Origin of the sequence: Thermobacillus sp. ZCTH02-B1 (assembly GCF_002159085.1) — a bacterium.
Lineage (GTDB): Bacteria > Bacillota > Bacilli > Paenibacillales > Paenibacillaceae > Thermobacillus.
In genome coordinates this window covers 57672-115342 of the sequence record NZ_LZRU01000035.1, presented here as the reverse complement: position 1 = coordinate 115342, position 57671 = coordinate 57672, and the positions used below count along the sequence as shown (strand labels likewise).

Sequence of the window (57671 nt, the reverse complement as noted above, 5' to 3'; positions counted from 1 at the left end):
CCCGTCGACCGCGGCCGGCAAGTTCATGAACCAGCTCGTATACGAGCGCGGCTTCAACCAGATGCACATGGGCGAGGCTTCCGCGATCGCCTGGGTGCTCTTCCTGATCATTCTGGCGCTGACGCTGCTCGTGTTCCGCTCGTCCCCGGCGTGGGTGTACTACGAGACGGACATGAAGCGATAGGGGGGACTCACGGTCATGGCGAGAAGCTTCGCGGCTGCAAGAGTCGGACTGGGCGTCAGGCGACTGAACGCGATCAAGCGGGCGCTGATTTACATCATCGTCACGTTCCTGGCGGTCGTCATTCTCATCCCGTTCTTCTGGATGCTGTCGACCGCGCTGCAACAGGAGGGCGACATTTTCGCCTGGCCGCCGAAGTGGATTCCGGATCCGCCTCAGTGGCGCAACTTCGCGGACGCCTGGAACGCGATGCCGTTCAACCGCTACCTGTGGAACACGATATTCATCGTCGTCCTCGGCATCACGGCGGAGCTCGCGAGCGCCACGCTGGTGGCGTACGGGTTCGCGCGGTTCCGTTTTCCCGGCAGCGACTTCATCTTCCTCGTGCTGCTGGCGACGATGATGCTGCCGTTCCACGTGACGCTCATTCCGACGTTCCTGATCTGGCAGCATTTCGGACTGGTCGGCGAATTCGATCCGCTCGTGCTGCGGGCGTGGACGGCGTGGGGGCCGTTCTACATTTTCCTGTTGCGCCAGTTCTTCCTGACGATTCCGCGGGAACTGGACGACGCGGCCGAGATCGACGGCGCGAACACGTTCCAGACGTTCTTCCTGATCATGCTGCCGCAGATCCGGCCGGCGCTGCTCGCGGTCGCGATCTTCGCGTTCCGCGGCTACTGGAACGATTTCCTCGGACCGCTCATCTACCTGACCGACATGGAACTGTACACCATGAACGTCGGCATGTATTTCTTCATGGGCGGGGTCAACGAGGCGCCGCAATGGAATTATCTCATGGCGATGTCGATCCTCATCGCGCTGCCGGTCGTCCTGCTGTTCTTTGTTGCGCAGCGATATTTCATCGAAGGTATCACATTTACGGGACTCAAGGATTAAATAAATGAAAGTAGAAACGGTTTCATTTGGATGGAGGGAGAGACTGTGACGGTGCGACCGCAAATCGGCGTCCGGCGTTCACCGCTGAATCCGCTGGTTACGCCGGCCGATGTGAAGCCGTCCTTCCCGGATTGGGAAGTCCTCGGCGCCTTCAATGCAGGCGTGGCGGAATGCGATGGCGAGATCGTGTTGCTGCTCCGCGTGGCGGAACGGCCGCGCCAGACCGATCCCGGCAAGGTGTTGGTGCCGGTGATGCGCGCGGACGCGGACGGCTTCCATGATGCGGCGGTGCGCATCGTGGAGCTGGACCGCCGCGATCCGGATCTCGACTTCAGCGATCAGCGCGTCGTGAAGAACCGGCGGGGCGAGACGATCTGGCTGACCTCGATCTCGCATCTCCGCGTGGCGCGGAGCCGGGACGGCGAGCGGTTCACGATCGACGAGCGGCCGACCGTGGTGCCGGCGGGTCCGCTGGAAACCTGGGGCATCGAAGATCCGCGCATCACGAAAATCGACGGCCGTTATTACGTCACCTACAGCGCCGTGTCGGAGAAGGGCGTTGCCGTCGGGCTGTTGTCGACGGACGATTTCCGCTCGTTCCGGCGGGAAGGGACGATTCTCGCGCCGACGAACAAGGACGTCGTGCTGTTCCCCGAGAGAATCGGCGGCAAATACATGATGGTGCACCGGCCGGTTCCCGAAGGGATCGGCAAGCCCGAGATGTGGATCGCGGAGTCGCCGGACCTCATCCATTGGGGCAACCATCGCTTCCTGATGGGGCTGTCCGCAAGCGGATGGGAGAGCGCGCGGATCGGGGCGGGCTGCGTGCCGATCCGGACGGACGAGGGCTGGCTGCTCCTGTACCACGGGGCGGACCGCAGCCACCGCTACTGCATGGGCGCGGCGCTTCTCGCCCTGGACGATCCGGGCCGCGTCATCGCGCGCACGGCGGAACCGATCATGGTGCCGGAAGCGAAGTACGAAACCGACGGGTTCTTCGGCGGCGTCGTCTTCGCGTGCGGCGCGATCGTACGGGACGGCCTGGTCACGATGTACTACGGCGTGTCCGACGAATCGACGGCATCCGCAACTTTCCGACTTGACGATGTGTTTAATTTGTTAAAATAGAATTGATCCAAAGTAATAATCGCGATCATCACCCAATCCGACATCCTTACAAAACAAACAGCATGAACAGCGGAGAGGACATCTGTGATCATGGCACACTGGGAGAGCAGCGGGGTCAAATCCTGCGTCGAGTTGCTCGAGAGGTACCGTGCGAAGGGCAAGAAACCGTACTACGTGGAGAAGATTGTGTTCGAAGGGGTGGAAGGACGAGACGTCTACAACATTACGGCACCTTTCCTGATGGGCGGAGAACTCGTGATCGCCGGGAGGGTCGAAAACCGGGACAGCGAACAGTCGGAGATCCACTTTTTCAAGAGGAAGGAAGGCAAATGGGTGCTCCAACGCGATTTTCCGGTGCTGGCCCTGCAGGATCCCTTCTACACCGTCATATCGGGCGAGGTGATCATCGGCGGCGTGGAGACGTTTCCCCACCCCCAGAAACCGGGCAGTCTCGGCTGGCGGACGGTGTTCTTCAAGGAAGCGGACCTTGTCAACCGGAAGCCGTTCTTCCAGGGTCCTGATCACATGAAGGATCTGCGCCTGGTCCAGCTCAAGGACGGAAGCATCGGCGTCTTCACGCGCCCGCAGGGCGAGAAGGGCGGAAGGGGCAAGATCGGCTTCACCCGCGTCGGAAAGCTCGAGGAACTGTCGGTTGACATCATCCACGAGGCTCCGCTCCTCGAGGGACAGTTCCTCGACGAAGAGTGGGGCGGCTGCAACGAGATCCACGTGCTCCGGAACGGATTGCTCGGCGTGCTCGGGCACATCGCCCGGTTCGACGAGCAGGGCAACCGGCATTATTATCCGATGATTTTCGTATTCGATCCGAACACCGGAAAATTCTCCGACATGACGATCATCGCGGAGCGGGCCGATTTCCCCGAAGGGCCGGCGAAGCGCCCGGATCTCGTCGATGTCGTCTTCAGCGGCGGCCTGATCCGGCATTCGAACGGAACGGCCGACCTGTACGCCGGCATCAGCGACGCCGAGGCGCACCGGGTGACGATCCCCGATCCGTTCATCGCCTACGAGATATGATCGACGTCCGGAAAGCCATGAGGATCCGCACGATCAGCATCCGGGGAAGCGGCGAATGGAACGAAGACGCGCTCATCGTGCGGGAGCGGGACGGCCTGTTCGGCGTTGTGGACGGCGCCACGTCGCTGGTGCCGTTCCGCGCGCCTTCCGGTGAGACGGGCGGCGTGCTGGCGGCCCGGATCACGGCAGAGACCGTCATGGAATGGCCGCTCGGTCCGGACACGGGATGCGCGGAGCTGGCGGACATGCTCGCGGAAGCGAACCGGAGGCAGGCCGCCCGGATGGCGGCCGCCGGCATCGACCTGTCGCGCAAAGAGGCGCTGTGGAGCGCCGGCGCGCTCGTCGTGCGGGTCAGGCAGAACGCCGTCGACTTCGCCCAGGCGGGCGACTGCATGCTGGTCGCCGGCTACCGGGACGGCACGTATCGCGTGCTGACGCGGGACCAGCTGGCGGGCGTTGACCGCGAGACGCTGCGGAGATGGGCGGAAGCCGCGGCTTCCGGCGTTGCGGGCCGCGACCTCCTCTGGCAGGCGGTGCTGCCGACCATCGCGGCGGGCCGGCGGCTGGCGAACGACGGGGGACCGGGCGGCTATGCCCTGCTGAACGGCGATCCGGCGTTTGAACGGCATATCGAGTGCGGCACGATCAACCGGCTCGGGCTCCGTTTTCTGCTTCTGATGACGGACGGGCTGTACATCCCGAAGGCGGATCCGGCGAAGGCGTTCGATGCCGCGGAGACCGCAAGGATGGTGGACCGGATGGGGCTCGAAGCATATGCGGAATGGCTCGTGCAATACGAGCGGTCGGATGCCGCATGCGTGCGGTTTCCCCGGGTGAAAGTATCGGATGACAAGACGGCGGTCCTGCTGGCGTTTCCGGACGGCGGACGGTGAGCGGAACGGTGGTCCGTTCCGGTCCGGGGCGGACGTTCTGCCCGCTGCGGCAGGGCCGTGCAGGATGATACGGTTGGCGGAACAGCCGGAGGAGCGCGACAGGCGCGTTCCTCCGGCGTTTTGTTTTGCGCGCGTGTGCATGACGGAACGGAACCCGTCCCCCCATTCAGGGAACATCTTCCCTGTTGACAGATTTATTTTAATCCGATAGATTTACTGGTATTAAAACACTGTCAATTCCGAGGGGGAAACTGTGAAATGAAGAGCAGGGTCCGATTCCGCGGCGCGCTCGCGCTGATTCTCGCGGCCGTGCTGGCCGTGACGGGCTGCGGACAAGGCCAATCGGATGGCGGCAACGGCGCCGGCGGCAACGCCGGTGGCAACGCAGGCGGCAATGCCGGCAGCATTGCCGGAAACGGCGGCGCAAGCCAGGTCGGGTTGAACGTGCCGGCCAGGCTGGCCGAACGGGGCGACATCAAGATCAAAGTCATCCGCAAAATCGGGGGCGACGACCATACGGCGCAATTCCTGGCCGGCGCGAAGCAGGAAGGCGAAGCGCTCGGCTTCAAGGTCGACACGTTCTCGGCGAACGGCGATTCGGTGAAGTTCCTCGAAGCGCTCGAGCAGGCGGCGGCGGAAGACGTGGACGGCGTCATCGTCTCCCACGGCGACGACCCGGCTTCGGCCGAAGCGGTGAAGAAGCTGCGCGAGAAAGGCATTGAAGTCGTCACGTTTGACTCGATCGGCGATATGGCCGGGATCGGGGGTGTCACGATGACCGCGCAGGACGACCAGGCGCTGGCGCGCTTCGCTTTGGATCGCCTCGTGCAGGATACGGGCGGCAACGCGAACATCATCTACCTGTGGGTGGACGGTTTCCCGCCGATGGTGCGCCGCAACGCCGTCTATCAGGAAGTGCTGGCCGCAAATCCGGGCATCCAGGAACTGGAGCGGTTCGGCGTCGCGAACGAAAACACGTCGGTGGAGACGCAGAACGCGGTCGCGGCGATGCTCACGAAGTATCCGAAAGGCGAAATCGACGCCATCTTCGCGACGTGGGACGCTTTTGCGATCGGCGCCGCGCGGGCGCTGATCGAAGCCGGCCGGACGGAGATCAAGATCTACGGCATCGACGTCTCGAACGCCGACCTGCAGATCATGCAGCAGGAGGGCAGCCCGTGGGTGGCGACGGCCGCCGTCGATCCGAAGATGATCGGCGCCGTGAACATGCGGCTGCTCGCGAAGAAGCTGGCGGGCGAAGAAACGCCGGCCGAATACAACCTCGAGGCCGCGCTGATCGACCAGGAGATGCTGAAGCAGTCTTCGGGGACGGTCAACATGGAGACGCTGGCCGACATCATTCCGGGCTGGGGTCAGACGGACGCGTTCGAGGAAGACTGGATGAAGGCTCTCAAGGAAGCCAGCGGGAAGTAACGCACGGCAAAACCGGTTGAAGACAGCGCCCTTGTCCGGCCTCCGGACGGGGGCGTTTGATCTGTGCGCATCGGAGGTGGAGCGGATGGCGAGGACGGCGGAAGGGCTTCTCGAAATGCGCGGAATATCGATCGCGTTTCCGGGCGTGCAGGCGCTGGACGGCGCGGATTTCACCGCATCGGCGGGCCGGGCGCACGCGCTGATCGGGGCGAACGGCGCGGGCAAATCGACGCTGATGAAGGTGCTGGCGGGAGCGTACGGCCATTATGCCGGCGAGATCCGGATCGACGGCCGGACGGTGAACATCCGCACCCCGGGGGACGCGAAGGCGCACGGCATCCAGGTCGTCTACCAGGAGGTCGACACGGCGCTCGTCCCGAACCTCAGCGTGGGCGAGAACATCATGATGGAGAAGCTCGTTCACGAGATGAAGGGCCGGCATCTGGTCCGGTGGGGCGAAATGCACCGGGCGGCGGAAGACGTGCTCGGGCGGCTCGAAGTCCGCATCCCGACGCGCAAGCGCGCAGCGGAGCTCACGCTTGCGGAGAAGCAGATGGTGCTGATCGCCCGGGCGATGACGACGGATTGCCGCTTCCTCATCCTGGATGAGCCGACGGCGCCGCTCAGCCGGGCGGAGACGGAGCGGTTGTTCCGCCTCATCCGGCTGCTCAAGTCGCGGGGGACGGGGATCATTTTCATCTCGCACCGGCTGCCGGAGCTGTACGAAATTTGCGAAGACATCACGGTCATGCGGGACGGACGGGTGGTGGCGCGCGGCAGGCTTCCGGACATGACCCAGCAGCAAATCGTCGAGCACATGCTCGGCTCGAAATGGGAAGGACAGTTCCCGCGGCGGTCGAACAAGCCGGGCCGGGTCCTGTTCGAGGCGAAGGACATCCGCGACGGCGGCAAGGTGAAAGGCGTGAGCCTCTTCATCCGCGCCGGCGAGATCGTCGGCCTCGCCGGATTGGTCGGCGCGGGCAAATCCGAGCTGTGCCGGGCGCTGTTCGGCGCGTCCGGGACGGTCGCGGGCGAAATGACGCTGAACGGCCGGCGGCTTGCGATCGGATCGCCGCACGACGCGGTGCGCAGCGGCCTTGCGCTCGTACCCGAGGAGCGCCGGCGCGAAGGCGTCTTCGTGGACGAGACGGTCACCGCCAACCTGACGGTCGCGACGCTGTCGCGGTATACGCGCCTCGGCGCCTGGCTGAGCGCGGCGAAGGAACGGGAGGCGGCGGGCGGCATCATCAGCCGGCTCGGCGTGAAAACGCCGGGCGGCGGCGCCAGGGTTGCCAATCTGTCGGGCGGCAACCAGCAGAAGATCGCGATCGGCAAATGGCTGCTGGCCGACGCCGATGTGTACCTGTTCGACGAACCGACGAAGGGCGTCGACGTCGGGGCGAAGCGGGACATCTACGAGCTGGTGGCGGGCCTGGCGGAGCGGGGCAAAGGCGTGCTTTACGCCACCGGCGAATTGCCGGAGATCATGGGGCTGACGGACCGGGTGTACGTCATGTACGACGGCCGGATCGTCCGGGAACTGATAACGGCGCGCACGAGCGAAGATGAAATCATGCTCTACAGTACGGGGGGCACGGGAACATGAAGACGAAGAACGCGGCTGCATGGCCGGGGGGATTCAGGCTGTCCGACTGGCTGTACAAGTACGGAACGCTGCTGACCATCGTGCTCCTGGTTCTCATTTTCGGGGCGTCGACGGATCACTTCTTCAGCAACTCGAACCTGGTCAACATCCTGCGGTCGATTTCGATCGTGACGATCATCGCGACGGGGCTCACCGTGTCGCTGGCGGTCGGCGGCTTCGACCTGTCCGTCGGCTCGACGGCGTCGGTCGCCTGCGCGGTCTGCGTCTCGATGTTCGTCTGGTACGGCCAGCCGCTGTGGGCCGGCATCGCGGCGGCGCTTTTGGCCGGCCTCGTCGTCGGCCTCGTGAACGCGTTCCTCGTCACCCGGTTCAAAATCCAGGACATGCTCATGACGCTGGCGACGATGTTCGTCTTTCAGGGGCTCGCGCTCACGTATTCCCGCGGGGCGACGATTTCCGAGAACATGATTCTGCCGGGCGGAGACTTCGCGACCGGGCAGATTCCGGATGCGTTCCGCCTGCTGGGCCGGGTGCCGTGGATCATCATCATCATGCTGGTCGTCGTGCTCGCGGTGCATCTTTTCCTGAACTACACGAAATACGGGCGCTACATGTACATGATCGGCGGCAATCCGGAGGCGGCGAAGCTGTCGGGCATTCCGGTGAACCGGTACCGGCTGGCGGCTTACGTCATCTCGGCGCTGCTCGCGGGGCTCGGCGGCATCGTGCTCGGCGCGCGGGTCGGAAGCGCGGAGGTGAACGCCGGCTCCCCGTATCTGATGGAAGCCGTCGCGGCGGCGTTCATCGGCTTCTCCGTGTTCGGCGCCGGCAAACCGAACGCGCTCGGCACGTTCGCGGGCGCGGTGCTGATCGGCGTGCTGTCGAACGGGCTCATCATGCTGTCCGTGCCGTATTACGCGATGGACATCGTAAAGGGCGGCGTGCTGGCGGCCGCGCTGGCGATCACGTACATCCGCGGGCGGCATTGACGGGGACGGGCGAGGGGAAATCGGCGCCCTGCCCCCCGCGGCCGGCGGGCGGTATCACCGCACCAGGTCGCGCCGCAGCGCGACGAGCTCCCGGAGCTCTTCCGTCGAGAGCTCCGTGATCCAGTTCTCGGAGCCGGCCATCACCGTCTCGCTCAGCAGCCGCTTGCTTTCCAGCATTTCGTCGATCCGCTCCTCCAGCGTGCCGAGCGCGATGAACTTGTAGACGTACACGTTCCGCTTCTGCCCGATCCGGTAGGCCCGGTCGGTCGCCTGGTTCTCGACGGCCGGGTTCCACCAGCGGTCGTAGTGGAAGACGTGGCTGGCGGCCGTCAGGTTGAGGCCGACGCCCCCGGCCTTCAGCGACAGGACGAACACGTGCGGCCGGCTGCCGGCGGACGGGCCGCCGGACTGGAACCGTTCGATCATCCGCTCGCGCGCCGCCCTGGGCGTGCCGCCGTGCAGATAGAGCACCGGCTCGTCCAGCGTCTCCTGCAGCACCGCCTGGATCAGCCCGCCCATGCCGACATACTGGGTGAAAATGAGGCACCGCTCCCCCGCTTCCCGGAGCTCCTTCACCATCTCCACGAGCCGCTCCAGCTTCGCCGACCGGGAGATGAGCGACGCCGCGTCGACGGCGGGGCCGCCCGGGTCCCGCGGCGGCGCTTCGCCGTCCGGTCCGGCATACGGCTGCGCGGCGGGCAGCGGCTCCTTCGTCACGAGCGCCGGATGCGCGCACAGCTGCTTCAGCCGCGTGATCGCCGCCAGGACGGCGCCCTTCCGCTCGATTCCGGATAGTCTGTCCGACCGCTCGAGCAGTTCGCGCACCGTCCGCTCGTACCAGGCGGCCTGCTCGGCGGTCAGGTGCACGAAGGTCTTCATCTCGTTCTTCTCCGGCAGGTCGAGCTGCACGGCGGGATCCTGTTTCCTGCGCCGGAGCAGGAACGGCTTCACGAGCTTCCGGAGCTCGGCGAGGCGCGCGTCGCCGCCTTCCTTCAGCGCGGCGCTTCCATACCGCTCTCCGAACGCGCGCTGGCTGCCGAGATATCCCGGATTGAGAAAATCGAAGATCGACCACAGCTCGGCGAGCCGGTTCTCGATCGGCGTGCCGGTGAGCGCGATCCGGTGGCGCGCCGGGAACGAGCGCACGGCGGCGGCCTGCTTCGTCGCGTGGTTCTTGATGTTCTGCGCCTCGTCGAGGCAGACCGCGTCCCACGGGACGGCGGCGATCGTCTTCCGGTCGAGGGCCGCCGTCGTGTAGGTGGTCAGGACGACGTCCGCCGATTCGGCCGCCTCGCGGAAGGCCGACCCCGCCGGCCGTCCGCTGCCGTAGTGCAGCAGCACGCGCAGCGAGGGCGCGAAGCGGGCAAGTTCCTTCTGCCAGTTGCCGATGACCGACGTCGGGCAGACGATGAGCGACGGCATCGGCCGGCCGGCGGCCCGCAGTTCGTCCCGCGCGTGCAGCAGATAGGCGATGAGCTGCACCGTCTTGCCGAGCCCCATGTCGTCCGCGAGGCAGGCGCCGAGGCCGAAGCGGCGCAAATGCACGAGCCATGAGAAGCCGGTCTGCTGGTACGGGCGCAGCGCCGTCTTGAGCCCTTCGGGCGCCGGGAGAAGCGGCTGCTCCTCCGGGCGGCTCAGATGCCCGAACAGCCGGAGCAGCCGGCCGCCCAGCTCCACCTCGAGCGCGATGCGGTCTTCCCCGCCTTCGGCGCCGGACTCCTCTTCGTCATGCTCCGGATCGACGGTCTTTCCGCCCAGCAGGTGCAGCTGCAGCACGTCGCGGAGCGGCAGGCCGCGGGACGGGTCGTACCGGGCCATCGCCCTGCGGATGCGGGCGAGCATCGCCGGATCGAGCGCGATCCACTGGCCGCGGACGTGGACGAGCCGCTTTCCCCGCTCCGCCAGTTCGAGAAATTCACGCTCGTCCAGCTCGGCGTTCCCGACGGCGATGCGCCAGTCGAAATCGACGAGCGACTGCAGCCCGAACATCGCCGGGCCGTCGCCGCCGTCCGACCGGACGCGGGCGCGCAGGCGGGGCTTCAGCCGGCGGACCTCCTCCCACCATGCGGGCAAAAGCACCAGCCATCCGGCCGCGGACAGGCGGGCGCTGTCCGCCGTGAGGAAGCGCCAGGCCGCCTCGTCGTCCAGCGCCGCGCCTTCGGGCGTCCACCCCTCGGCCGGCGCCACGTCCGGCAGGGCGGCCTCCAGCCGCGCGCGCCAACCGGCGGCCCGCTGCCTCGCGTCCTCCGCCCATTCGGCCGGCAGGTCGCCGGATACGGATCCGTCCGGACCGAGCCGCACGGGCACGATGACGCCCGGACGATCCTTGTCCTGGAGCACGAGCCGGAGCCGCCATCCGTCCCCTTCCGGCCCGGGCTCGAGGAGTTGCAGCGCCGGGCGGAACGGCGCCGTATCCCGCCGCCAGCCGATGTGGACGAGCCATTCGTCGTCGTCCATGTTCCGCGCGGCCTCGCCGGCGTCTTCGTCGAAGAGCCGCGGATATTCCCGGCGCAGGTCGGCCGACCGTTCCCCGGTGCCGTAATGGAGGTCGAACACGGCCGCCGTGAAGGCGGCGCGCAGCCGCCGGCCGAAATCGTCGTCGGCTTCGCCCGACGCCGTGAGCGCACCGATCCTCCGATCGATCTCCGGATCTTCCCATTGCCAATGCAACCGGCCGGCGATCATCGCTTCCCGGCTCGGCTTGAACCGCTTCTCCGCCGCGCAGGCCATGAGCGCGGGGGCGAGCCGCCGGATGAGCTCGGCCTCGCCTCCCCACTCCCAGTCCACATGCCCGAGCAGCTCCGGCTTTGCGAAGAACGGCAGGACGAACTCCGCCGGGAGCTCGACGATCTCGATGTTCCGCAGGCTGCGGATCTCCAGTTCCGCTCCGTAGAACGACGGTTCATGCCAGGCGAAGAGCAGCTGCTTCAGCCGCATGCCGGGCACAAATCCGCCGGCTTCATCCAGTCCGTAGAGCAAGGCGTCGCCTTCAGCCGTCAGGCTGAGCCGGACGACGATTTTGCGCAAATCCGTTCTCATCGCCAGGTTCCTCTCTGCCTTCCGCGGTTGCCGGGCGCGGCCGGCCGCGGCGGTCGCGTAAGTGGGATAACTTTCATTATAACACAGTCTTGCGGCGAACCCGCCCTTCCTTGTCAAACTAGACGCTTGCAGGATATCCTGTGCGTCCATCCGGCCGGATTTCGTCCATTGATCCGGTCGTGGGCCCGGAAAAACAACAAGGCCGACCGGACATTCCGGCCGACCTGTTCAAAACAGCCCCGATTTTATTTCATTGTTCCAGGTGTCTGCTTTGAGGGGAGTCCATCACGGAACCGCCGCGTGGCTTTTTGGTCCCGTTACGCCGGGAACTGGGTCACCTCATGCGGCTTTTGCTCTTTCTTTAGCGCGGTGATGTACAGCAGGATGGCCGTCACGAGGTGCAGCGCCCATCCGAGGAACGGAATCCAGGCCAGGCAGGACGTGATCAGGCCCACGACGGAACCATAGAACTTTTCCTTGTTGATGACGGACAGGATCAGGGTGACAAGATGCAGGATGAACATGATGCCCAGCGCCCAATAGAGCGTTCCTATCACGATGAGTCCGCCGAGCACCGGGATGGCCAGAATCGTCTCCAGAATGGCGGTGATCAGTTTCATGACTTTGGAACTCGACAAAGGTTCCATCCCCTTCCATCGTGTGATATGCCACATATTGTAACAAAATTCCCGAAAATTCTCCATAAAATTTCAAAAAATGACTCGCAAGCGGTTGTGCTTGAAGAAACTGTTGGCCGCGCCCGACCGGATGCGGGCCGTCCCGCCGCGAACGCGTTCCTTGTTCACCGGGCGCGCGCTGTTTTACAATGAAGCCGGATGGATAAAACAGGCTTGCGTATGGAAACGCGGCGACGGCGGATGATGGGCTGTCGTCCGGAACGGCATCAACCGCGAAAGGAACGGTGGCGCATGAAGAAAATCGGATTCATCGGTCTCGGCAACATGGGATTGCCGATGGCCGCCAACCTGGTCAAGGCCGGGTTCGAGGTGTACGGGCTCAACCGCAGCAAGGGCGCCGAGGAGAAATTCGCGCAGGCCGGCGGCAGGATCGGGCTGACACGGGCGCAGCTCGCGGCGGAGATGGACATGGTCATCACGTGCCTGCCGATGCCCGCGGACGTCGAAGAGGTGTACCTGTCGGAGGACGGCCTGATTCCGAACGGGCGTCCCGGCCTCCTGCTCGCCGACTGCAGCACGGTCGGCCCTGAACTGAGCCGCCGTCTGTACGAGGCGGCCGCCGCGCGCGGCATCGCGTTCCTCGACGCGCCGGTGAGCGGCGGAACGGTCGGCGCGGCCGAAGGCACGCTCAGCATCATGGTCGGCGGCGACCGCGGGGCGTTCGACCGGGCGATGCCCGCCTTCGAGGCGATGGGCAACATGATACGGCACGTCGGTCCGAGCGGAAGCGGTTCGGCCGTCAAGCTGATCAACCAGCTCATGGTCGGCATCCACACGCAGGCGGTCAGCGAGGCGCTTGCGCTGGGACGCCGGGCCGGAATCGACGAAGCGCTGCTCGTCGACATCCTGATGGCGAGCTTCGCGAGCAGCCGCATCCTCGGTCGCCATTACGAAGGTTTCATCGCGAAGGACTCGTACGAGCCCGGGTTCGCGATCCGGCTGCTCGGCAAGGATCTCGAACTTGCGGCGGAGATGGCGGAGCAATGCGGCGTCCGGCTGAAGGCGGGCGCGCGCGTGCGGGGGCTGCTCCGACGCGCGATCGCGTCGGGCTATGGCGACCGCGACATGGCGGCGATGTTCCGCTTCCAGACGGAAGAGGACGCCCGCGAGCGCGAGGCCGGGCCGATCCGGCACTACGCCGTCTTCCTGCCGATGAAGGACGCGGAGAAGAGCGAGCGCTGGCGTCCGGAGCACCTCAGGTTTCTGGACGAGCAGCGGGCGGCCGGCCGGCTGTTCGCCAACGGACGGTTCACCGACGGCGCCGGTGGCCTCGTCATCTACAGGGCGCGCTCGTACGAGGAAGTGGAAAGCTGGGTGAAGCAGGACCCGTACGTCGTGCACGGCGCACGCGGATACGAGATCCACGAATGGGATGTCGTGCCGGCGGAAGGGTGACGGTCCGCCCGCTTCCGCCCCTTTCCCCCGGCCTGCGCCGTCACGTGCGCAGCCCGCATACGCCGCACGCGGGAAGCCTCCGGCGGTCCGGACTCCGGACGCGCGGGAAGGCTTCCCTTTTTCATCGATCCGTTGGTTGGCGCGGGGAACATCGCCTACGGTCATCGGACGCGGAAGGAATCCTTCGTCTTCCCCGTGCTGGCGATCGTGACCTTCACATCGATGTCGCGCAGCGATGCTTCATCGAGCGGAAACCGTCCTCCGGCCGTAATCTTCCGGTACAGCTTCAAATCGTTCCGGTATACGGATTCGAGCAGGTTCAGCACATCCGCCTGCCGCCGGATTCCTTCCAGGTAGGTGTTCCGGACTTCGTTCCGAATCTTCTCCTCCGCCCGGCGGATGATCTCGTCGAGCGTCAGGCCGGCGCTGAGCTCGATGATGACCGCCCTGAGGGAGAGCCGCAGATCGAACCGGATGCGCCCGCCTTCGTCCCGCCAGGAGATGTCGGACTTCGGGTGACGGAAGACGAGCACGGCCTCCGTCCGGCCTTTCCGCTTCAGGTAGAGGTGGGCGCGCTCCGTCTTGGATTCAAGCCACCGCTTGCCGAGCAGCTGCTCATCGGTCATGACGGCGTGCCATTTGCCGTCCTTCAGGATGACCGCGTCGCGGATGGTGATGGCCGCATACCGCTTCTTCGTGTCCGCCCACCGGTTCCGTTCCAGGCTGATGAGCGGCAGAAGCGCCGTCCGGCCCTTCTCGTTCATGTCGGCGATGAGCTGGAACATCCGTCTGGGCCGGATGATCGAGCTCTGGCGGTAGGTGTCCACCGGGTCACCGAGCTGCGAATAGACCGGGGAAAATTCCAGAACCGGCGACGCCAGCAGCACGTCGCCGATCGGCTCGCGCGTGCCGAACAGCCAGTGGGTGTAGCGGAACTCCTGGTACCGGCCCAGGACGCCGATGCTTGTCTCGATGCCCTGCTTCAGCACCGATTCGCTCAGCACGACGCTGTTCAGATGTCCCCAGTAAAACCGCCTCTGGGATGTCAGGTACAGATCCTGGAGCGCCTCCTGGATCGATCCCCCGATACCCAGACCGACCCAGGAGCCGCCGGTTTCCTGCGGTTCCGGGCCGCCGCCTTCGTGCTTCCCCAGCGCGGAAAAGTCGATGATCTGCACATAGAGCCGGTACTTTCCGCCCGAGAAATCGACGCCGACGGCGTGGACGTAAAACATGTGCTCCAGTTCGCGGAGATCCCAGCAGCCGGCGAGCGTCAGGGCGAGCAGGCAGATCGGCAACGCCGCCAGCGCGGCCCGCGGCGGACGGAGCGTCCTCATCGCGCACCCCCTCCCCGGGACTTGCCCCCGGAGCGCGTCGGATCGCCGGGGTGGAGCGTCTCCGGCCGCCGCTGCGGACGACCGCCGGGAAGACGCAGGACGGTCCGGAGCGCTTCCAGCGCGTCCCCCGCATTGAACGGCGAGAGCGGCGTGAGATAGGGAATGCCGAACGACCGGGTGGAGGCGAACAGCACGATGATCGCGAACGCGGACAGAATGAAGCCGTACACGCCGAGCAGCGAGGAGACGACGAGCACGCCGATCCGGAGAAGGCCGATGGTGCCGGCCAGCGAACGGTTGGCGATCGCGAACGTGGCCACCGCCGTCGTCGCGATGACGACGAGCAGCGACGGGCTCGTCATGCCGGCCCGGATCGCGGCGTCGCCGATGATGAGCCCGCCCACCACCGTGAGCGTCTGACCGATCGCCCGCGGCAGCCGCACCCCGGCTTCACGGAACAGCTCGAAGGCGAGCAGCATCAGGAACGCTTCCACCGGGGCGGGTACCGGCACGCCCTTGCGCGCGACGGTGATCGTGGCGAGCAGGGTGAGCGGGATCTGGTCCGGATGATACGTCGTGACCGCGATGTAGAATCCCGGCAGGAAAAGGGAGACGACGAGCCCGAGAAAACGCAGCGTCCGACCCACCAGAATGTTCAGGAAATGGTTGTGCAGATCCTCCGGCGACGTGAGCAGGTAGAACAGGTTGGCCGGCGCGATCGACGCGGTCGGCACGCCGTCGATGAGGATCGCGAACCGGCCCCTGAGCAGCGCGGCCGCGACGTGGTCCGGCCGGCCCGAGTAATGGAAGATCGGCAGCAGCGACAGGCGCAAGCCGGTCAGCCGGTTCTCCAGCTGGTCGCTGCTCTGGACGGCGTCGATGTCGACATGCTTCAGCCGCTCCCGCACCGTCTCGATCATGTCCGGGCGGGCGATGTCCTTGATGTAGAGCAAGGCGGCCCGGACCATGCTCCGCTTGCCGATCGCGAAATGCTCGCAGGCCAGCGACACCGTGCGCAGCCTTTTCCGGACGAGCGCCACGTTGACGATCACATCTTCCACGAAGCCGTCGCGCGGTCCCCGGATCGACACTTCGGTCGGCGCTTCATCCGGCATGCGGCGGGGCGGATTCGCGAGATCGAGCACGAAGGCGTGCGCGCGGCCGGGCAGGAACAGGACCAGCCGGCCGTCCAGGATGTCGCCCGCCGCCTCGTCGAGCGTCTCGCGCCGGTCCAGCGCGGACAGCGGCCAGCCGTCCGCATCGGCGCCGACCGCGGCGTCACGCTCGTTCCCGGAGCCGAGCAGCCCGCGCAGCACCGCCTCGTTCAGCACCGGGGAATCGGCCATGCCCTGGCAATAGACGAGCAGCGCGTCCGACCGTCCCGGGGCGGCGATCCGGCGGTACACGATGTCGTCGCAACGGTCGAACAGCTCCCGGAGCCGCGCCTCGTTCTCCTCCGGCACCCGCGAGACGGGTACGGCCGGCCGGGTTTCGGTCTTCTGTCCGCCGCTCATGCCCGCCCGCCCGCCTTTTGCCGCTCCGTCAGGGCGAGGAAGAAAAGCAGCAGGCAGAACGACGCGATGAAGATCAGGCCGCCGGGAATGTAAAAGTTCGTCAAAATGTCATCGAACGCGGTGTCGCTGACGGGCAGCAGCCCGGTGACGGCGAGCAGCGCGGCGAACAGGGGCAGCGTGCCCGCCCTGGATTTCGGTCCGGCCAGGCCCAGCATGTCCAGCGCGATGTAGAAGCCGAGCGAAATGCGGATGAATGCGCCGCACAGCCACTGGTAGATGGACAGGAAATCCGTGTGCTCGAAGAAGTGGCCGAACGTCACCAGCCGCCACTGCTCATAGGATGGAAACCGCATGCGCGCGCTCTCCTCCGGTCCGAAAATGGCGATCGCGCCGAGCAGCGAGCTGAGGGTCAACTTGATCAGCATCACCCCGACCACAAGCAGCGGCAGACCGCGGGCCTTTGACTTCAGCCGGTGCTGGAAGAAAAGAAACCAGCAGACCTCCGACAGTCCGACGCCCGTGCACGCCATGCCCCGGACCATCGGCCAGTACCCGTCCTCGAACAGCGGAAAGAGGAGCCGGTAGTCCTTGTGCGGCAGGTTCGCCGACATGACGAACACTCCGAGGACGATGACGATGGGCAGCAGGATGCCGTTCGCGATCGCGATGGAGCGCAGCCCGGAGCCGGCCAGGGCGGCGATCACGATCGCGAACGCGGCGGTGATGACGATTTTCGGCGTTCCGGGCAGGTAGGAGACCTTCGCCCAGCCGGTGACATCCCGCAGCGTCAGCCAGCACAATGTCAGGAAATAGAGGGCCACCAGGCCGGTGACGAAGCGGGACAGGCCTGCCCCGAGGCGGCGCCGGAGCCAGTCGCCCAGCCGCTGCTGCCGGCTGCGCTTCATGATGAACAGGATGAGCGGAATCCAGACGGCGAGCTGCACGGCTCCGGCCAGAAGGACCGACAGCCAGGCGTCGCGTCCGGCCGCCCTGAGGAGCATCGGGATGATGATCACGTGGTTCAGGATGCCGCCCGAGGTGATGAGGATCATCGCGGCGCCGGGCACCGTGATGGTATCCGAATTCATGGCACGTCTCCTGCATTCGGTTCTTTTGTGTTATTGTGGTGTCACAGGAAGCGATTTATGCCGTTCATTTGCGGGAGGGACGCGTGTGACGATTCTGACGTTTCCGAAAGATTTCGTCTGGGGCGTGTCGACGTCCGCCTACCAGATTGAAGGTGCGCTGACCGAGGACGGCCGCGGCCCGTCGATCTGGGACACGCTGGCGGCCATTCCGGGGCGCATCCTGAACGGCGACGACGCCTCCGTCGCGTGCGACAGCTACCACCGTTACGAAGAGGACATCGCGCTGATGAAGGAGCTCGGCGTGAAGGCCTACCGTTTCTCGGTCTCGTGGCCGCGCATTTACCCGCGGGGCGACGGCGAGCTGAATCCGAAGGGCATCGAGCATTACAGGCGGTTCGTGACGAAGCTGCGCGAGGCCGGCATCACGCCGTTCTGCACGCTCTACCACTGGGAGCTGCCGCAGGCGCTGCAGGACCGCGGCGGCTGGGAAAACCGCGCGACGATCGACGCGTTCGTCCGGTTCGCCGAGACGATGTTCCGCGAGTTCGACGGGCTGATTGACTGCTACATGACGTTCAACGAGCCGTGGTGCATCGCGATCAACGGCCATCTGCTCGGCCGGCACGCGCCCGGCATCACGAGCTGGCAGTCGGCGATCCGCGTCGCCCACCATGTCCTCGTCGCCCACGGCAGGACGGTGCGCCGCTTCCGCGAGCTCGGCGTGCGCGGGCAGATCGGCTACGCGCCGGACATGTACTGGTACGAGCCGCTCACGCGCAAGCCGGAGGATGTCGACGCGGCGTACCGCGCGTTCCAGATTTACAACTGGTTCGTGGAGCCGGTGTTCACGGGCCGGTATCCCGAGAAGATGGCGGAATGGATCCGCACGAAGGGCGCCGAGCCGCCCGTCGAGCCGGGCGACATGGAGACGGTCCGGGAACCGATCGACTTCTTCGGCCTGAATTTCTACGGCGGCAACATCGTGCGGCACAAGCCCGGCAACAACTACCTCGACCTCGAGCACGTCGGACTCGGATACCCGCAGTCCGACAAGGGCTGGTTCATCTACCCGGAAGGTCTGTACAGGATCGCGTCGGCGCATGCAAATATCGGGACGCGATACACCGTAAGGGATAAAAGACCTTCGGCAAGTTCCGCCATATCCGGCGGACGGGCCGAAGGTCTTTGTCGCTTTAACAGACCAGCGCAACCGGGGAGGAATCATGCCGTCATGCTGGCGCTCGAGGCGATGGGTCTTGTGAAGACGTTTCGCGTCAAGCGGAAACCGGAGGGGCTCATGGGAAGTTTCCGCTCGCTGCTGAAACCGGAGTGGGGGGAGAAGACGGCGGTGGCCGGCATCGATCTCCGGGTGGAGGCGGGGGAGACGCTTGCCTTTCTCGGCCCGAACGGCGCGGGAAAATCGACGACGATCAAGATGCTGACCGGCATCCTGCACCCCACGTCCGGCCATGCCCGCGTGCTGGGGATGGTGCCGTGGCGGGAGCGCGCCGCACTGGCGTTCCGGATCGGAGCCGTCTTCGGGCAGAAGTCGCAGCTCTGGTACCATCTGCCGCCGGCGGACACGTTCGAGCTGCTCGGCCGGATGTACGAGCTCGGGCGGGAGGACTACAGGCGCCGCCGCGACGAACTGGTCGAACGGTTCGATCTGGGTCCGCACATGCAGACGCCCGTCCGCAAGCTGTCGCTCGGCGAGCGGATGCGCTGTGAAATCGCGGCGGCTTTCCTGCACCGGCCGGAGATGCTGTTCCTGGACGAGCCGACGATCGGACTCGATGTCGTCGTGAAGCGGCGCATCCGCGAGCTGATCGCGGAGCGGAACCGGGAGGAGGGAACGACCGTCTTCCTTACGTCCCATGACCCGTCCGACATCGAACAGCTCTGCCGCCGCGCGGTCGTGATCCACCACGGCGCCGTCATCTTCGACGCGCCGGTCGAACGCCTGAAGCGCGAGGTGCTGACGTACAAAACGGTGCGGCTGAAGCTCAGGGACGGCGAGCGGCTGCCGGAGACGCTGCCGGACGGGGTGAAGGCGGCGGAAGCGGGGCCTTCCGCGTGGCGGCTGTCCGTGGACACGGCCGCCGCCTCGATCGAGGAGGTGCTCGCCGCCTTCGTCGGACGGTGCGCGATCGAGGACATGACGGTCGAAGATCCGCCGATGGAGGACGTGATCCGGACGATCTACGAAGGCGGGAGCCGCTTGCGGCCCACGGAGGAGGGAACGGCTTCGTGATGCGTCCGCTTCGTCGTGCAGCTGGCCGCGGGGAGCGCGATCGCCTGGGCCTACATGGGGCCGCCGGCCTTCGGATGGGGCTGGGCCGGGTTTTGCGCGCTGCTGCCCGGCGCGTTCACGGTCGCGTTCCTGCTCAATCTGGCCGTCGCCCTGCTCGCCTTCTGGGTCGAGGAGACGCGCGGCATGGAATTCGTCCTGCAGAAGCTGAACTTCACGGCCGGCGGCATGCTGCTGCCGCTCGAGCTCATGCCGGACTGGCTGGAGCGGGTCTGCTCCTGGCTGCCGTTCCGGGCGGTGCTCTATTTTCCGGCGCGGACGGGCGTCGCATTCGACGGCGGGACGCTGGCCCGATTTCTGCTGGCGCAGTGGGGGTGGGCCGCCGCGCTGGCGCTGCTGTGCCTGTTCATGTACCGGAGAGGGGTGCGGAAGCTGAATGTCAACGGCGGTTAGTCCGACGGGCGGCCGGGGAGGATGGCTGCGCCGCGCGTCCGGCGTCGCGCGATATGTGCTGACGTGCTGGAAGCTGAATCTGGCCGCCACGATGGAGTATCGGGCCAGCTTCTTCATGCTGGCGGGCATGATGTTCGTGAACAACTGCATCTGGCTCGTGTTCTGGGCGATCTTCTTCCATCGCTTCCCGGCGGTGAACGGCTGGGAGCTCCGGGATGTCATGCTGCTGTGGGGGATCAGCGCGGGCGGGTTCGGCTGGGCGAACGTGCTGTTCGGCAATTTCACCCGCATCGCGCCGATCGTGGCCAATGGCGAACTCGACGTGTTCCTGACGCACCCGAAGCCGCTCCTGATCAATGTGCTGGTCAGCCGCATGTCGCTGACGGCGATGGGCGACTTCCTGTTCGGTCTGGCGATCTATGCGCTGGTCGGCGAGCATACCTGGACCGGCGCCGCGAAATATGCGCTGGGCCTGCTGATCAGCGGCCTGCTGTTCCTGTTCGTGACGCTCGCCGCCGGCACGCTGGCGTTCTTCTTCGGCAACGCGGAGGGGATGGCGTCGCAGCTCTTCAACGCGCTGGTCTCGCTCAGCACGTATCCGGCGGACATTTTCAAGGGGACGGCGCGGATCGTGCTGTTCACGGTGCTGCCGGCCGGGTTCATCAGCTACGCGCCGATCGGGCTGCTCAGGCGGTTCGACGCGGTGTTCGTCTGGTTCGCCGCCGCCGCGGTTGCCGCGTTCGGCCTGTTGGCCGTGGTCCTGTTCCACGTCGGGCTCAGGCGGTATACGTCGGGCAACCGGATCGCGATGCGCGGGTGATCGGGCAGGCGGGCGGAGCGGCGGCGCGGGCCGGGCGGCCGCGATGCCGGCACGGGTCATGGGACAATGTGGCATCCGGGCGCGTCAATCTGGCACAAAAAAGCGGTTGAAATATGGGTCCGCTGCCTGTATAATGGGCCTGAAAAGCTTTTCAAAAACCCGTTATTCGGGCAGCTTGGCCCGACAACGCGGGGTGCACGGCAAACAGCATGAAACCGACGATTCGCGATGTTGCCAAACTGGCCGGCGTGTCGATCAGCACCGTCTCGCGGGTCATGAACGCGCCCGAGACGGTCGTTCCGGAGAAGCGGAAGCGCGTGCTGGAGGCGATCGAGCAGCTCCAGTACCAGCCCAACGCTTTCGCGCGCGGCCTGATTTACAAGAAATCCGAAATCTTCGGCGTCATGATCCCGGACATCGAGAACCCGTACTATGCGGGTCTGCTCCGCGGCATCCAGGATGCGGCCGTGCAGCTCAACCACAGCGTCATCATCTGCAACACGGACCGCGACAGGGACCGGATGATCGCCTACGCGCGGAACCTGTTCGAGAAGCAGGCGGACGGGATCATTTACGCAAGCGACGTGCTGTTCAGCGAATTCCATGACGAGATGAAGCGCAGCCGTCTGCCGTTCGTGCTCGTTTCGACCGAAGCGCGGGATTACGACGTGCCGTCCGTGGACATCGACAACGAGCAGGCGGCCTACGAAGCGGTCCGGCATCTGATCGGGCTCGGCCACCGGGAGATCGGCATGATCAGCTTCCCGGTCGGCGACACGATCTCCGGCGCTCCCCGTCTGGCGGGTTACCTGAGGGCCGTCCGGGAAGCCGGACTCGGCCATTGCGAAGCCAACGTCGAGTTCGCGGCGTACCGCTTTGAAGACGCTTACAAGGCCGCGGAGCGGCTGTTCGCCAAGGAGCCCCGGCTGACGGCGGTGTTCGCGGCGTCCGACGAATTCGCGATGGGCACGATCATGTACGCGCGGGACCGCGGCCGCACCGTACCGGACGACCTGTCGGTCGTCGGCTTCGACGATATCCGGATGGCGCACATGTTCATTCCGAGGCTGACCACCATCGAGCAGCCCGTCTACCAGATGGGCGTGCGGGCGGTGCAGAAGCTGCACGAATTGGTGACGAACGGGCGGGTGTCCGAACTGCGCGAGCGGCTGCCCCACCGGTTGATCGTCCGGGAATCGACCGCGAGACCTCCGGGCTGACATCCGGCTGCGGCGGCCGGCGAATCCCGCAGGGCCGGGAAGGGATGCCGGTGTTTCTGAAAAGCTTTTCGGACCGCGGAATCCGTTCGTCCGGCGGAGCGGAGCCTCGGCGGTCGATCCGGCCCCTCCGCGCCATGTTCCGCTCGCGTTTGAAAAGCTTTTCGTCCCCCGCATGGCGGCCTCCGCCGGTCGACCGCTTCATATTCGGCGGCGGTGTCGCATAGGTTTGAAAAGGTTTTCGAATCGGGATTTCCGGCGGATCGGGCGCGCGTTCCCGGCATCGCATGCCGCGGGACGTCGGGCGGCTTTCGCCGTTATCCACGGATCGGCGCGGCCGGTCCGGGCATACTACACAAAAACGGGAAGGAAAGGTGAGGTCACATGCAAACCATCATGAAGAGGAGAGGCTTTTCGCTTCTCGCCTTCTTCATGGCCGTCGTTCTGGTGCTGACCGCCTGCGGAGGCGGCAAGAGCGACAACCGGAACGCGGGGAACGCCGACAGCGGCGCAAATGCAGGCAATTCCGGGGGCAATTCCGATGCAGGTGCGCCGACGGGGTCGTACCTGCAGCAGGCGTACGACGGCGCCTTCAAGGGCAAGGTCGTCACGATGTACGGTCCGTTCGTCGACGCGGACGAAATGAAGTTCAACGAGAGCATCAAGGAATTTGAAGAGAAGACGGGCATCGACATCCAGTATGAAGGTTCCAAGGAATTCGAAGCGACGATCTCCGTTCGCGTGAACGGCGGCAACGCACCGGACATTGCGGACTTCCCGCAGCCCGGACTGCTGAAGAACTTCGTCAAGGAAGGCAAGGTCATCGACGTCCGCACGTTCCTGGGCGAGGACTACCTGAAGCAGCAATACGCCCAAAGCTGGCTCGACATGGCGACGATGCCGGGCCCGAACGGTGAAGACGTGATGGCCGGCATCTGGGCGCGCAGCAGCGTGAAGAGCCTCGTCTGGTACAACAAGAAGGAATTCGAGGCGGCCGGCTACAAGATCCCGACGACCTGGGACGAGCTGCTCGCGCTGACCGAGCAGATCGCGGCCGACGGCGATCCGGCGTGGGCGATCGGCATCGAGAGCGGCGCCGCGACGGGTTGGCCGGCGACCGACTGGATCGAGGACATCATGCTGCGCACGACGTCGCCGGAGAACTATGACAAATGGGTAAACGGCGAGCTGCCGTTCACCGATCCGATCGTGCGCAACGCGTTCGAGAAGATGGCGGAAATCTGGTTCAACGAAGACTACGTCTACGGCGGCCGGAAATCGATCGTGCAAACGCCGTTCGGCGACGCGGTCAAGCTGCTGTTTGACAATCCGCCGAAGGCATGGCTGCACCGCCAGGCCGGCTTCATCACGAGCTTCTTCCCCGAAGGCCTGACGGAAGAAGACTTCGACTGGTTCCCGTTCCCGTCGATCGATCCGCAATACGGCACGCCGGCGCTCATCTCGGGCGACATCTACGCCATGTTCAACGACCGTCCGGAAGTGCGCGCGGTCATGGAATTCTTTACGACGGCGGAATCGCTCAAGACGTGGATCCAGTCCGGCGGCGTGACGCCTCCGATGAACGGCGCGGATCCGTCCTGGTACGCGAACGAGGCCGAACGCAAGATGGCGGATTTCCTGCAATCGGCTTCGACGATCCGGTTCGACGGTTCCGACCTGATGCCGGGTTCCGTCGGCGCGGGCACGTTCTGGAAGGGCGTCACCGACTACGTCAGCGGCACGGCCACGCTGGATCAGGCGCTTGAGACGATCCAGTCCGGCTGGAATCAATAACGCATTTGGCGCACCGATGACGGAGCCGCGCTGGTCTTTCAGCGGAAAGGCCGGCGCGGCTTCCGCCGCTCAATCGTGAAAGGGGGAAAGGCCGCCATGGCACCGGCGACGGCAACGGCAAAGGCGTCGAGCGTGGGGCGGATTGTCTGGCTCCTCTTCATCTCGATCATGGTTCCCGCCGTCAATGTCGGCGTGCACGGTCTCATTTTCTGGTTTTTCCGCGACTCTCCGCTTCATCCGATCGCGAACGCGCTGCTGGCCGTCGCGTGGGGTGCAGCGGGCGTCTACAGCATCTTTTGGTCGCTCAACTGGGTCGTCGAACAATATCCGGACGTCTGGAAAAGAAGGATTCTGCCCTTCATCTACGTCGGGCCGGCGGTTCTGCTGCTCGGCTGGCTGCTCGTGATCCCGACCGTCCGCACGCTGTACCTCAGCTTCTTCGACGCGTCGAGCCAAACGTTCGTCGGCCTGGCCAACTACGCCGCCGTCTTCACCGACCGGCTGCTGGCGACGGCGCTGCGCAACAATTTGCTCTGGGTGTTCTTCGGCACGACGCTGTGCGTCTGCCTCGGCCTGCTCATCGCGATACTGGCGGACCGGAGCAGCTTCGAACGGCTCGCGAAGACGATCGTCTTCATGCCGATGGCCATCTCGTACGTCGCCGCGGGCGTCATCTGGAAGTTCGTCTATTACTACACGCCCGAAGAGCGGCAAATCGGGCTTTTGAACGCGATCGTGAAGGCGTTCGGCGGCGAACCGCAGGCGTGGCTGACGATGGTACAGCCGTGGAACAACCTGTTCCTGATCGTCATCCTCGTCTGGATGCAGACGGGATTCGCGATGGTGTTCTTCTCCGCGGCGATCAAGAACGTGCCCGACGACATTCTGGAAGCGGCGCGCGTGGACGGCGCGGGTGAATTGCGCATTTTCTTCCGGATCATCATCCCGTACATTTCCGGCACGATCCTGTCGGTGACGACGACGATCATCGTCTTCACGCTGAAGATCTTTGACGTCGTCATGGTCATGACGGGCGGCCAGTACGGCACCGAAGTGGTGGCGACGCAGTTCTATCGGCAGCTCTTCATGTATCAGAACGCGGGCTACGGCTCGACGCTCGCGATCGTGCTGCTCATCGCCGTCACGCCGGTCATCTGGTTCAATCTGCGGCAGTTCCGCCGGGAGGGGGGCTTCTGATGCGGCGGTCAAGGGTGCGTCGGAAAGGCAACCGGCTGGTCAATATCGTGCTGGCCGTCATCTGCGTCATCTGGCTCATACCGACGATCGGGCTGCTCATCTCGTCGTTCCGGCCCGCGGCGGATATTCTGTCGACGGGATGGTGGACGATTTTCCCCCACCGGGACTGGCAGACCGTCGAACGGATCGAGCTGCCGCGCGAGACCGACCTGCGCCAGCCGATCGAGGTGCTCGGCGCGACGTACACCGACGAGGAGCTGCGCGCCGGCGTAACCGTCGACGGCCGTCGTCTGATCTGGGAGAACCGGCGGGCGCGGATCGTCAGCGTGCAGGAGAAGCGGTGGACCACGACGCTGCGGTTCACGCTGCAGAACTACGAGACGGTGCTCGGCGGCAAACAGTACAAGATTGCGCTTCCGGACGGCAGCACGAAGACGGAGCAGGGCAGCGGCATGGGACGGTCCTTCTGGAATACGGTCGCGGTCGCCGTGCCGTCGACGATCATCCCGGTGTTCATCGCGTCGTTCGCGGCTTACGCGTTCGCGTGGCTCCGGTTCCCGGGGCGCAGGGTCATGTTCGTCATCATCGTCGCGCTGCTCGTCGTGCCGCTGCAGGTGGCGCTGATCCCGATCCTGCGCGACTACACGGTGCTCGGCCTGAACGGCACCTACTTCGGCATCTGGCTGGCCCACTCGGCGTTCGGCCTGCCGCTCATCACCTACTTCATGTACAACGCCGTTCGGCAGATTCCGCGTGACCTGTTCGAGTCGGCCTTCATGGACGGCGCGTCCAACTTCACGACCTTCAGCCGGCTCGTGCTTCCGCTCACCGTGCCGTCGCTGGCGTCCATCTGCATCTTCCAGTTCCTGTGGGTCTGGAACGACTATCTGGTGGCGCTCATCTTCCTCGGCAGCCTGCCCGACGTGCAGGTGCTGTCGATGAACATCGCCGGCCTCGCCGGATCGCGCGGCAACGACTGGCATCTGCTCACCGCGGCGGCCTTCGTGTCGATGCTGATGCCGCTCGCCGTATTCTTCACGTTGCAGCGCTACTTCGTACGCGGTCTGATGGGAGGATCGGTGAAAGGATGATACAGAGAGAGATCATGACGGGAGAGGAAACCATACTGGGCAGACCGGCCTGGTGGAAGGAATCCGTCGTCTACCAGGTCTATTGGCGAAGCTTCTTCGATACGAACGGCGACGGCATCGGGGACCTGAGGGGCGTCATCGAGAAGCTCGACTACATCCGCTCGCTCGGCGTCGACTTCATCTGGCTCAACCCGTTCAACGCGTCGCCGGGCGTGGACAACGGCTACGACATCTCCGATTATTACGCGATCGCGCCGGAGGCGGGCACGATGGCGGATTTCGAGGAGCTGGTCGCGGAGGCGCACCGGCGGGGTCTGAAGATCATGATGGACATCGTGCTGAACCACACGTCGGACCGCCACCCCTGGTTCCTCGAGTCGCGGTCTTCCAGGGACAATCCGAAGCGCGACTGGTACATCTGGCGCGATCCGGCGCCGGACGGCGGGCCGCCGACGAACTGGCGGTCGTATTTCCATCCGAGCTGCTGGCGGTTCGACGAGGCGACCGGCCAGTATTACATGCATTCGTTCGCGATCGGCCAGCCGGATCTCAACTGGGCGAACCCCGAGGTGCGGCGGGAGATGTACCGGATGCTCCGCTTCTGGCTGGACAAGGGCGTGGACGGCCTCCGGCTCGACGCGCTGGCGCTTCTGGCCAAGCCGAAGACGTTCACGGACGCGGCCGATCCGTACGACATCCGTTATCTCACGCACAACCCCGGGTTGCATGATTACCTGCAGGAAATGAACCGCGAGGTGTTCCGCCACTACGACATCATGACGGTGGGCGAGGTCGCCTTCGCAACGCCGGAGAAGGGGCTGCTGTTTGTCGACGAGGAGCGGAAGGAGCTGCATTCGCTGTTCCATTTCGAAGTCGCGGACGAGATGCCGTCCTGGGACATGGTCCGGTTCAAGCGGATCCAGCGCCGCTGGGCGGAAGCGCTGAGCGGCCGGGGCGTCATGGGGCAGTTCCTGAACAACCACGACCACACGCGGCAGGTATCGCGCTACGGGAACGACCGGGAATTCCGCGTGCAGTCGGCCAAGCTGCTTGCCACGATGGTGCATACGCTGCCGGGCATTCCCTATGTCTACCAGGGCGAGGAAATCGGGATGACCGGCGTCCGGTTCGATTCGATCGACGACTACCGGGACGTCATGATGAAGAGCCGCTACGAGGAGCTGGTCGCCGCCGGCCGCGATCCGGCCGATGCGCTGCGCGAGCTGGCGCCGCTCAGCCGCGACAATTCGCGCACGCCGATGCAATGGAGCGCCGGGCCGAACGCGGGCTTCACGACCGGCACGCCCTGGATCCGGCCGAATCCGAACCATGCCGTGATCAACGTGGAGGCGGCGGAGGCCGATCCGGATTCGGTGCTGCACTATTACCGGAAGCTGATCGCCCTGCGGAAGGAGCATCCGGTCATGGTGTACGGCGACTTCGAGGACATCAGCGGGGACGATCCGCACGTGTACGCCTACGTGCGGAAGCTGGGGGACACGGTGTGGCTGGTCGTGCTCAACCACAGCGACCAATCCGGCTCGTTCACGCTGCCGGCCCCGTACGCCGGGCGGACGATGAAGCCGGTGCTCGGCAATTACGCCGACGCGGGCGAGGTAACCCATGCGCATACGATCAGGCTCAGGCCGCATGAAGCGCTGATCTTGCACTGCGTCGGGTAACGGTTGGCACGGGAGGCGAAGAAGGGCAAGCAAGCCCTTCTTCGCCTTTTTCATTTTTCCGGATCGGGGCGGGCCATGCGGGCGGGAGGCGTCCAAGTCCGGCTTGATGCGGCGGCAGCCGGCTTCCTGTGCCGGAAGCCGGGATGGCGCGAGCCGAGCCCGATGCGCGGGCATGCCCCGGGACGGCGCGTCCCGGGCGGGCATGGGCGGAGCGCGGACCCGATGCACCCGTCCCGCTGTGCTATAATGGGAACAAACCGTCCCGGCCCTCCCCCCGAACCGGAGACCGGACGGGCCGGACCGCGGCAACGATTTCGACCTGCGGCCGGGAGAACGGCGGACAATGCGCATCACGCATGCGGACGGCAGCCGGCGGATCCCGCCGGGCTCATGGTCAGCGTCGTGAACCGTTAACGCGATGAATCATCAATCGGGTGAACCATTCGTCGGTGCGAGAGGGAGCCGGGCGCGGGAGGCGTCCGGCTTCCGGATTTGCGGAAGGCGGGCAAATGCCGGTTCGCGGGGGAAGGAACCGGTGTGCTGCAGAAACGAAAGATCCGGGGGAGTGCGGAGTGGAGAGACAGGCGTACGGAGAGGAGCGAACGTATCGGAACGTACTCGTGACTTTGGCCGCAGGCGCGGCGGGCGGAGGGCTGTTCGCGGCGGCGGGCCTGCCGCTGCCGTGGATTCTCGGCGCCGCGTTCGGCGTGATGGCGCTCAACGCGGTGCGACCCGGCGTCGCTTCGTGGCCGCGGCTGATCGGCGACGCCGGGATCGTGGTCGTCGCCTATGTGCTCGGCTGCGCCATGACGGTGGATGCGGCGCTGACGATTGCCCGCGAGCTGCCGCTCATGGTGCTGGCCGCCGCGCTGTGGACGGCCGTCTGCACGGCGTTCGGCCTGCTGCTGGTGAGGCTGACCGGCCTGAGCGTCCAGGACGGCGTGCTCGGCAGCATGCCGGGCGGGCTGACGCAGATGGTGCTGCTCGCGGACGAGACGCCCGGCGCGGATCCGGGCAACGTGGCGATCCTGCAGACGGCGCGGCTCATCGTCGTGCTGTACACGGTGCCGTTCCTGGCGGCGTGGTTCGCCGGCGATGCGGGGGCGGCTGCGGGCGGTTCCGGCCCCGCGGCGGCCGGGATGCCGACGGCCGCTTCCGGCGTCCTGGCCGGCCTGCCGGATGGGGCCGGCTTCGCGGGGCTGGCGCTCGTGCCGCCGGCCGCCTGGATCGGCCGGCGGCTCCGCATGCCGGCGGGCGAATTCCTCGGGCCGGTACTCGTCGTCGGAGCGTCGGCGGCCGCCGGATTTCCGTGGCCGGCCGTCCCGGCGCCGTTTGTCTCGGCCGCCCAGCTCGCCATCGGCATCTTCATCGGCTGCCGGGTTCAGCCGCGGATTCTGATTGCGAACCGGCGGTTCGGCCCGCTGTCGCTGCTCTTCGCCTGCCTGCTGATCGCCCTGACGGCGCTGGCCGCCTGGGGTTCTTCGACCGCCGCCGGGGAATCGATCGTGACCTGGTTCCTCGCGCTTGCGCCCGGCGGCCTCGGCGAGATGGCCGTGACCGCGATCGTGCTCGGAGCGGACGAGGCGCAGGTCACCGCCTATCAGATCTTCCGGCTGCTGTTCGTGCTGATTGCCGCGCCGCCGCTGATCCGGCTGGTATTCAGATGGCGGCGGGGCGTCGCGACCCCGGGCCGGATCAGGAAGGCGCCCTGAAACCGGCGGCGTGAAGGGGGGATGGACGGCAGGCGTCCAGGAAGCGGTTGAACGAAGGGGATAAAACCGGCAGGCGGCGGATCAAAGGACCGCCGCCTGCCGGACCTTCAAGGGATGGCTTTCAGATACGTCTCGATCAGATGAAGGGCGTTGTCGATCCGCTCCGAGTCCCGCCGGATGCCGACGATGAACCGTTCCTTGTAGACCGGCAGTTCCCCGATCAGCGGACTGGACGTCAGATCGATGCCGTAGACGTGCTCGCCGTACTCTTCGCCGCCCGACGCTTTGGGCGCGGCATCCTCCGGAAGCAGCGATGCAAATCGTCCGGCCACATACGCGTCCAGCTCGAGCAGGATGCCGGACTGGGCGAGCCACGGATACGTCTGGGAGTCCAGGATGTAAATATCCGGTTTCTCGGTCGCGAGAAGGGCCGTCGCCTTCTGGAGCATGGCGAAGTCCAGCTCGCTGCGCGGTTCCAGGGAGAACGAGAGCAGTTCCAATTCCACGCGCTGCCAGTCGGGGAAATGGCCGAGCATCGCGGTTTCGATCGCATCCGTCTCCATGTCCAAATCTTCCGTATAGAACTGTCCAAGCATCATGCCGTAGATGTCCATCGGCGGCAGCGCGGCGAGACGGGCCTGTTCTTCCCGGTGCTCGATGTAGCTGTGGATGCCGTAGATGATGAGGGCGACGATCAGGAGCGCGCCGAGCGTGTGCCATTTGTAGTAGGTGATGAAGTGGTCGATTTTCTCGGCCAGGCCGGCGTACCGTTTGTATTTGCCGTATTGCTGCTCGTTCAGCTCCGAGACGGCCTGCTTCTCTTCCTGCTCGAGGATGAACCGGTAGGCGCGCGTAATCTCCGCGAACTCGGGGCTTTCGCGATCGTCGCCCGTCTCCCTGCGCCGTCGGCGTTCCTGGCGCAGGTACATGTCATAGCGCTTCTCCACCATTTCGCGGGATGCGTTCTCGGGAAGTCCGAGCCGTTCGTATGCGGTCTTCAGATCCATCCGTCGGTCCACCTCCAGCCATTCTACGATGTCTGCGTTCCGCGGGTTGCGCCGGGCGATGAACCGCGCTTCAGGCCCGTTGGTCCCGGGTGCCGTCCGGCGGCCGTCCCGCGACGGGCAGGTATATCGCAAACGTCGTTCCTTCGCCCGGGCGGCTGTCCACCTCGATCCTTCCGCCGTGGTTCCGCACGATCCGGTAGCAGACCGTCAGCCCCAGCCCGGTGCCGTTCTCCTTCGTCGTGAAAAACGGGCTGCCCAGCCGATCCAGCTTGTCCGGCGGAATGCCGGTTCCCTGGTCGGTCACCCGGATCTCGGCGGTGTCCCGGTTCACGACGGCTTCGATCGTGAGGACGCCGCCGTGCTCCATCGCCTCGATGCCGTTCTTCACGATGTTGATCAGCACCTGCTTGATCTGGTTCTCGTCGCAGTAGATATGGGCCTCGTCCGGGATCGGCAGCACCCGGATCTCAACGCCGCGCATGACGGCCTGCGGCTGCAGGAGCAGCACGACATGGCGGATCATCTGCGCGATGCCGGTCCTGGCGAATTGCGCGGCGCGGGGCCGGGACAGGACGAGCAGCTCGCCGAGAATTTGCTCGATCCGTCCCAGCTCTTCGAGCATGATGGTCAGGTAGGCTTCCCGTTTCGCCGCGGAGGACGATCCCGATTTGAGCAACTGCAGAAATCCCTTCAGGGAGGTCAGCGGGTTGCGGATCTCGTGCGCGATGCCGGCGGCCAGTTGACCCGCGGCGGCAAGCTTCTCGGACTGGATCAGGTTCTCCGCGCCGTACATCGCGTCCGCGTCCCTCGTCAGCCTGCGGATTTCGTTCTCCAGCTTGACGGAGTCGGACAGATCTTCCACCTGCAGCATGCCGACCGCGGAACCGGCGTCACCCTCCCCGGCTCCAACCAGCGGCGTCAGGTGCACGAGCAGCCATTTCACTTCGCTGCCGGGCCGTTCGTACCGGCATCTGGCCGACTGCGGCTGCGGCGGATCGCGCCACGCCAGGTCGGGAAAAAGCTCCGACGCGAGGCGTCCGGCTATCGCGTCAGCTTCGAGTCCGAGCATGCCGCACAGGGCGGGATTGGCGCACGACAGCCGTCCGTCGCGTCCCACGAACGCTTTGCCGATTCGGTCGAAGTGGTAGGCTAGCCTGTAGAGCCGGAAATCGTCCCGAAGATTCACCATTCTGATTGGATGCTCCCGTCACAGGATAACCGCCGGCCGGTTGGATCAAGCGGGATCCGGCCGGTTGCGCGGTCTCGGTCAGGATCGTTCCGGGATGGCGATTCTCAAGACGTTCGATCCGTATTCATTATCTATCACCCAGGGATGTTTTTCAACGATTACCCAAAATACGGAAACGGGACGATTCGTTATCCCACCGGAATGTGGCGGCCGCCATGGACAGGCAGAGCAGCGTGAACGCGGCCAGCGCCGCCAGGGAAGTCCAGGTGGAAGCCTGCCAGCCGCCGCGCACCCCGTCGGACAACACGTTGACGAAGTGGGAGAACGGATGGAGAAGGCTTGCGATTTGGACCCACCGGGGAGCATGTTCCAGGGAATAGAAAGCCTCGCTGGCGAACAGCATCGGCATGCAGATCAGGTTCGAGATCATGCTGGTGGCGCTCTCGTTCCGGCCCAGGTTGCCCGAGATGAAGCCGACGGCGGTGAAGCAAAGCGAGCCGATCAGGACCGCGACCAGCATCAGCGCAAGGCCGGGAAGCGTGAGCCTGACGTCGAAGACGAGGCAGCCCGCCGCCGTCAGACAGGCGCAGACCACGAGGGACAGGGCCGTGCGGGCGCCGGCGGATGCCGTGATAAACGCCGAAGTCGGCAGAGACGCGGTGCGGAGCAGTTTGAACACGCCCCGGTTGCGAAGCGTCATCACCTGGAACGGCGTGACCATGCCGGGGCCGAACAGGACGTTCACCGCGAGCACGCCGGCCAGCAGCCGTTCGGCATAGCCGGGCTTGTCGAACCAGAACCCGAGGCCGAGCAGCAGCACGAACGGGGTCACGATGGTCCAGAACAACGTATGCGGATCCCGGAACTGGCCGATCAGCATCGTGCGGAAAACGGTGGTCATGCCATGAATCCTCCTTCATGATGCGGATGATTGCGGGCGACCGGCTTATTGCACGGCCACGGCGTTCGGCGCTTCCTGCGTGAGCCGAAGATAGAGCTGTTCCAGATCGGAAACGTTGTATTGTTCCAACAGCGCCGCGGGCGAACCTTCCGCCAGCATGCGTCCGGCGTCGATGAACACGATCCGGTCGGCGAGGCGGTGAACCTCATCCAGCTCGTGCGACGTGAAGACGACGGATGTGCCGCCTTTCGCGAGCGAGCCGATGAGTTCCCGGATTTCCAGCCGGGCGCGCGGATCGAGCGCCGCCGTCGGTTCGTCGAGGAAGAGCAGTTTGGGGTCGTGCACGAGCGCCATCGCGATGGCGAGCCGCTTCTGCTGGCCGCCGAACAGGCGCGCGGCGTCGGTATGCGCCATCTCGGCGAGTCCGCAGGCGGCAAGCCGGCGCAGCAGCTCGTCATCTCCGGGCCGCAGGCGATGGAACGCGGCGGCGAGGCGCATGTTCTCGAGCGCGGTATAGCCGGGGAAGATCGGCGCCGTCTGCAGCTGGACGCCGATGCGGCGCCGGAGTTCCGGTTCGGCATATTCGACGGATCCCGCGTCGGGCCGGCGCAGCCGGAGGATCAGCTCCAGCGTCGTCGATTTGCCGGCGCCGTTCGGACCGATGACGGCCAGCACCTCGCCCTCGTTCACGGCCAGGCTGATGCCGTCCACCACGTTGCGCCGGCCATACCGCTTGACCAGCGACGAAGCGCGGATCAGGACGCGGCGGGTTGCCAGGTTGGCCATGGGACACACTCCTTGTTATCCAATGTTATATAACCAATGTTGGATATTCGAGCAGAAGCAAGCCGCGCGGGAACGTTCCCGTGCGGAGACAGGCGTCCGGGTGCGATTGCGGTCCGGCGAAATTCAGCCCGTTCCGTCGCCCGGCGATTCTTCCCGCAGCAGCTCGATCAGACGTTTCAGATAGGCGATGTCCAGCTCCATCACGCCGATGGCGTTGTCGAAGGCGGTCATGACGATCGGCGACAGGCCGTAGCTGCTCTTGATCTTGCGGCCGAGCAGCCATTGATCCCGCGTCCGTTCCACCTGCTCCAGATTCCGCTCGAGCAGCCGTATGGCCTCATCCCGCGGCACGGCGTCGATCCAGGTGAGCCCGAGCGCGAGATCGGACTTCATGGAATGGGGACTTGCGAGCAGCGACTCGCGGACCATCTCCCGGAATTGCGCTTCGCCCTTCTCCGTAATCGTGTAAATCTTGCGAAGCCGGTTGCCGGTGCGCACTTCCGCCTCGGCGCGGATCAGGCCTTCCTGTTCCATTTTGCCGAGCGCGTAGTAGATGGAGCCGGAGAGCAGATTCGCCCAGGAGTCCATGCGGTTCTGCTGGATGAGCTGCTGGATTTCGTAGCCGTGCATCGGCCGCATACGGAGAAAGCCGAGCACGATGAGATTCGTAGCGTTCACGACGGCATGCTCCCGTTCCGAAGTTGTATATCCAACATTGGATATCCGTTGTTGAATATATCATGGCCGCAGCGGTTCGTCAAGCGCGCCCATCGGGAGCGCCGCCTTTCGAGACGCGTCCGGCGTCGAAGGGCGGGGAAAGGCCCCGCGCGCTGCGCACGGAGCCTCCCGCGGCGGTCATCGCCGGTCAATTCGCGCCCGGCTGCCGGCGGCGGAGCGCTTCGAGCTGCTCGTCGACCCGTTCGGCGATGGAGGCGTCGTCGTGCGGCGCGGTCGGATTCCAGCCTCCGCCTGCCCTGCGCGCCTCGTTCTCCGCTTCCCACCGCAGAATCTTCTCCTCGATCCGCTCGAAACCGCGCACCGCGGCCCGGCCGATTCCGGCGACGCCGGAAGCGAACCTGACGCCGAGTTCCGTGCCGCCGGACCCGGCGCCCGCGGCCGCCGCCTTTTCCGCCCGGTCGGCCAGTTCGGCGCGCTTCGCGCGGAGCCGCTCCAGCTCCGCCTTCGCCTGTTCGACCTGCGCCTCCAGTTCGGCCGCGCGCGCGCCGGCTTCCTCGTGCCAGGTCAGGTAACGGGCGGCCTTCTGCTCGAACGCCAGCTTATCCGCGATCGCGGCCCGCGCCTCGGCTTCCCGGCCGGCGGTCAGCGCTTCGGCGGCGCGCGCCTCCAGGTCCGCGGCGATCCGGAGGTATTCCTGGTGCCTGAGGAGCGCCGTCCGCTCGATCGCCCGCTGGCTGAGCAGCGCTTCCTGCGCGTCTTCCAGTTCCTCCTCCATTTCACGGATGTAATGGTTCAGCATCATGACGGGATCTTCCAGACGATCCAGCGCTTCGTGGGCCGTGAACTTCGCGACGTCGGCGATGCGTTTCCAGATGCTCGTCATCGGTCATGCTCCTTTCGGTATGATCGGTCGGGGGGTGACGCGCGCCCCGCTTCCGTCAGCGGTACCGGTAATCGTGATACGGGTGCAGGGGATACGCATGCGGTTCGGACGGAACGACAAGGCTGCACAGGAAATAGACCAGCAGCGCGGTGCCGAAGCTGAAGAGCGCCGCGATGACCGCCGCGAGGCGGATGAAGGTCGGATCCGCGCCCATCCAGTCCGCGATGCCGCCGCAAAGCCCCGTCAGCATGCGGTCCCTTCTGGAGCGGTAAAGCTTTTGCATGGACGATTCTCCTTTCGCGGGATGGCGGAATTTCCGGTCGCTCCCGGTTGATCTCTTGATGATCATATTGTAGCGCCCGGCGAAAGATGCCCGTAACGGTCCGTCGGCGGTTTTCGGGTCCGGACCCGGGTCGGGGACGCACCCCATCTCCGGGCGGAGCCGGACGGTCGGGTCCGGCCGGGCGCGATCCGGCTGCGCAGGGGCGGCGGTCCGGAAGCGTGCGGCGGGACCGGTTGAGCGAAGGGGATGTGATCGAAAAGGGGAAGGCATCGCGCGCTCTGTTGGCGGGATGCGGTCCGGAAGCGTGTGGTGCGGGACGATGGAGCAGGGAACAGGTTCGGAATGCGTGCGGAACATGCAAAACGGACCGCCCGGGAAACCGGGCGGTCCCGCGGCCGTCAACTGGAACGCCGCCCGCCGTCCTTCGTCCGTTCGGGCAGCTGCGAGACGTAGCTGTGCGACATGCGGAACAGATCGAGCGCCCGCCGGTACTCGTCTTCGGTGACCAGCGGCTTGCCGTCGGGTCCGGCGGCATCGGCGCCGACCGGTTCGCCGCCGTCGAGCGGATACGCCGTCCCGTCTCCGAACGCCTCGCCGGGCACGAAGATCGCGCGGTCGTTGATGAACGATCCCGTGGGCAGATAATAGCGGATCGGCAGCAGGTTGCTGTCGTAATTCAGCAGATCCTGGCCGAACGCGATGCAGTCGTCCAGCCGGATGCCGGCGAGATTCGCAACGGTCGGCGTGATGTCGCTGTGGCCGCCGACGGTCCCGACCGTTCGCGGTTCGAGCGCGCCCGGCGCGATGATCAGGAGCGGCACGCGCAGCATGTCATAATAGCCGTACGTCCGGCCGAGCAGCTCCTTCAGCAGCTTCCGGTCTTCCTTCGTCAGCGAGTAGACGGGCATACCCATGTGGTCGCCGTAAATGACGATGAGACTGTTCTCCCACAGGCCCGCCGCCTTCATTTCTTCGACGAATACGCCGAGCGCCTTGTCCGCGTAGTGCTGCGAGCGGAGATAGTCGCCGACGAACGTGCCGCGGAACCGCTCCGGCAGATCGAAGGTGTCCTTGTGCGCGGGCAGATTGAACGGATGGTGCGCGGACATCGAGATGAGGTTCGCGAACACCCTGTCGCCGTCTGCCGCCAGCCGCGCGATTTCGGCGACGCTCTTCCGGTACAGCACCTCGTCGGACGAGCCGAAATGGACGAAGTCTTCGTCCTGGAAAAACTGCTGGTCGTAATACCGGTCGAAGCCGATGGCGGCGTACAGATCGTTGCGCCTCCAGAAGGCGACGTCGTTCGTATGGAACGTGACTGTCTTGTACCCCCGCGCATGGAGCAGCTTCGCGAGGCTCGGCAGCGCCTTCTTCCCGTACGTTTCGGAGGCGGCGCCGACGGGCGGCGTCAGCAGGGATGTGTTCGCCACGTACTCGGCGTCGGACGTGTTGCCCGCGCCGACCTGCTGGAAGAACCGCGGGAAGAACAGTCCCTCCTCCTTGAGCCGGTTCATCACCGGGGTGACTTCGGCGCCGTCTACCTTCAGATCGAGCAGCATCGTCTGGAACGCCTCGAGCTGCACGAAAAGGATATGCCGTCCCTCCGCCGCCCGAAACGCTTCCGGCACGGCCTTCCGCGGCAGCCGCTTCACTTCCCGCACGGCGTCCGGCGTGACGGCGCCGGGCTCGAACAGCGTCTCCCGCCCCGACGTCAGCATGACGTCGACCTCGTAGTTGATGATGCCCATCCGTTCGGCCCGCGCCAGCTCGTTCAGGATATTCCGGTTCGGCACGATCTGCATGGCGCAGACCGCGGTCATGGCGACGAACAGCGCGGCGGCGGCCAAGCGGTGTCCGCGGCCCGGCTTCGGCCGCGACGCCCAGCGGCGGAACCCGCGGTGCCGCGAGGCGAACAGCAGGGCGATGACGACGAGATCGACGAAAATGAGCAGGAAGTAGGGATGCAGGAGCTGGAAGACGCTTCCCTTCACTTCCTTGACCTGTCCGATCTGCGAGAACGCGTGGTAGGTCACGATGATGCCGAAGTATTTGTAGTACATGATGACGGCGAAATAGATGGCGGTATAGACCAGGTCCACAAGCGCGTAGGCAAGCGTCTTGCGCCTGTCCGCCAGAAGCTCGATCAGCGCGAAGGCCGCCCATACCGACGGCAATGAAGTGACGAGCGGATTCCATATGGAACCGTCGAATATGACGGCCGACGCCAGGTAGAACTTGACGGTCATGATCAGCGTGAACAGCACGAACGGGTTGAGCAGCGCCGCACGTACACGAGGATTCATGGCCCTGATCCCCCTATCTTGTCTCCCTATTCATCATAGCGCAACGGGCGCGCGGGTGAGAAGTCCGGCTGCCGGCCGTCAGGGACCGGGCCGTTCGTGATAAAATGGTAATCTTAGAAGCGGTATCCCAGGGAAACGGAGCGATCGGGATGACGGAATCGACGGCTTCGCGGACCGGACAGGCCGAAAGCGGCGAAACCCGGGGCGCGGGAACCGGGGAGCGCGGACCGGCGGCGCGGCCGGGACGGGCGGAGCGGCTGCACGCGGCGGGCATGGCGGCGGCGGTCGCGCTGTGCGTCGCCGGGCAGCTCGTCTGGCTGCCCGACGCCCTGCCGCTGCCCGGCGGCGTGCGCTGGATCGAGGCGCTGGACGTGCTCGTCTACGCGCTCGCGCTGCCGCCGGCGCTCTGGACGGCGGCGGCTTCCTTCCGCCTCGCGGAAGGCGCGCTGGGGGGCGCGCCGAAGCGGGCGCTGATCCCGCCCGCGGCGGCGGCCGTCCTCGGCGCCGCCGCCTGCGCGTGCGTCTCCGCGATCAGCCTGGAACCGGCGCGCATGTTCACGGCGCTCGGCGCGCTCGGGGCCGCATGGCTCGCGGCGTTCGCGGATCTCGCCTTCGCCGAGCGTCGCCGCCGGAAGCGGCGGCTTCCCGCGCGCACGCTGCGCGCCTTCGCGGGGATGCTCGCGCTTCTGGCCCTGCTCTTTACGCCCACGGGCGAGATCGTGACGACGCCCGGCCTGACGTTCGACGTGAACCGCTATGCCCGCGCCGCGGACGGCGAGCCGAAGGGGCGGATCGACGGCGTGCTCGTCCTCGGCCGTCCGGCCTTCCTCGCCGACCGGCTGTACGCGCGGCTGTTCCCGCATTACGAATTTGAGCCGATCGCGTCGCTCGGCATGCCGCTCGCCGAATACGACGAGCTCGTCCGCAGCCAGAAGCTGGACGCGGAGGCCGCGGCAGCCGCGATCGCCGCCGAGCGGACCGGCCGCGGCGAAGGCATCCGCATGCGCGGCGCGCGGGTTGTCGCCGTCATGAAGGACGCTCCCGCCGCGGGCGCGCTGCATGCGGGCGACATCATCACGGCGGCCGGCGGCGCCGCCGTCCGCTCGACCGCCGATCTCGCGGAGGCGATGCGGCGGATCAGGCCGGGCGAGGCGGTCGGGCTTGCCGTGCTGCGGGACGGGGCCGCGCTTCGGATCACGGCGGCGACGGGGCCGGCGGAGGACGATCCGGAACGGGCGGTTTTCGGCATCGTCATCGAGACCCTCCTCGACCCGGACGTGCCGGACGGGATCGCGTACCGGCGGTATTTCATGCACGAGGGAGGCCCGTCGCACGGCGCGATCCTGGCGCTGGCGCTGATCGACCAGTGGACGCCGGGCGGCGTCACCGGCGGGCGCTACGTCGCGGGCACCGGCACGATCGGACCGGGCGGCGTCATCGGCCCGGTCGGCGGCGTCCGGCAGAAGGCGTACGCGGTCAGCCGGACGGGCGCGGACGTCTTCTTCGTGCCGGCCGGACAGGAGACGGAAGCCCGCCTCGGCGCACCGGATCTCAACATCGTCCCCGTGGCGACGCTGGATGACATGCTCAATTGGCTGAAAAGGGGCGGATAACGCGGCATAACGGGCCGGCACGGCTCGAGAACGAGCCTGAGCCGGCCTTGTTCCGTTTGCTTTCACGGCGGGGGAATCTACAATAGGGGGAAAACGGCATCACCGGACTAGCACCGGAAGGAGAAAAGCGGCATGGGTTTATGGTCCCGGTTGAAGGCGTTTACAGGTGCGGGAGGTCCCGTCGATCCGGACCGGCGTCTGTCGGGCGAAGCGGTCCTGACGATCGGCATCCACAGCCTGTTCCAGTTCGGCGCATCGATGGCGGGTCTGTTCCTGAACCTGTACCTTTGGCGCCTGACCGAGGATCTGGCCGTGAACGGCATCTACAACATCGTCGTGTTCCTGCTGACCCCGGTCGGCTTTCTGGCCGGCGCCTGGCTCGCGAAGCGGACCGACCGGCTCGTCACGTACCGGATCGGCATCGTGCTGACGGCGCTGTTCTATCTGCTGGTCATCCTCGCCGGCACGGCCGTGGTGCGGCACTACATCTGGTTCGGGCTGTTCAGCGGCATCGCTTCCGGCATGTACTGGACGGCCTATCTCGTCCTGATGTACGACGTGTCCACCCCCGCGAACCGGATCCGGTTCCTCGGGCTCAACACGACGTTCTTCAATCTGGCCGGGTTGGCCGGACCGGCGGTCGCCGGCACGATCATCGGCGTGATGGAAGGGCTGACGGGCTACCTCGTCACGTTCTCGCTGTCCCTCGCCCTGTTCGTTGCCGCGGCCGCGCTCAGCCTGCGCCTGCGGCCGTCCGGCTTCCGCCACAAGACGTTCTACATCGGGCTCGTGCCGCACGTGATGCGCCGGCAGCCCGCCTGGCTCAGGGCGCTCTTCGCCTTCTTCCTGTGGGGGCTGTTTCAGGGCATTACGCTGTTCCTGCCCAACATCTTGCTGTACCGGACGGTCGGGCGCGAGGATTGGGTCGGCTATCTCACGATCTTCTTTTCCGGCCTCGTCATTCTGTCCAGCTTCCTCGTCTCGCGCTTCGGCCGGGAACATTTCGGAAGGCTGTACGTCCTGTTGTCGTCGGCCGGCGTCGTGATCGGCGCCGCTTTCCTGTTCATCGATTTCGCGTTCTGGACCGTCGCCGTGTTCATGATCCTGTTTTCGCTCGGCAATCCGCTCATGAACAATACCCTGTCCAATTTCTACTATCGCCGGATCGCGCTTCTGCCGCTCAGGGGCCAGCTCCGGAACGAGGCCATTGTCATGCGGGAAGTGTTCCTGAACGCGGGCCGCGTTCTGTCCATCGTGGCGCTGCTCGCGTTCGCCGACAACCCCGAATCCGCGATGCTGCCCGTCGTCCTGTTCGCGGCGGCTCTGACGCAGATGCCGATCTTCTTTCTCGTAGAGAAGCCGGCGCGGCAGCCGGCGGAAAGCAGGTGAGAAGCCCGTTGGGAAAATCCGGACTCGTCCCGGCGCAGTTGAAAAAATATTGGTTCTGGTACTTGCTCGCGGCTCTCTCCATCGGGGCGGCGAACGTCGTGCATGCGCTGTACCCGTCTGTGCTCGGCGACTTCGCCGACCGGGTGGAGTCGGGAGGTCTCACCGCCGCGGCGGTCCGCGCAAGCGGCCTCCGGCTGCTCGCGATCGGAGCCGGTTATTGCGTCCTGTTCGGCATCGGCCAGTACATCAACCACCGGCTCGGACGCTATTTTGAATTTTCGACGCGCCAGAAGCTGTTCCGGCATTTCACGAACCTAAGTGAAGCCTGGCTCTCGAAGAACGGCATCGGAAAACTGCTCAGCTACGTGATGAGCGACGTGACGACGGTGCGCGAATCGATCGCGAACGGATTCAACCAGCTCACGAACGCCGTCGTCCTGCTGATGTCGACCGTGACCATCATGTTGCTGAGCGGCATTCCGCTGCCCGTTCTGGCCGTCAGCGTGCTGCCGCTCGGCGCCATTCCGTTCCTCGTCACGTACTTCGGCCCGCGCATCCGCGGGCAGTCGCTCAAGGTGCAGGAGTCGCTCGCGGCGATGACCGAATCGGCCGAGGAGCAGTTCGGCGGCATCAGGGTGACGAAGACCTTTGCGGCGGAAGAAATCGCGCGGGCGCGGTTCGGGGAGACGGTCGACCGGATCCGCGAGCATCAGCATCGGCTCGTCCGTCTGAGCGGCAAGTTCCAGGCATCGCTGCCGCTGGCGGGCGCGATGGCGCTTGTGGTGGCGATGACCTGGGGCGGCGTGCTCGTGTCGCAGGGGAAGCTCTCGCTCGGCCATTTCGTCGAGCTGACGCTGTATCTGCGCATGATCGCGACCCCCTTGCAGCAGATCGGCAACGTGATCAATCTGGTGCAGCGCGCCCGCGCCTCGCTCGAGCGGCTGAACGGACTGCTCTCGATCCGGCCGGACATTGCCGACGAGGAAGGCGCCCGGCCGCTGCCGGAAGGAGCCGCATCCATCGAGATCCGCGGCCTCACCTTCACCTATCCGGGCGCCCGCCGGCCGGCTCTGACGGGCATCGATCTCGAGATCGGGGCGGGCAAGACGGTCGGCATCGTCGGCCGCACCGGCAGCGGCAAGACGACGCTCGCGAAGCTGCTGCTGCGCATCTATGATCCGCCGCGCGGAAGCATTTGGATCGGCGGACGGGACATCCGGCAGACGACGCTCGAGAGCCTGCGCACGTCGATCGGGTACGTGCCGCAGGACGGCTTTCTGTTCAGCACGACGATCGCGGACAACATCGCGTTCCACAACCGGGCCGAGCCGCGGGAGCGGATCGAACACGCGGCCCGGCTCGCGGACGTGTACGAGAACATCATCGGGTTTCCGGACGGATTCGAGACGAAGCTCGGGGAGCGGGGGCTCACGCTGTCCGGCGGCCAGCGGCAGCGGACCAGCCTCGCCCGCGGGCTGATCAAGGAGGCGCCGATCCTCATCCTCGACGACAGCGTCAGCGCCGTCGACACCGTGACCGAATCGCGGATTCTGCGCAACCTGCGGGAGACCCGCCGCGGCAAGACGACGTTGATCATCGCGCACCGGATCAGCGCGGTCATGCACGCGGATCTCATCGTTGTCATGGAGGGCGGGCGCATCGTCGAGCGGGGGACGCACCGCGAACTGATGGAGCTGGACGGCCGTTACGCCGCGATGGCGCGGATGCAGGGAGAGGAGGCGGTCGTCCGTGGCTGAGGAGAAACCCTTGCATCGCCGGCGCGCGTTGCGCGCCTTGCTTGGCTACGCGCGGCCGCATCGCCGGAAGTTCCTGCTCGGCATCCTGTGCACGTTCCTCGCGATCGCGGCCGATCTGCTGCAGCCGGTCATCGTCAAGACGGCGATCGACGACACGATCCCGCTCGGCGAATCCGGCATTCCGATTTTGATCGGGCTCGGGGCGGCTTACGCGCTGCTTGCGATCGTCGCCTTCGTCTTCTCCTACTGGCAGAGCAATCTGCTCCAGCGGGCGGGGCAGGCGATCGTCGCGCAGCTGCGCAAGGATCTGTTCCGCCACATCACGAACCAGTCGATGTCGTTCTTCGACCGGCACCCGATCGGCAGCCTCGTGACGAACGAGTCGAACGACACGGAGACGATCAACCAGTTCTTCACGCAGGTGCTGCTCAGCCTCGTCCGGGACGGGTTCATGCTCGTCATGATCATCGGGTTCATGTTCTGGCTCGACGCGGAACTGGCGCTCTATGCCATGATCCTGATCCCGATCATCGGCGCGATCGCGCTGCTGTTCCGCCGCGCGCTGCGGAATGCGTACCACCGGTCGCGGGCGCAGCTCTCGCGGCTGATCGCGTTCACGGCGGAGAACCTGTCCGGCATGAGCCTGATCCAGGCGTTCCACCAGGAGGAGGAACAATACCGGCGGTTCACCGATACGAACCGGACCTACCTGAAGGAGAACCTGCGCGAGGTGCGCGCTACGATCCTGTTCAACCGCTCCTTCGAACTGCTCGGCAACGCCGCCGTGGCCGCGGCCGTATGGCTCGGCGGGTACGCGGTGCTGCACCAGAAGTTCGAGTTCGGCGTGCTCTATGCGTTCATCACGTACATCCGGCAGTTCTTCCAGCCGATCAACCAGCTGACGCAGCAATGGAACACGCTGCAGTCGACAATGGTATCGATGGAGCGGCTGTGGCGGATTTTCTCCGCCGAACCGGAGGTGCGCGACCCCGAGCCGGAGACGGCGGTTGCTTTGTCGCCGGAACGGGTGAAAGGGCGGATCGATTTCAACCAAATCCGGTTCTCTTACTTAAAAGGTACGGAGGTGCTGCACGATCTCGACCTGCACATCCGGCCCGGCGAGTTCGTCGGCATCGTCGGCGTGACCGGCGCGGGCAAAAGCTCGCTCGTCAGCCTGCTCGCCCGCTTCTACGACGTGGATCACGGCAGCGTGGAGATCGACGGCGTCGACATCCGCCGGATTCCGCAAGGCACGCTGCACCGGATCGTCGGGCTCGTGCAGCAGGAGCCGTTCCTGTTCTCGGGGACGATCCTCGACAATGTCCGCCTGTTCCGGGAGGAGATCGGTCGGGAGCGGGTGATCGAGGCGTGCCGGTTCGTCGGCGCGGACGAGATGATCGCCCGCCTTCCGGACGGCTACGAAACGCGGCTGTCGGAGCGGGGGAGCGGCCTGTCGGCCGGCGAGCGGCAGCTCATTTCCTTCGCGCGGATCATCGTGTTTCAGCCGAAAATCCTCATCCTCGACGAGGCGACCGCCAACCTGGACTCGCATACGGAGCGGCTGGTGCAGCAGGCGCTGGACCGGGCCGCGCGCGGTCGGACGACGCTCGTCATCGCGCACCGGCTGTCGACGATCCGGCACGCCGACCGCATCATCGTCATGCGGGACGGCCGCATCGTCGAGCAGGGCAACCACGAATCGCTGCTCGCCGCAAACGGCTATTACGCCGAGCTGTACCGCCATTCCCGCAGCCCGCACGGGCTTGAGCTGACGGCGGTGAAAGGAAAGGAGGATTAGACGCATGGACGGAAGCAGGACACGCCGCATCTTGCTGCTCGGCGCGGCGGGCATCGCGCTGTTCATGCTCGTGTACCTCGGGTATCCCGCCGTCAAACTCGAAGTGATCAGCCGCCATTACCAGCTGTACGGCTCTTACGCCATACTGCCCGGAGACGCGCCGCGGACCGCCGAAAAGCCCCTCGCGTTGAAAACCCGGCGCGCGGATTACGAACGCGAGGGGATCCGGCTGACGAACGTGCTGTATTACCGCGAGCTCGGGCAGCTCGCCTTCGGCTATATTTACGGCGATGACAGGCAGGCGCTGTACGATATCGCGCTGCTTGACGCCGAAGGCCGGAAGGTTCCGGGGGATTTGATGGTGACCGGCAGCGACCGGTTCCATGCGAAGCGGCTGCAGAAGCTCAATTTCAGGCTGGCGCATCCGCTCGACGGGCAGGCGGCCTACACGATCCTGATCACGGATGAGCGGGGGGAACGCGTCGGCGCGCTGGAATTCGGCGTGTGAACGGTGTGATTTTCGACATTTGGTTGCATGCCGGGACACGGTATATTGGAAACGGATCGACCATTTTGGACGGAAAGCATCCCTTGCCGGAGGTCAGGGTGGGGTTCCATGCGCGCGAAACTGTGGTCCTGGCTCGCTCCCGGGCTGCTGTTCGGCGTCTCCATGGGCGCCTTTTTCATCATGGACGGGGTGTCGCACCATCGGCATGCGAGGCTGGAACATCCGGTCGGGCATTTCTATGTCGTTTCGATCGTGTCGCTCCTCGCGCTGCTGGTGTCGATCGCCGTCGGCGTGGCCGGGATCCGGCTGAGAAACGTGAACGTCACCTTCCTGTCCATCGGCTACATCTCGCTGGCCGGGCTGTTCATGCTGCACGGCCTGTCGACGCCGGGGTTCATCGTGGAGGATGGTGACGCGCTGCCCGCCCTGTCCGGCCGACTCAGCGTCGTCATCGCTTCGATATGGGTCTTCCTGTCCGCCTTGCCGACCGACCTGGCCTTCGTGCGCTGGCTGGCGCGAGCGCAGCGCGCGCTCGTGCCGATTTGGGTCGCCGTCCTGGCGATGCTGATCTTCGCGGCTTTCGCGGGCTCCGCCCGCCTCGACCGGGCGTTCCCCAATCCCGCCGTTCATCCCTGGCTGTACTGCCTGATCACGGCGGTCCCCGGTCTGTTCGCGATGTACCGTTACCGCAAGCTGTACGTCATGACCCGCTTTCCGATCCATCTCGGCATCGTCTGCAGCTCCAGCCTGCTCATCGTCTCGATCATCATCATGGTCTACGGCGACATCTGGGATGCGAGCTGGTGGCTGTATCATTTCACCCTGTTCGGGTCCATCGGCTGCATGGTCGTCGGCGTCATCGCGCAGTATGTCGGCCAGCCGTCCGTCGCGGGCCTGTTCAGTACGCTGTTTCGCCCGGATCCGCGCCGCATCATCGAATCGTCGATCTCGCCGAGCGTCCGGGCGCTCATCGCGCAGACCGAGGGCAAGGACGCCTACACGGCGGGGCACAATTACCGCGTGGCGATGTACGCGCTGCGGCTCGCCGAGCACATGGGCGTGCAGCCGCGGATGCTGCGGGCGCTGGCGCAGGGCGGCATCGTCCATGATGTCGGCAAGCTGTTCATCCCCGACGAGATTCTGAACAAGCCCGGCAGGCTGACGCCGGAAGAGCGGGCCGTCATCGAGCTGCACCCCGTGCACGGATACAATCTGTGCAAGCAGCTCGGTTTCATGACCGAGGAACTGGAGATCATCCGCTCGCATCATGAGCGCTGGGACGGCAACGGCTATCCGGACCGGCTGAAGGGCGAGGAGATCCCCCTGCTCGCGCGGATCGCCGCGGTGGCGGACGTCTACGACGCGCTGACGTCCTCGCGATCCTACCGGCCCGCGATGAGCCACGAGCATGCGATGCGGATCATCGAGCAGGAGAGCGGCAAGCAGTTCGACCCGCGGTGTGTGGATGCCTGGATGTCGCTGGCCGAGGTCGATCCCGAGTTTTTCCGCACGATGCACGGCAAGGCGGCGGCCGGGACGGTGCCGTCCGTCCCGGCGCCCGAGCCGACGTGCGGGTGATCGTCACCGTTCATCCGATGCCAGATCGAGCCAGTCCAGCTCCTCCCGCGTCAGCCGGATGTCCATGGCTTCGCGGCAGGAGCGCAGCTCCTCCGCGTTGCGGGCACCGATCAGCGCACAGGTCGGAAACGGCTGGTTCAGCACCCAGGCCAGCCCGATCTGCGCGACCGAAACCCCTTTCCTCCGCGCCAGCGCCTCCGCCCGGCGCAACCGCTCCCAATTCGCCTCGCTGTAGTACACCCGGACGATGTCCGGGTCGTCCCGCCGATCGGGGCTGAACCTTCCCGACAGGAAGCCGCGCGCGAGCGACGACCACGAGAGCAGCGGCATCTGCGTCTCCTCGTGCCAACGGATCGTCTCCCGGTCCGCCGACACGCAGCCCGGCCAGAACGGCTCCTTTGCCTTCGCGAGGCTGAGGTTCGGGCTGCTGAACGAGAAACCGATCAGCCCGTGCGCCTCCGCGTACGCGTTCGCTTCCATGAGCCGCCGCCACGTCCAGTTGGAGCCGCCGATCGCCCGGATCCGGCCGGCTTCGATATGCTCGTTCAGCTCCTCGAGGATTTCCCCGACCGGCACGTCCGGGTCGTCCCGGTGCAGGGCGTACAGTTCCACGTGATCGGTCCGGAGCTTCTCCAGGCTTCGGAACAGATCCTCCCGGATCGCTTCCCGGTTGACGCGGGGCCCGCGCTCGTCGGGGTGCGCGCCCTTCGTCAGAATGACGAAGCGGTCCCGCGCCTTCCGCTCCTCCATGTAGCGCCCCAGCACTTCCTCGCTTTCGCCGCCGCAGTAGATGCGCGCGGTGTCGATCGTGTTGCCCCCGATCGCCAGAAACGCGTCGAGATTGGCGGCCGCCAGCTCGTAAGTTTCGTGCCGGAAGTAATCGGTCCCCTTGATCAGCCTCGATACCGGCTTCTCCACTCCCGCGATGCGGATCGCGTCCATCGTCCCATGCCCCTTCCGTGCATTCGTTCCATTCGCGAAATGGTGTCCCTGCCGGTCATTATAGTGGACGGCGCGGAAAGAAGATACCCTGTAATTTTGCAACCCGATTGAAAAAATGAGACCTTATGTCCCGCCGGCCGCCGTTCTACAATGGGGGTACGATCATGCCGGACCGGGGAAGACACCGGTGCCGGCGCGGCCGCACCGGGAGGGATTCGCGATTGGACACGGAATTCAGAGCCGAATTGCGGCCCGCGTCCGCGCCGCGCGGGGAGCGGCTGCTCAAGCTGCTGCGCAAGCTGGCCGCGCAGCGCTATCTGCAGCTCATGGCGCTCGCCGGGGCGGCGTGGATGTTCGTCTTCAACTACATTCCGATGTACGGCATCATCATCGCGTTCAAGGATTACGACATCATCCGCACGATCGGCGAATCGCCGTGGGTCGGCCTGAAGCATTTCCGGGACGTGCTGACGGATGACGAGCTGCCGCGCATCCTCCGCAACACGCTCGGCATCAGCCTGATCAAGCTGGCGGTCGGTTTCCCGCTGCCGATCCTGTTCGCGCTGCTGCTCAACGAGCTGCGTTCGCTCCGGTTCAAGAAGGCGGTGCAGACGATCTCCTATCTGCCGCACTTCCTGTCCTGGGTCATCCTCGGCGGCATTCTGGCGACCTGGCTGTCGGATGTCGGCCTCGTCAACCGGCTGCTCATCGCGCTCGGCATCCTGGACGAGCCGATCTGGTTCCTCGCCGAGCCGTCCTGGTTCTGGCCGATCGTCATCGTGTCGGACATCTGGAAAGAGCTCGGCTGGTCGGCGATCATCTACCTGGCCGCGATCACGAGCGTGTCGCCGGAACTGTACGAGGCGGCGACGATCGACGGCGCGAACCGGTTCCAGAAAATGCGCTACGTCACGCTCCCCGGCATCAGCGGCACGATCACGATCCTGTTCATCCTCGCCGTCAGCGGCGTGCTGAACTCGAATTTCGACCAGATTCTCGTCCTGCGCAATTCGCTGAACGAGAGCGCCAGCAACGTGATCGACATCTACGTCTACCACGTCGGTCTGCTGTCCGGAAGGTATTCGTACGCGACGGCGTTCGGTCTGCTGAAATCGATCGTCGCCCTGATCCTGCTCCTGGCCGCGAACAAGGTCACGAAGCGGATCAACGGCACCGGGCTGTTCTGACATCCGCGAGGAAAGAGGTGTGCCCCATGCCGACCCGGAAGCAACTGTCCACGGGCGACAAAATGTTCGATGCGCTCAACGTCATCGGCATGCTCCTGCTCTGCTTCATCACGCTTTATCCGATCTGGTATGTGTTTGTCAATTCGCTGAACGACGGGCAGGACGCGATGCGGGGCGGCATTTACTGGCTGCCGCGGAAGTTCAGCCTCGACAACTACAAGGCCGTGTTCGAGAACGCGGGCATCATGACCGCGATGGGGGTCACGGCGGCCAAGACGGTGATCGGCGTCATCTGCCACGTCTTTTTCACCGCGATGGTCGCCTACGCCTACTCGCGCCGGGAGCTGATCGGCCGGAAATTTTACATGATGATGGGCACGGTGACGCTGTTCTTCGGCGGCGGGCTCATTCCGACGTTTCTGCTCATCCGCGATCTCGGCCTGCTCGACAAGTTCGCCGTCTACATCATTCCGGCGATGTTCAGCTTCTTCGATCTGATCATCTTTCTCGCCTTCTTCCGGGACATTCCCGACGGGCTCGAGGAAGCGGCCCGGATCGACGGCGCGAACGACCTGTCGATCTTCGTCCGGATCATCATTCCGGTGTCGACGCCGGTCGTGGCGACGATCGCCCTGTTCCACGGCGTCTGGCAATGGAACGACTACTTCACCGGGATGATCTACATCAACAATCCGGATCTGCAGCCGATCCAGACGTTTCTGTACCGGGTCGTCGCGCAGAGCAGCTCGAACCAGATCGTCGCCAGCGTCGGGCCGGGGATCAACCGGACCGTCACGAGCCAGTCGATCAAGCTGGCGACGATGGTCGTCACGACGATGCCGATCGTGTTCATCTACCCGTTCCTGCAGAAGTATTTCGTGAAGGGGCTCATGATCGGATCGATCAAAGGATGATCCAAGGTTTCCGGTCCCGGGAAACGGGCTTCATGCCATACTGTACAGCCGTACAACAGACTTGAGGGGGATTTGCCGAATGCGGTTGCAAAGCAAGCGATTCACGGCCCTGGCGATCGTCCTGGCGCTCATCCTGACGCTCGCGGCCGCCTGCTCGGGCGGGGGCAAGAATGCGGGCTCCGGAGGATCGGGCGGATCGTCGAACACCGGCGCAACGCAGAACCAGAATGCGGGGGGCGATGCCGGCGGCAGCGGCGGCGGAAGCGACGCGAAGCCGTCGGCCGACGAGCCGGGCTGGAAGTCGAACACCGATCCGATCACGTTCGACTGGTACATCAACTTCGCCTGGTTCCCGAGCAAATGGGGCGAAGATCCGACGAGCCAGTACGTGACGCGGAAGACGGGCGTGAACATCAACTTCATCGTCCCGGCGGGCAACGAGAACGAGAAGCTGAACGCGATGATCGCGTCCGGCAAACTGCCCGACTTCATCACGCTCGGCTGGTACGAGGACGGCGTGAAGCGGATGATCGAGGGCGGTCTCGTCCTGCCGCTCAACAAGCTGGCGGAAGAGTACGACCCGTACTTCTTCAAGGTCGCCGACCCGGCGAAGCTGGCGTGGTACACGCAGCCCGACGGCAACGTGTACGGCTACCCGAACGCGTCGTCGTCGCCGAAGGATTACGAGCTGTACGGCGAGCATTACGTCTCGAACCAGACGTTCGTCGTGCGCAAGGACATGTACGAGGCGCTCGGCAAGCCGGACATGCGGACGCCGGAAGGCTTCCTCGACGCGCTGAGAAGGGCGAAGGAAATGTTCCCGGAGGTGAACGGGCAGCCGCTCATTCCGCTCGGCCTGCACGAATTCACCGAGACCGGCAACTATTCGCTGCAGGATTATCTGCAGAACTTTCTCGCGATTCCGCACGAGAAGGACGGGAAGCTGTATGACCGGCAGACCGATCCGGAATACGTGCGGTGGCTGAAGGTGCTCCGCCAGGCGAACGAGGAAGGGCTGCTCGCGAAGGACATCTTCATCGACAAGCGTCCGCAGATGGAGGAGAAGATCGCGCAGGGCCGCTATTTCGCGATGCTGTATCAGCGCACCGACTTCACGGCGCAGCAGAACGTGCTGTACGCAAACGATCCGAATTCGGTGTACATCGCGGTCGACGGCCCGGCGAACGCGAACCTCGATCCGCCGACGCTGGCCGGACCGTCGATCTCCGGCTGGACGCTGACGCTCATTTCGAAGGACGTGAAGGACAAGGCGCGCGCCATCCAGTTCCTCACGTACCTCATCAGCGAGGAAGGACAGAAGGACCTGTATCTCGGCGAGAAGGGCGTCACCTGGGACACGATCGACGGCAAGGACCAGTTCCTGCCGGAGGCGCTCGAGCTGCTGCAAACCGACCGTTCGGCGTTCGACAAGCAGTACGGCGCGTCCTACACGTTCTGGATGCTGATGGATACGAACATGAGCCTGCAATGGACGCCGCCTTCGGTCGAACCGTTCAAGCAGATGGAGGACTGGACGAAGGGCAAAACCTACAGCTTCTCGCAGTTCGACCTGCTCGATCCGCCGGCGAACTCCGAGGAAGGCATCGCGAAGACGAAGATCGACCAGGAGTTCGGCAAGACGCTGCCGAAGTTGCTGCTCGCCAAGAGCGAAGCCGAATTCGACAAGATCTGGAACGACTATCTCGCCGAGCGCGAGAAGGCCGGCTGGGACAAACTCCAGGCCTACCGGCAAATGAAATATGAAGAAAATGTCAAGAAGCTGGCCGAGTTCCTGAAGTGAACCGGTCCGGCTTCCCGGGACCGCCGATGCCGCTCCCCGTGGAGCGGCCTTCGGCGGTTTGGCGCTTCCGCGGCCATCGTCAGCATGACCGTGCATGACTATAATTGAAAGAAGGCAAACCGGCCGGCGGCGGTCCGCAGCGGATCGCGACAAGATGCGAACAGGGGTATGGCGATGAAAGAGCGGTTCGGCAGATGGTTTCGTGAAATCGCATACAAAATGGAGCAATGGCCGATCCAGCAGCGGCTCATCATGACGTACATCGTCATCCTGCTGATTCCGAGCCTCATCATCGCCTGGCTGCTGTTCCGGGACATGTCGGCGGACTACATCGAGAAGGCGCGGCTGGAACACGAATCCGCCATGGAGCTGGAGCGCGCAAACGTCGAAAGCAACATCGAGACGATGATTCGCGTGGCGGAACTGGCCTACACCTACAGGGACGTGGAGGAATACCTGCGCCTGGTCCGCGAGCCGGAGACGCTGGAGCTGATGGAAATCCGGAACCATCTCGTCTCGGTCATGACGCATCTGCAGAACACGAATCCGAAGATCCGCCACATTCGCATTTTCTCGGACAACGAAAATGTACGGGAGCTGTACCCGGTCTTCTGGCACGAATCGAGGATCGCCGGAGAGCCGTGGTATGAGACGGTGAACGATTTGAACGGCCAGATTTACTGGCAGGTGTCGCCGAACGACGACGGGCTGGTGCGGCGCGGCGTGGTGGATGACGTGACGCCTGTGCCGGTGATGATGCTGCTCCGGGAGCTCGAGTACGTTTCGGGCGTCCACGCGGGCGTGCTCGAGGTCGACATGCGGCTGCGCGATTTTTTTCCGTCGATCTATGCCGGCTACGATGGACGGCAGGCGCAGATGGCCGCGGTAGACCGGGACGGAGGGCTGTATTACAACCGGGAGAATCCGTGGCTGGCCGAAGCGGGCGTGACGGAGGAGCGGCTCCTCGAGCTCGTGGCCGAGGCGGGCGCCGAACGCATCCGGAGCGTGCTGTTCCGGGCCGAAGGCCGGCCGATGCTGGCGGTGATCGCCTGGTTCGACCAGCTCGACATGCACCTGGTCAACGTCGTCTCGCTTGAACAGGCGCTGCACGACATGAACGAGGCGAGAAACAAGCTGATCGCGGCGATCGTCATGCTGCTCATGATTCTGTCGACGGTCACCTATTTTTCGGTCAAGCTCATTCTGAAGCGGCTCGTCATTCTGCGCGATTCGATGAAAAAGGTGCGGCAGGGCGATTTCTCGTTCGACATACCGGTGCGGGGCGGGGGCGAAGTCGGCGAACTGGCGCATCATTTTCGCAAGATGCTCAAGAAGATCAACGAGCTGATCGCCGACGCGGTCCAGAAGCAGGCGGCATCGAAGGAGGCGGAGCTCCGGACGCTGAAGAACCAGATCGATTCGCATTTTCTGTACAACACGCTGGAGAGCATCAAGATGCTGGCCGAGATCGAAGGGCAGTACGAGATTTCCGACGCGCTGACCTCGCTCGGCGGGCTGATGCGCTACAACCTGCGCTGGACGAGCGAATACGCGCTGCTGCGCGATGAGCTGGCGCATGTGTCGAATTACGTGGCGATCATGAACATCCGGTTCGAGCGCAAGATCCGGCTCACAACCGATATTCCGGAGCGGTTCCTGGATTGTGAAATGCTGAAGCTGACGTTGCAGCCGATCGTGGAAAACGCGGTGAAGCACGGCCTCTGGGAAGGCGGCGGGCGCGGCCTCGGGATTTCGATCGCGTGCCGGGAAGAACAAGGTTTCCTCCTGCTGACGGTCGAGGACGACGGCCGGGGGATGACGCCGGAGCAGACCGCCGCGCTGAACGACAGGCTGGAACGGACCGGGGGGACCGCGGCGCCGGGCGGTCCGGCCGCCGGCGGGACAACCGGCGGCATCGGCCTGCTCAATGTCCAGCAGCGCATCCGGCTCTATTACGGCCCGGACTGCGGACTCGCCGTGGAAAGCGAAGCGGGACGGTATACGCGCGTGACCATGCGGCTTCCCATGCGCATCGCGAACGGAGGGGCGGAGTGAGATGCGGAGATTGCTCATCGTCGACGATGAACGGAACATTCGGCTGGGCGTGAAGGCGATGATCGACCGGGAGTGTGCCGGACGCTACGAGACGCTGACGGCGGAGGGCGGCCGGGAGGCGCTCGAGATCATCCGGACGGGGCGGATCGATGTGCTGATCACCGACATCCGGATGCCGGAGATGGACGGTTTCGCCCTGATCCGCAAGGCGGCGGATGAAGGGTATCGGCCGGCCGTCATCATTCTGAGCGGATACGACGATTTTGACTACGCGCGCGAGGCGATCCAATACGGCGTGAAGGAGTATCTGCTGAAACCGATCGTGCGCGAGGAGCTGTACCGGGCGCTGGACCGGGTGGAGGAAGCGCTGCGCCGGGCCGAGCAGACGGAGTCGCTCCGGCGGGAGGCCGAGCGGTATCGGTCGGGCATGGCGGCCAGCGTGCTGGCGTATTTGCTCGTCGGAGAACCGGAGGACGAGGCGGCCGTCATGGAGCGGATCGAAGCCGCCGGGCTGACGGAACTGCTTGCGCCGGATTACGCGGTCGGCGTGCTCAAGCCGGCCGGCGATCCGCTCGGTCGGGCGAAGGCCGAGGACTGGCTCCGGCAGCGCGCGGCGGACGGACTCAAAGCGATCTGGACGACCGACCGGGACGGGCTGCTCGTCTTCGCCTCCCCCGATCCCGGCCTGGCGGAGGCGCTGGCCGGGGAGCTCGGGAAGATCTGCGAGCCGCCGGTCTATATCGGCCTCAGCGGGCGCGAGACTTCCGCGGTCCGGCTGGTCCGGCGGTACCGGCAGGCGAAGCGGGCGCTCAAGCGGAGCCTCGTCATGCCGCCGGTCCGTTCGGCGCTATTGAGGGCCGAGCCCGGCGAGGGGGACGGGGCGGCCATGCCCGTCCGGCATGTGCCGCAGGATCTCGTGCGCAAGCTCGCGAACATGCTCGGAACCGGACGCGACCGGGAGATGCTCGCGCTTGCAGGCCGCCTGTTCGAGCTGCCGGAGTCGCCCGACGGCGGCGTCGCCTATCTCGAGGCGCTCAGCCGGGCCCTGAACGAGCAGGTGTTCGACCAGGTGTTCCGCACGTACGGCGAAGAATCGGTGGAGGTGCTGAAGCTGTACCGGCGCGTCGGCAGCCTCGACCATTACGCGTCGCTTGCGGACTACCGGCGCGACGTCGAGGAGCTCCTGCTCCTCTTGTCGGACTACATCCGCTCGCTCCGGTCGGCGCACGCGGAGCACAGGGAAATGCGCGCCGCCGTTCAGTACATCCGGGAAAATTACTGGAAGGATCTGAACATGGCCATGGCGGCGAACCACGTCTCGCTCAATTACGCCTATTTCGGCCAATTGTTCAAGGAATATACGGGCGAAAGCTTCGTTTCCTATCTGCGCCGCGTGCGCATCGAGAAGGCGAAGGAGCTGCTCGTCCATACGGACGCGAAGGTGTACGAGATCGCCCGGCGCGTCGGATTCGAGAATGTGAAGCATTTCAACCGCGTGTTCAAGGAGCTCGAGGGGATCACGGCGCTCGAGTATCGGCAGCGCCACGCGGCCGTCGCCGCGGCGAAAGGGGAGTTCGCGGAGCCGCTGTAACGCGGCATGCGCGCCGCCGCGTTGTGCGGCAACGCGCTGGTTGCGGGATTTTCCGGTTCGGCGGCGAGCAAAAAAAGCGGCGCGGGTTCCGGTGCATCCGGAATCCGCGCCGCGGCTTTCGAATATGGTGCTGAAGAAGGGATTCGAACCCCCGACCCGCGCATTACGAATGCGCTGCTCTACCAGCTGAGCTACTTCAGCGTGTTGCGCCTTTGTTGCACGCGACTCTTATAGAATATCAGGCTTCGGTCGCCGTGTCAACAGGTTGCGGACGGTTTTTTTCGGAAAACGTATATCGCCGGAACCGCGGGGACAAGATGTCGGTAAGAAACCATCGGATAAGGAGTGGTCCGGCTTGCGGCGCAGGGGTGAGGACGGGAACGCGCTCGCCGGCCTTGCGTTCGGCGCGCTGCTGTCCGCGCCGTTCTGGCTGGCGGTGTGGTGGCTGATCCGGCATTGGCCGGGCTGAACGGCGGACGGAACGGGGCTCCGGCGGCGTCGACGGGGTCCGGAACGGCCATGCGCGGCATATCATGACGTATCCCGCATCATACCGGACGGCCACGCCGTCCCGAGGGAGGTACGCACATGCCGATCATTCCGGATTTTCCGCGCGGGCTGCTCGAGGAGCACCGCACCTGGCACCGCGCGCGCATGGCCGTCGATCCCGCGAATCCGCCGCCGGGATACGGCGCCGATTTCCTCGAGTTCCACCGCAGCTTCATCCGGCGGGCGCTGGACTGGTACCGCCGGCGCGGACTCGACGAGCGGCTCGTCGCACCCTGGATCGTGCCGCCGGAGCCGATCCGGCAGTCCCCCTGCTATGACCGGGCCGCGGAGGCGCGCATTCTCCGGATGCCCCGGTCGTTCGCGACGGCCGACGAGCTCGGACGGTTCATCGAGGCGTCCGGGCTGCACAACTGCATCCATCAGCAGGCGGCGCTGCTTTACGGGGAGCCCGAGCTGAACGATTTTGACGTCGCGCCGATGAGCACGGTGTTCTACCAGATCCACGGCATGATCGACAACTGGTACCGCGCATGGGAAGAAGCAGCGGGCGGTCCGGCGCTGACGATCGCTGCGGGCGGTCGGGTGCGGACCGGCGCCGCGGGAAGAGGGCGGCGCGGCCGGGTGCGGTGCGCCCGGGAGCGGTGTGCCCGGCCTGCGAAACGCCGGCAACGGCCGGCCGGCCACGCGCGCGGACGCGGCCGGTACACGCGCCGTCGGCGGCCTTCCGGCGGGAGCGCGGGCGGTCAGGCACGGTCCGGCGGAGACAGGTTCAGGAGCCGGCGGAACACGTCGAGGTAGTACGATCCGTCGCGCGGAACGAAGCGGTCCGCCGTCACGCGTTCCGCGGCCGGCCGAAGCGGTGCGTCTCGCCGGAGGCCAGATGGCCCGCGACGGTGATGTCGTAATGGTCCGGGAAGGTGTCCTTCCCGGCTGCGCGCCTCTGAAAGCGGATCACCAGGCCGCCGTCTCCGCGCGGCGCCGCGAGCCAGCAGTGGAACGAGCGGTGCCGGTAACCCCGCGCATGCACTTCGCTGCGCGGCGCGGCGCCGACCGGCCGCATGTTCCCGTCGTAAACGTCAAACCATTCTTCCCCGGTCAACGGTTGCGTCCTCCGTACAAATCGGTTCCGTTTTTTACACGGTTTGCCTTACCATGATATAGGAACTGCTTTATAATTGAAAGTGGACGGCGGACACGCGCCGCCGCGAGACGGAACCCAGGGAGGAGATGCGGCATGAAGTACCGGAGACTGGGGCGGTCCGGCCTCAAGGTGAGCGAGATCAGCTTGGGCAGCTGGCTGACCTACGGCGGCTACGTCGAACGGGAGAACGCGGTGAAGTCGATCCGGAAAGCCTACGAGCTCGGCATCAACTTCTTCGACACCGCGAACGTGTACGAGCGGGGCGCGGCGGAGGAGCTGATGGGAGCGGTGTTGCGCGAGTTCCCGCGCGAGTCGTACGTGCTCGCGACGAAGGTGTTCTGGCCGATGGGCGACGGGCCGAACGACCGCGGGCTGTCGCGGAAGCACATCATGGAGCAGGCGCACGCGAGCCTGAAGCGGCTCGGGCATGACTACGTCGACATTTATTATTGCCATCGTCACGATCCCGAAACGCCGCTCGACGAGACGCTGCGGGCGATGGACGATCTCGTGCGGCAGGGCAAGGTGCTCTACATCGGCGTCAGCGAGTGGACGGCGGCGCAGATGGCGGAAGCGCTGGCGATCGCCGACCGGTATCTGCTCGACCGGATCGTCGTCAATCAGCCGGTGTACAACATGTTCAACCGCTACATCGAGAAGGAAGTCATTCCGCTCGGGGAGCGCTGCGGCATCGGACAGGTCGTGTTCTCGCCGCTGGCGCAGGGGCTGCTGACGGGCAAGTACAAATCGGTGGACGACATCCCGCCGGACAGCCGCGCGGCGAAGCTGGAATGGGTGAGGAAGGGAATCACGGCCGACAAGATCGAGAAGGTCCGCCAGCTGTCGGAGTTGGCGGCGGAACTCGGCATCACGGTCGCCCAGCTCGCGCTGGCGTGGACCCTGCGGCAGCCGAACGTCGCGAGCGCGCTCGTCGGTGCAAGCCGGCCGGAGCAGGTCGAGGAGAACGCGAAGGCGTCCGGCATCGAGCTGTCGGCCGACGTGCTGGAGCGGATCGAGGAGATTTTGAAGGAAGACTGAGGAAGAAGGAAAAGGCCGGTGCGCACGCGGCCGGGTCCGCGGGGCGCATCGGCCTTCTGTTGTGCCGGCGCGGAAATGGGCGGTCGAACGATAAGGCAACAATGCAGGTTGTTCCGACGTCATTTCCGCGCCCGACGGCATGGCATGCAAATTTGCATTCTATATGGACGGATTGTCGCAGAAGCGGCCGAAAATCATGCAGTTTTGCGGTACATGGCGTTTGTCGGGGCGGCCGGAGCAATGAGCCGGAGCATGAGGTGATGCATGCTGGCAGTACAGCGCATGCGAATGGTTCACGCCGGCCGCGCCATTTCCGCCTCTTTCCGCCCTTCCTCGATGATTTCCTTCGCCCGCTCGATCTCCCGCTG

Annotated in this window: 47 protein-coding genes and 1 tRNA gene (2 of these 48 cut by a window edge); 31 read left to right on the top strand and 17 right to left on the bottom strand. The window is 65.3% G+C overall.

The genetic code is table 11. The features are described from left to right. The 8 genes from A9Z00_RS14020 to A9Z00_RS13985 form a co-directional block, all read left to right on the top strand. Positions 1 to 184: the final stretch of a carbohydrate ABC transporter permease gene (locus tag A9Z00_RS14020; RefSeq protein ID WP_296978730.1), read on the top strand. 806 nt of this gene lie to the left of the window's left edge; only the last 184 of its 990 coding nucleotides appear in the window; its start codon lies off the left edge, out of view; its stop codon occupies positions 182 to 184. Between the two features lie 15 nt (positions 185 to 199). Next, positions 200 to 1078 carry a carbohydrate ABC transporter permease gene (locus A9Z00_RS14015; protein WP_296978727.1) on the top strand — a complete coding sequence of 293 codons (879 nt, stop codon included), beginning with the start codon at positions 200 to 202 and terminating at the stop codon, positions 1076 to 1078. A 45-nt stretch (positions 1079 to 1123) separates the two neighbouring features. Then, the gene (locus A9Z00_RS14010) at positions 1124 to 2206 is read left to right on the top strand and encodes a glycoside hydrolase family 130 protein (RefSeq protein ID WP_296978724.1); all 1083 of its coding nucleotides are present in this window, start codon (positions 1124 to 1126) and stop codon (positions 2204 to 2206) included. A 90-nt stretch (positions 2207 to 2296) separates the two neighbouring features. After that, positions 2297 to 3244 (top strand): MTP-1 family protein, encoded by a 948-nt coding sequence (locus tag A9Z00_RS14005; RefSeq protein ID WP_296978721.1) that lies wholly within the window; start codon positions 2297 to 2299, stop codon positions 3242 to 3244. 17 nt (positions 3245 to 3261) lie between these two features. Next, positions 3262 to 4137 carry a PP2C family serine/threonine-protein phosphatase gene (locus A9Z00_RS14000; protein WP_296978718.1) on the top strand — a complete coding sequence of 292 codons (876 nt, stop codon included), beginning with the start codon at positions 3262 to 3264 and terminating at the stop codon, positions 4135 to 4137. Positions 4138 to 4395: 258 nt separating this feature from the next. After that, positions 4396 to 5571 (top strand): sugar ABC transporter substrate-binding protein, encoded by a 1176-nt coding sequence (locus tag A9Z00_RS13995; RefSeq protein WP_296978715.1) that lies wholly within the window; start codon positions 4396 to 4398, stop codon positions 5569 to 5571. 85 nt (positions 5572 to 5656) lie between these two features. After that, positions 5657 to 7177 (top strand): sugar ABC transporter ATP-binding protein, encoded by a 1521-nt coding sequence (locus tag A9Z00_RS13990; protein WP_296978712.1) that lies wholly within the window; start codon positions 5657 to 5659, stop codon positions 7175 to 7177. Next, entirely contained in the window at positions 7174 to 8166 is a 993-nt protein-coding gene (locus tag A9Z00_RS13985; protein WP_296978709.1) for an ABC transporter permease, read from the top strand. Before A9Z00_RS13990 ends, A9Z00_RS13985 begins: the two co-directional genes overlap by 4 nt. Before the next feature lie 54 nt (positions 8167 to 8220). Here the strand turns inward: A9Z00_RS13985 and A9Z00_RS13980 are convergent, their stop codons facing one another. Together A9Z00_RS13980 and A9Z00_RS13975 are read right to left on the bottom strand one after the other, a co-directional pair. Next, entirely contained in the window at positions 8221 to 11205 is a 2985-nt protein-coding gene (locus A9Z00_RS13980) for a DEAD/DEAH box helicase (RefSeq protein ID WP_296978705.1), read from the bottom strand. 317 nt (positions 11206 to 11522) lie between these two features. Then, the gene (locus A9Z00_RS13975) at positions 11523 to 11843 is read right to left on the bottom strand and encodes a hypothetical protein (RefSeq protein ID WP_296978702.1); all 321 of its coding nucleotides are present in this window, start codon (positions 11841 to 11843) and stop codon (positions 11523 to 11525) included. A 198-nt stretch (positions 11844 to 12041) separates the two neighbouring features. Between A9Z00_RS13975 and A9Z00_RS13970 the strand changes: the two genes are divergently transcribed. Continuing rightward, a complete protein-coding gene (locus A9Z00_RS13970) occupies positions 12042 to 13298 on the top strand; it encodes an NAD(P)-binding domain-containing protein (protein ID WP_367189616.1) in 1257 nt (418 codons plus the stop codon). A 161-nt stretch (positions 13299 to 13459) separates the two neighbouring features. On the opposite strand, the gene A9Z00_RS13965 is transcribed toward A9Z00_RS13970, so the two are convergent. The 3 genes from A9Z00_RS13965 to A9Z00_RS13955 are packed head-to-tail and all read right to left on the bottom strand — an operon-like array spanning position 13460 to position 17237. Next, positions 13460 to 14635 (bottom strand): Ger(x)C family spore germination protein, encoded by a 1176-nt coding sequence (locus A9Z00_RS13965; protein WP_296978696.1) that lies wholly within the window; start codon positions 14633 to 14635, stop codon positions 13460 to 13462. Further along, entirely contained in the window at positions 14632 to 16149 is a 1518-nt protein-coding gene (locus tag A9Z00_RS13960; protein WP_296978693.1) for a spore germination protein, read from the bottom strand. Before A9Z00_RS13960 ends, A9Z00_RS13965 begins: the two co-directional genes overlap by 4 nt. Beyond that, entirely contained in the window at positions 16146 to 17237 is a 1092-nt protein-coding gene (locus tag A9Z00_RS13955) for a GerAB/ArcD/ProY family transporter (protein ID WP_296978690.1), read from the bottom strand. The genes A9Z00_RS13960 and A9Z00_RS13955 overlap by 4 nt, the downstream gene beginning before the upstream one ends. A gap of 85 nt (positions 17238 to 17322) precedes the next feature. Between A9Z00_RS13955 and A9Z00_RS13950 the strand changes: the two genes are divergently transcribed. From A9Z00_RS13950 to A9Z00_RS13910, 9 genes are all read left to right on the top strand, one after another. Beyond that, the gene (locus tag A9Z00_RS13950) at positions 17323 to 19488 is read left to right on the top strand and encodes a family 1 glycosylhydrolase (protein ID WP_296978688.1); all 2166 of its coding nucleotides are present in this window, start codon (positions 17323 to 17325) and stop codon (positions 19486 to 19488) included. Positions 19489 to 19503: 15 nt separating this feature from the next. Continuing rightward, positions 19504 to 19938, top strand: a complete 435-nt coding sequence (locus A9Z00_RS13945) for an ABC-2 family transporter protein (protein ID WP_296978686.1) — start codon at positions 19504 to 19506, stop codon at positions 19936 to 19938. Further along, the gene (locus tag A9Z00_RS13940; RefSeq protein ID WP_296978683.1) at positions 19922 to 20758 is read left to right on the top strand and encodes an ABC transporter permease; all 837 of its coding nucleotides are present in this window, start codon (positions 19922 to 19924) and stop codon (positions 20756 to 20758) included. The genes A9Z00_RS13945 and A9Z00_RS13940 overlap by 17 nt, the downstream gene beginning before the upstream one ends. 209 nt (positions 20759 to 20967) lie before the next feature. After that, entirely contained in the window at positions 20968 to 21978 is a 1011-nt protein-coding gene (locus tag A9Z00_RS13935; protein ID WP_296978681.1) for a LacI family DNA-binding transcriptional regulator, read from the top strand. A 381-nt stretch (positions 21979 to 22359) separates the two neighbouring features. Next, positions 22360 to 23769 carry an ABC transporter substrate-binding protein gene (locus tag A9Z00_RS13930; protein ID WP_296978679.1) on the top strand — a complete coding sequence of 470 codons (1410 nt, stop codon included), beginning with the start codon at positions 22360 to 22362 and terminating at the stop codon, positions 23767 to 23769. Positions 23770 to 23865: 96 nt separating this feature from the next. Then, entirely contained in the window at positions 23866 to 24966 is a 1101-nt protein-coding gene (locus A9Z00_RS13925; protein ID WP_296978677.1) for a carbohydrate ABC transporter permease, read from the top strand. After that, on the top strand, positions 24966 to 26057 hold the full coding sequence (locus A9Z00_RS13920; protein ID WP_296978674.1) for a carbohydrate ABC transporter permease: 1092 nt from the start codon (positions 24966 to 24968) through the stop codon (positions 26055 to 26057). The genes A9Z00_RS13925 and A9Z00_RS13920 overlap by 1 nt, the downstream gene beginning before the upstream one ends. Next, positions 26054 to 27739, top strand: coding sequence for a glycoside hydrolase family 13 protein (locus A9Z00_RS13915; RefSeq protein WP_296978671.1), 1686 nt, complete (start codon positions 26054 to 26056; stop codon positions 27737 to 27739). Before A9Z00_RS13920 ends, A9Z00_RS13915 begins: the two co-directional genes overlap by 4 nt. 572 nt (positions 27740 to 28311) lie before the next feature. Continuing rightward, a complete protein-coding gene (locus A9Z00_RS13910; RefSeq protein ID WP_296978669.1) occupies positions 28312 to 29451 on the top strand; it encodes an AbrB family transcriptional regulator in 1140 nt (379 codons plus the stop codon). Between the two features lie 107 nt (positions 29452 to 29558). Here A9Z00_RS13910 and A9Z00_RS13905 read toward each other — a convergent pair whose 3' ends face one another. The 8 genes from A9Z00_RS13905 to A9Z00_RS13870 all read right to left on the bottom strand — a co-directional run bounded on the left by A9Z00_RS13905 (position 29559) and on the right by A9Z00_RS13870 (position 37481). Then, positions 29559 to 30458 (bottom strand): J domain-containing protein, encoded by a 900-nt coding sequence (locus A9Z00_RS13905; protein WP_296978666.1) that lies wholly within the window; start codon positions 30456 to 30458, stop codon positions 29559 to 29561. A gap of 70 nt (positions 30459 to 30528) precedes the next feature. Further along, the gene (locus tag A9Z00_RS13900; protein WP_296978664.1) at positions 30529 to 31647 is read right to left on the bottom strand and encodes an ATP-binding protein; all 1119 of its coding nucleotides are present in this window, start codon (positions 31645 to 31647) and stop codon (positions 30529 to 30531) included. 151 nt (positions 31648 to 31798) lie between these two features. Then, on the bottom strand, positions 31799 to 32548 hold the full coding sequence (locus tag A9Z00_RS13895) for an ABC transporter permease (protein WP_296978662.1): 750 nt from the start codon (positions 32546 to 32548) through the stop codon (positions 31799 to 31801). A 45-nt stretch (positions 32549 to 32593) separates the two neighbouring features. Beyond that, the gene (locus A9Z00_RS13890) at positions 32594 to 33334 is read right to left on the bottom strand and encodes an ABC transporter ATP-binding protein (RefSeq protein WP_296978659.1); all 741 of its coding nucleotides are present in this window, start codon (positions 33332 to 33334) and stop codon (positions 32594 to 32596) included. Positions 33335 to 33457: 123 nt separating this feature from the next. Further along, positions 33458 to 34012: a PadR family transcriptional regulator gene (locus A9Z00_RS13885; protein WP_296978656.1), complete on the bottom strand. Its 555-nt coding sequence runs from the start codon at positions 34010 to 34012 to the stop codon at positions 33458 to 33460. 187 nt (positions 34013 to 34199) lie between these two features. Next, positions 34200 to 34895 (bottom strand): PspA/IM30 family protein, encoded by a 696-nt coding sequence (locus A9Z00_RS13880; RefSeq protein WP_296978655.1) that lies wholly within the window; start codon positions 34893 to 34895, stop codon positions 34200 to 34202. A gap of 55 nt (positions 34896 to 34950) precedes the next feature. Continuing rightward, positions 34951 to 35178, bottom strand: a complete 228-nt coding sequence (locus tag A9Z00_RS13875; protein ID WP_296978650.1) for a PspC domain-containing protein — start codon at positions 35176 to 35178, stop codon at positions 34951 to 34953. Between the two features lie 398 nt (positions 35179 to 35576). Next, positions 35577 to 37481, bottom strand: coding sequence for an LTA synthase family protein (locus A9Z00_RS13870; protein ID WP_296978648.1), 1905 nt, complete (start codon positions 37479 to 37481; stop codon positions 35577 to 35579). 149 nt (positions 37482 to 37630) lie between these two features. Between A9Z00_RS13870 and A9Z00_RS13865 the strand changes: the two genes are divergently transcribed. From A9Z00_RS13865 to A9Z00_RS13840, 6 genes are all read left to right on the top strand, one after another. Next, positions 37631 to 39094 (top strand): PDZ domain-containing protein, encoded by a 1464-nt coding sequence (locus tag A9Z00_RS13865; protein ID WP_296978646.1) that lies wholly within the window; start codon positions 37631 to 37633, stop codon positions 39092 to 39094. Between the two features lie 132 nt (positions 39095 to 39226). After that, complete coding sequence (locus tag A9Z00_RS13860; protein WP_296978645.1) at positions 39227 to 40483, top strand: MFS transporter; 1257 nt, start codon at positions 39227 to 39229, stop codon at positions 40481 to 40483. 8 nt (positions 40484 to 40491) lie between these two features. Then, positions 40492 to 42240 carry an ABC transporter ATP-binding protein gene (locus A9Z00_RS13855; RefSeq protein ID WP_296978643.1) on the top strand — a complete coding sequence of 583 codons (1749 nt, stop codon included), beginning with the start codon at positions 40492 to 40494 and terminating at the stop codon, positions 42238 to 42240. After that, entirely contained in the window at positions 42233 to 44038 is a 1806-nt protein-coding gene (locus A9Z00_RS13850) for an ABC transporter ATP-binding protein (protein WP_296978641.1), read from the top strand. Before A9Z00_RS13855 ends, A9Z00_RS13850 begins: the two co-directional genes overlap by 8 nt. A 4-nt stretch (positions 44039 to 44042) precedes the next feature. Further along, a complete protein-coding gene (locus A9Z00_RS13845; protein ID WP_296978640.1) occupies positions 44043 to 44546 on the top strand; it encodes a hypothetical protein in 504 nt (167 codons plus the stop codon). Between the two features lie 108 nt (positions 44547 to 44654). Next, a complete protein-coding gene (locus tag A9Z00_RS13840; RefSeq protein ID WP_296978635.1) occupies positions 44655 to 46124 on the top strand; it encodes an HD-GYP domain-containing protein in 1470 nt (489 codons plus the stop codon). A 3-nt stretch (positions 46125 to 46127) separates the two neighbouring features. Here the strand turns inward: A9Z00_RS13840 and A9Z00_RS13835 are convergent, their stop codons facing one another. Beyond that, positions 46128 to 47066 (bottom strand): aldo/keto reductase, encoded by a 939-nt coding sequence (locus tag A9Z00_RS13835; protein ID WP_296978632.1) that lies wholly within the window; start codon positions 47064 to 47066, stop codon positions 46128 to 46130. A 221-nt stretch (positions 47067 to 47287) separates the two neighbouring features. Here A9Z00_RS13835 and A9Z00_RS13830 point away from each other — a divergent pair, with 221 nt between their 5' ends. The 5 genes from A9Z00_RS13830 (at position 47288) to A9Z00_RS13810 (ending at position 54614) form a co-directional block, all read left to right on the top strand. Continuing rightward, complete coding sequence (locus tag A9Z00_RS13830; protein ID WP_483316321.1) at positions 47288 to 48253, top strand: ABC transporter permease; 966 nt, start codon at positions 47288 to 47290, stop codon at positions 48251 to 48253. A 62-nt stretch (positions 48254 to 48315) separates the two neighbouring features. After that, positions 48316 to 49167 carry a carbohydrate ABC transporter permease gene (locus A9Z00_RS13825; RefSeq protein ID WP_483316323.1) on the top strand — a complete coding sequence of 284 codons (852 nt, stop codon included), beginning with the start codon at positions 48316 to 48318 and terminating at the stop codon, positions 49165 to 49167. A 79-nt stretch (positions 49168 to 49246) separates the two neighbouring features. Next, positions 49247 to 50968, top strand: coding sequence for an extracellular solute-binding protein (locus tag A9Z00_RS13820; RefSeq protein ID WP_296978626.1), 1722 nt, complete (start codon positions 49247 to 49249; stop codon positions 50966 to 50968). Positions 50969 to 51142: 174 nt separating this feature from the next. After that, a complete protein-coding gene (locus A9Z00_RS13815) occupies positions 51143 to 53023 on the top strand; it encodes a cache domain-containing sensor histidine kinase (protein ID WP_296978618.1) in 1881 nt (626 codons plus the stop codon). Position 53024: 1 nt separating this feature from the next. Then, entirely contained in the window at positions 53025 to 54614 is a 1590-nt protein-coding gene (locus A9Z00_RS13810; RefSeq protein WP_296978603.1) for a response regulator, read from the top strand. A gap of 125 nt (positions 54615 to 54739) precedes the next feature. Here the strand turns inward: A9Z00_RS13810 and A9Z00_RS13805 are convergent. Further along, positions 54740 to 54815: transfer RNA gene (locus A9Z00_RS13805), tRNA-Thr, on the bottom strand. 387 nt (positions 54816 to 55202) lie between these two features. On the opposite strand from A9Z00_RS13805, the gene A9Z00_RS13800 reads away from it, so the two are divergent. Beyond that, positions 55203 to 55922 carry a hypothetical protein gene (locus tag A9Z00_RS13800; protein WP_296978598.1) on the top strand — a complete coding sequence of 240 codons (720 nt, stop codon included), beginning with the start codon at positions 55203 to 55205 and terminating at the stop codon, positions 55920 to 55922. Between the two features lie 34 nt (positions 55923 to 55956). Here A9Z00_RS13800 and A9Z00_RS13795 read toward each other — a convergent pair whose 3' ends face one another. Further along, positions 55957 to 56223, bottom strand: a complete 267-nt coding sequence (locus A9Z00_RS13795; RefSeq protein WP_296978595.1) for an NUDIX hydrolase — start codon at positions 56221 to 56223, stop codon at positions 55957 to 55959. Between the two features lie 135 nt (positions 56224 to 56358). Here A9Z00_RS13795 and A9Z00_RS13790 point away from each other — a divergent pair, with 135 nt between their 5' ends. Continuing rightward, positions 56359 to 57303 carry an aldo/keto reductase family protein gene (locus A9Z00_RS13790; protein ID WP_296978592.1) on the top strand — a complete coding sequence of 315 codons (945 nt, stop codon included), beginning with the start codon at positions 56359 to 56361 and terminating at the stop codon, positions 57301 to 57303. 293 nt (positions 57304 to 57596) lie between these two features. On the opposite strand, the gene pflA is transcribed toward A9Z00_RS13790, so the two are convergent. Further along, positions 57597 to 57671, bottom strand: partial view of a pyruvate formate-lyase-activating protein gene (pflA, locus tag A9Z00_RS13785; RefSeq protein ID WP_296978869.1) — the end only. The gene runs 732 nt beyond the window's last position; the window shows 75 of its 807 coding nt (coding positions 733–807); its start codon lies off the right edge, out of view; it ends in the stop codon at positions 57597 to 57599.

What these genes read in the sequence shown, in the direction of transcription:
- A9Z00_RS14015 (WP_296978727.1), top strand. Translation starts at nt 200, where the DNA reads ATGGCGAGAAGCTTCGCGGCTGCAAGAGTCGGACTGGGCGTCAGGCGA.
- A9Z00_RS14005 (WP_296978721.1), top strand. Translation starts at nt 2,297, where the DNA reads ATGGCACACTGGGAGAGCAGCGGGGTCAAATCCTGCGTCGAGTTGCTC.
- A9Z00_RS14000 (WP_296978718.1), top strand. Translation starts at nt 3,262, where the DNA reads ATGAGGATCCGCACGATCAGCATCCGGGGAAGCGGCGAATGGAACGAA.
- A9Z00_RS13995 (WP_296978715.1), top strand. Translation starts at nt 4,396, where the DNA reads ATGAAGAGCAGGGTCCGATTCCGCGGCGCGCTCGCGCTGATTCTCGCG.
- A9Z00_RS13990 (WP_296978712.1), top strand. Translation starts at nt 5,657, where the DNA reads ATGGCGAGGACGGCGGAAGGGCTTCTCGAAATGCGCGGAATATCGATC.
- A9Z00_RS13985 (WP_296978709.1), top strand. Translation starts at nt 7,174, where the DNA reads ATGAAGACGAAGAACGCGGCTGCATGGCCGGGGGGATTCAGGCTGTCC.
- A9Z00_RS13980 (WP_296978705.1), bottom strand. Translation starts at nt 11,205, where the DNA reads ATGAGAACGGATTTGCGCAAAATCGTCGTCCGGCTCAGCCTGACGGCT.
- A9Z00_RS13970 (WP_367189616.1), top strand. Translation starts at nt 12,042, where the DNA reads ATGGATAAAACAGGCTTGCGTATGGAAACGCGGCGACGGCGGATGATG.
- A9Z00_RS13965 (WP_296978696.1), bottom strand. Translation starts at nt 14,635, where the DNA reads ATGAGGACGCTCCGTCCGCCGCGGGCCGCGCTGGCGGCGTTGCCGATC.
- A9Z00_RS13960 (WP_296978693.1), bottom strand. Translation starts at nt 16,149, where the DNA reads ATGAGCGGCGGACAGAAGACCGAAACCCGGCCGGCCGTACCCGTCTCG.
- A9Z00_RS13955 (WP_296978690.1), bottom strand. Translation starts at nt 17,237, where the DNA reads ATGAATTCGGATACCATCACGGTGCCCGGCGCCGCGATGATCCTCATC.
- A9Z00_RS13940 (WP_296978683.1), top strand. Translation starts at nt 19,922, where the DNA reads ATGTCAACGGCGGTTAGTCCGACGGGCGGCCGGGGAGGATGGCTGCGC.
- A9Z00_RS13935 (WP_296978681.1), top strand. Translation starts at nt 20,968, where the DNA reads ATGAAACCGACGATTCGCGATGTTGCCAAACTGGCCGGCGTGTCGATC.
- A9Z00_RS13930 (WP_296978679.1), top strand. Translation starts at nt 22,360, where the DNA reads ATGCAAACCATCATGAAGAGGAGAGGCTTTTCGCTTCTCGCCTTCTTC.
- A9Z00_RS13925 (WP_296978677.1), top strand. Translation starts at nt 23,866, where the DNA reads ATGGCACCGGCGACGGCAACGGCAAAGGCGTCGAGCGTGGGGCGGATT.
- A9Z00_RS13920 (WP_296978674.1), top strand. Translation starts at nt 24,966, where the DNA reads ATGCGGCGGTCAAGGGTGCGTCGGAAAGGCAACCGGCTGGTCAATATC.
- A9Z00_RS13915 (WP_296978671.1), top strand. Translation starts at nt 26,054, where the DNA reads ATGATACAGAGAGAGATCATGACGGGAGAGGAAACCATACTGGGCAGA.
- A9Z00_RS13905 (WP_296978666.1), bottom strand. Translation starts at nt 30,458, where the DNA reads ATGGATCTGAAGACCGCATACGAACGGCTCGGACTTCCCGAGAACGCA.
- A9Z00_RS13900 (WP_296978664.1), bottom strand. Translation starts at nt 31,647, where the DNA reads ATGGTGAATCTTCGGGACGATTTCCGGCTCTACAGGCTAGCCTACCAC.
- A9Z00_RS13895 (WP_296978662.1), bottom strand. Translation starts at nt 32,548, where the DNA reads ATGACCACCGTTTTCCGCACGATGCTGATCGGCCAGTTCCGGGATCCG.
- A9Z00_RS13890 (WP_296978659.1), bottom strand. Translation starts at nt 33,334, where the DNA reads ATGGCCAACCTGGCAACCCGCCGCGTCCTGATCCGCGCTTCGTCGCTG.
- A9Z00_RS13880 (WP_296978655.1), bottom strand. Translation starts at nt 34,895, where the DNA reads ATGACGAGCATCTGGAAACGCATCGCCGACGTCGCGAAGTTCACGGCC.
- A9Z00_RS13875 (WP_296978650.1), bottom strand. Translation starts at nt 35,178, where the DNA reads ATGCAAAAGCTTTACCGCTCCAGAAGGGACCGCATGCTGACGGGGCTT.
- A9Z00_RS13870 (WP_296978648.1), bottom strand. Translation starts at nt 37,481, where the DNA reads ATGAATCCTCGTGTACGTGCGGCGCTGCTCAACCCGTTCGTGCTGTTC.
- A9Z00_RS13865 (WP_296978646.1), top strand. Translation starts at nt 37,631, where the DNA reads ATGACGGAATCGACGGCTTCGCGGACCGGACAGGCCGAAAGCGGCGAA.
- A9Z00_RS13860 (WP_296978645.1), top strand. Translation starts at nt 39,227, where the DNA reads ATGGGTTTATGGTCCCGGTTGAAGGCGTTTACAGGTGCGGGAGGTCCC.
- A9Z00_RS13845 (WP_296978640.1), top strand. Translation starts at nt 44,043, where the DNA reads ATGGACGGAAGCAGGACACGCCGCATCTTGCTGCTCGGCGCGGCGGGC.
- A9Z00_RS13840 (WP_296978635.1), top strand. Translation starts at nt 44,655, where the DNA reads ATGCGCGCGAAACTGTGGTCCTGGCTCGCTCCCGGGCTGCTGTTCGGC.
- A9Z00_RS13835 (WP_296978632.1), bottom strand. Translation starts at nt 47,066, where the DNA reads ATGGACGCGATCCGCATCGCGGGAGTGGAGAAGCCGGTATCGAGGCTG.
- A9Z00_RS13825 (WP_483316323.1), top strand. Translation starts at nt 48,316, where the DNA reads ATGTTCGATGCGCTCAACGTCATCGGCATGCTCCTGCTCTGCTTCATC.
- A9Z00_RS13820 (WP_296978626.1), top strand. Translation starts at nt 49,247, where the DNA reads ATGCGGTTGCAAAGCAAGCGATTCACGGCCCTGGCGATCGTCCTGGCG.
- A9Z00_RS13815 (WP_296978618.1), top strand. Translation starts at nt 51,143, where the DNA reads ATGAAAGAGCGGTTCGGCAGATGGTTTCGTGAAATCGCATACAAAATG.
- A9Z00_RS13810 (WP_296978603.1), top strand. Translation starts at nt 53,025, where the DNA reads ATGCGGAGATTGCTCATCGTCGACGATGAACGGAACATTCGGCTGGGC.
- A9Z00_RS13800 (WP_296978598.1), top strand. Translation starts at nt 55,203, where the DNA reads ATGCCGATCATTCCGGATTTTCCGCGCGGGCTGCTCGAGGAGCACCGC.
- A9Z00_RS13790 (WP_296978592.1), top strand. Translation starts at nt 56,359, where the DNA reads ATGAAGTACCGGAGACTGGGGCGGTCCGGCCTCAAGGTGAGCGAGATC.